Origin of the sequence: Streptomyces sp. NRRL B-24484 (assembly GCF_000717715.1) — a bacterium.
In the GTDB taxonomy this organism is placed as follows: domain Bacteria; phylum Actinomycetota; class Actinomycetes; order Streptomycetales; family Streptomycetaceae; genus Kitasatospora.
The window spans coordinates 1-56,473 of the sequence record NZ_JOAI01000034.1 but is presented as its reverse complement, the minus strand read 5'-3'; the positions used below and the strand labels follow the sequence as shown (position 1 = coordinate 56,473).

51 protein-coding genes and 3 pseudogenes (1 of these 54 cut by a window edge) are annotated in these 56,473 nt (G+C 75.2%); 36 read left to right on the top strand and 18 right to left on the bottom strand.

The window, feature by feature from the left end:
• From IE98_RS45115 to IE98_RS0127065, 4 genes and pseudogenes are all read left to right on the top strand, one after another.
• Window positions 1-1,758, top strand: partial view of a tetratricopeptide repeat protein gene (locus IE98_RS45115; RefSeq protein ID WP_052391023.1) — the final stretch only. 2,928 nt of this gene lie to the left of the window's left edge; the window shows 1,758 of its 4,686 coding nt (coding positions 2,929-4,686); its start codon lies off the left edge, out of view; the stop codon is at window positions 1,756-1,758.
• A 71-nt stretch (window positions 1,759-1,829) separates the two neighbouring features.
• Window positions 1,830-3,311: a pentapeptide repeat-containing protein gene (locus tag IE98_RS0127075; RefSeq protein WP_030273310.1), complete on the top strand. Its 1,482-nt coding sequence runs from the start codon at window positions 1,830-1,832 to the stop codon at window positions 3,309-3,311.
• A 157-nt stretch (window positions 3,312-3,468) separates the two neighbouring features.
• Window positions 3,469-3,579: pseudogene (locus tag IE98_RS52645) on the top strand (hypothetical protein); the annotation flags it as partial.
• A complete protein-coding gene (locus IE98_RS0127065; protein ID WP_420706223.1) occupies window positions 3,568-4,323 on the top strand; it encodes a leucine-rich repeat domain-containing protein in 756 nt (251 codons plus the stop codon). The pseudogene IE98_RS52645 and the gene IE98_RS0127065, both read left to right, overlap by 12 nt.
• A 27-nt stretch (window positions 4,324-4,350) precedes the next feature.
• Here the strand turns inward: IE98_RS0127065 and IE98_RS43170 are convergent.
• A pseudogene (locus IE98_RS43170) lies at window positions 4,351-4,733 on the bottom strand (VOC family protein).
• A 183-nt stretch (window positions 4,734-4,916) separates the two neighbouring features.
• On the opposite strand from IE98_RS43170, the gene IE98_RS0127055 reads away from it, so the two are divergent.
• From IE98_RS0127055 to IE98_RS0127030, 6 genes are all read left to right on the top strand, one after another.
• Window positions 4,917-5,822 carry an NADP-dependent oxidoreductase gene (locus IE98_RS0127055; RefSeq protein WP_030273304.1) on the top strand — a complete coding sequence of 302 codons (906 nt, stop codon included), beginning with the start codon at window positions 4,917-4,919 and terminating at the stop codon, window positions 5,820-5,822.
• Between the two features lie 90 nt (window positions 5,823-5,912).
• Entirely contained in the window at window positions 5,913-7,271 is a 1,359-nt protein-coding gene (locus IE98_RS45110; protein WP_159401081.1) for a hypothetical protein, read from the top strand.
• A 447-nt stretch (window positions 7,272-7,718) separates the two neighbouring features.
• Window positions 7,719-9,263: an arginine decarboxylase gene (locus tag IE98_RS0127045; protein ID WP_078661338.1), complete on the top strand. Its 1,545-nt coding sequence runs from the start codon at window positions 7,719-7,721 to the stop codon at window positions 9,261-9,263.
• A 3-nt stretch (window positions 9,264-9,266) separates the two neighbouring features.
• Entirely contained in the window at window positions 9,267-10,880 is a 1,614-nt protein-coding gene (locus tag IE98_RS0127040) for a class I adenylate-forming enzyme family protein (RefSeq protein ID WP_030273300.1), read from the top strand.
• 52 nt (window positions 10,881-10,932) lie between these two features.
• On the top strand, window positions 10,933-11,958 hold the full coding sequence (locus tag IE98_RS0127035; RefSeq protein WP_052391020.1) for a DMT family transporter: 1,026 nt from the start codon (window positions 10,933-10,935) through the stop codon (window positions 11,956-11,958).
• A gap of 278 nt (window positions 11,959-12,236) precedes the next feature.
• Window positions 12,237-13,220, top strand: coding sequence for a citrate/2-methylcitrate synthase (locus tag IE98_RS0127030; RefSeq protein ID WP_052391019.1), 984 nt, complete (start codon window positions 12,237-12,239; stop codon window positions 13,218-13,220).
• 17 nt (window positions 13,221-13,237) lie between these two features.
• Here IE98_RS0127030 and IE98_RS0127025 read toward each other — a convergent pair whose 3' ends face one another.
• On the bottom strand, window positions 13,238-13,693 hold the full coding sequence (locus IE98_RS0127025; protein WP_030273295.1) for a hypothetical protein: 456 nt from the start codon (window positions 13,691-13,693) through the stop codon (window positions 13,238-13,240).
• Window positions 13,694-13,989: 296 nt separating this feature from the next.
• On the opposite strand from IE98_RS0127025, the gene IE98_RS0127020 reads away from it, so the two are divergent.
• On the top strand, window positions 13,990-15,303 hold the full coding sequence (locus IE98_RS0127020) for a hypothetical protein (RefSeq protein ID WP_030273293.1): 1,314 nt from the start codon (window positions 13,990-13,992) through the stop codon (window positions 15,301-15,303).
• A 287-nt stretch (window positions 15,304-15,590) separates the two neighbouring features.
• On the opposite strand, the gene IE98_RS0127015 is transcribed toward IE98_RS0127020, so the two are convergent.
• From IE98_RS0127015 to IE98_RS0126990, 6 genes are all read right to left on the bottom strand, one after another.
• Window positions 15,591-17,171 carry an MFS transporter gene (locus IE98_RS0127015; RefSeq protein WP_078661337.1) on the bottom strand — a complete coding sequence of 527 codons (1,581 nt, stop codon included), beginning with the start codon at window positions 17,169-17,171 and terminating at the stop codon, window positions 15,591-15,593.
• Between the two features lie 75 nt (window positions 17,172-17,246).
• Complete coding sequence (locus IE98_RS0127010) at window positions 17,247-17,801, bottom strand: TetR/AcrR family transcriptional regulator (RefSeq protein ID WP_043175231.1); 555 nt, start codon at window positions 17,799-17,801, stop codon at window positions 17,247-17,249.
• Between the two features lie 147 nt (window positions 17,802-17,948).
• Window positions 17,949-18,344, bottom strand: a complete 396-nt coding sequence (locus IE98_RS0127005) for a cell division protein SepF (RefSeq protein ID WP_052391018.1) — start codon at window positions 18,342-18,344, stop codon at window positions 17,949-17,951.
• Between the two features lie 279 nt (window positions 18,345-18,623).
• Window positions 18,624-19,133: a DinB family protein gene (locus IE98_RS0127000; protein WP_030273287.1), complete on the bottom strand. Its 510-nt coding sequence runs from the start codon at window positions 19,131-19,133 to the stop codon at window positions 18,624-18,626.
• A 135-nt stretch (window positions 19,134-19,268) separates the two neighbouring features.
• Window positions 19,269-20,015, bottom strand: coding sequence for a TVP38/TMEM64 family protein (locus IE98_RS0126995; RefSeq protein ID WP_078661336.1), 747 nt, complete (start codon window positions 20,013-20,015; stop codon window positions 19,269-19,271).
• Window positions 20,012-20,956 (bottom strand): deoxyribonuclease IV, encoded by a 945-nt coding sequence (locus IE98_RS0126990; RefSeq protein ID WP_030273284.1) that lies wholly within the window; start codon window positions 20,954-20,956, stop codon window positions 20,012-20,014. The genes IE98_RS0126995 and IE98_RS0126990 overlap by 4 nt, the downstream gene beginning before the upstream one ends.
• Before the next feature lie 77 nt (window positions 20,957-21,033).
• Between IE98_RS0126990 and IE98_RS0126985 the strand changes: the two genes are divergently transcribed.
• Complete coding sequence (locus tag IE98_RS0126985; protein WP_078661335.1) at window positions 21,034-22,335, top strand: cytochrome P450 family protein; 1,302 nt, start codon at window positions 21,034-21,036, stop codon at window positions 22,333-22,335.
• 18 nt (window positions 22,336-22,353) lie between these two features.
• Here IE98_RS0126985 and IE98_RS0126980 read toward each other — a convergent pair whose 3' ends face one another.
• Complete coding sequence (locus IE98_RS0126980) at window positions 22,354-23,388, bottom strand: S66 family peptidase (protein ID WP_030273281.1); 1,035 nt, start codon at window positions 23,386-23,388, stop codon at window positions 22,354-22,356.
• A 204-nt stretch (window positions 23,389-23,592) separates the two neighbouring features.
• Window positions 23,593-24,783 carry an MFS transporter gene (locus IE98_RS0126975; protein WP_030273279.1) on the bottom strand — a complete coding sequence of 397 codons (1,191 nt, stop codon included), beginning with the start codon at window positions 24,781-24,783 and terminating at the stop codon, window positions 23,593-23,595.
• Window positions 24,784-24,871: 88 nt separating this feature from the next.
• Between IE98_RS0126975 and IE98_RS0126970 the strand changes: the two genes are divergently transcribed.
• From IE98_RS0126970 to IE98_RS0126940, 7 genes are all read left to right on the top strand, one after another.
• Window positions 24,872-26,062 (top strand): ROK family transcriptional regulator, encoded by a 1,191-nt coding sequence (locus tag IE98_RS0126970; RefSeq protein WP_030273278.1) that lies wholly within the window; start codon window positions 24,872-24,874, stop codon window positions 26,060-26,062.
• Window positions 26,063-26,272: 210 nt separating this feature from the next.
• A complete protein-coding gene (locus tag IE98_RS0126965) occupies window positions 26,273-26,689 on the top strand; it encodes a TOBE domain-containing protein (RefSeq protein WP_030273276.1) in 417 nt (138 codons plus the stop codon).
• 36 nt (window positions 26,690-26,725) lie between these two features.
• A complete protein-coding gene (locus IE98_RS0126960; protein WP_030273274.1) occupies window positions 26,726-27,424 on the top strand; it encodes a glycerophosphodiester phosphodiesterase in 699 nt (232 codons plus the stop codon).
• Complete coding sequence (locus tag IE98_RS0126955; RefSeq protein ID WP_043175213.1) at window positions 27,421-28,530, top strand: winged helix DNA-binding domain-containing protein; 1,110 nt, start codon at window positions 27,421-27,423, stop codon at window positions 28,528-28,530. Before IE98_RS0126960 ends, IE98_RS0126955 begins: the two co-directional genes overlap by 4 nt.
• 65 nt (window positions 28,531-28,595) lie before the next feature.
• Entirely contained in the window at window positions 28,596-30,338 is a 1,743-nt protein-coding gene (locus tag IE98_RS0126950; RefSeq protein WP_030273270.1) for an ABC transporter transmembrane domain-containing protein, read from the top strand.
• The gene (locus tag IE98_RS0126945) at window positions 30,335-32,071 is read left to right on the top strand and encodes an ABC transporter ATP-binding protein (protein ID WP_030273268.1); all 1,737 of its coding nucleotides are present in this window, start codon (window positions 30,335-30,337) and stop codon (window positions 32,069-32,071) included. The genes IE98_RS0126950 and IE98_RS0126945 overlap by 4 nt, the downstream gene beginning before the upstream one ends.
• Before the next feature lie 147 nt (window positions 32,072-32,218).
• Entirely contained in the window at window positions 32,219-33,328 is a 1,110-nt protein-coding gene (locus IE98_RS0126940; RefSeq protein WP_030273266.1) for an AI-2E family transporter, read from the top strand.
• Between the two features lie 18 nt (window positions 33,329-33,346).
• On the opposite strand, the gene IE98_RS0126935 is transcribed toward IE98_RS0126940, so the two are convergent.
• Window positions 33,347-34,252, bottom strand: a complete 906-nt coding sequence (locus IE98_RS0126935) for a hypothetical protein (protein ID WP_234443685.1) — start codon at window positions 34,250-34,252, stop codon at window positions 33,347-33,349.
• 244 nt (window positions 34,253-34,496) lie between these two features.
• Here IE98_RS0126935 and IE98_RS0126930 point away from each other — a divergent pair, with 244 nt between their 5' ends.
• The 6 genes from IE98_RS0126930 to IE98_RS0126905 all read left to right on the top strand — a co-directional run bounded on the left by IE98_RS0126930 (window position 34,497) and on the right by IE98_RS0126905 (window position 39,903).
• A complete protein-coding gene (locus IE98_RS0126930; protein ID WP_030273262.1) occupies window positions 34,497-35,462 on the top strand; it encodes an alpha/beta hydrolase in 966 nt (321 codons plus the stop codon).
• Window positions 35,459-36,328 (top strand): spermidine synthase, encoded by an 870-nt coding sequence (locus tag IE98_RS0126925; protein ID WP_030273261.1) that lies wholly within the window; start codon window positions 35,459-35,461, stop codon window positions 36,326-36,328. The genes IE98_RS0126930 and IE98_RS0126925 overlap by 4 nt, the downstream gene beginning before the upstream one ends.
• A 168-nt stretch (window positions 36,329-36,496) precedes the next feature.
• Window positions 36,497-37,372, top strand: coding sequence for a class I SAM-dependent methyltransferase (locus tag IE98_RS0126920; protein WP_030273260.1), 876 nt, complete (start codon window positions 36,497-36,499; stop codon window positions 37,370-37,372).
• A 118-nt stretch (window positions 37,373-37,490) separates the two neighbouring features.
• Complete coding sequence (locus IE98_RS0126915; RefSeq protein ID WP_052391016.1) at window positions 37,491-38,180, top strand: DedA family protein; 690 nt, start codon at window positions 37,491-37,493, stop codon at window positions 38,178-38,180.
• An 81-nt stretch (window positions 38,181-38,261) separates the two neighbouring features.
• On the top strand, window positions 38,262-38,930 hold the full coding sequence (locus IE98_RS0126910; RefSeq protein WP_030273258.1) for an O-methyltransferase: 669 nt from the start codon (window positions 38,262-38,264) through the stop codon (window positions 38,928-38,930).
• A gap of 58 nt (window positions 38,931-38,988) precedes the next feature.
• A complete protein-coding gene (locus tag IE98_RS0126905) occupies window positions 38,989-39,903 on the top strand; it encodes a Gfo/Idh/MocA family protein (protein ID WP_030273257.1) in 915 nt (304 codons plus the stop codon).
• Between the two features lie 72 nt (window positions 39,904-39,975).
• Here IE98_RS0126905 and IE98_RS0126900 read toward each other — a convergent pair whose 3' ends face one another.
• The gene (locus tag IE98_RS0126900; protein WP_030273255.1) at window positions 39,976-40,857 is read right to left on the bottom strand and encodes a GH25 family lysozyme; all 882 of its coding nucleotides are present in this window, start codon (window positions 40,855-40,857) and stop codon (window positions 39,976-39,978) included.
• A gap of 258 nt (window positions 40,858-41,115) precedes the next feature.
• On the opposite strand from IE98_RS0126900, the gene IE98_RS0126895 reads away from it, so the two are divergent.
• On the top strand, window positions 41,116-41,652 hold the full coding sequence (locus IE98_RS0126895; RefSeq protein WP_030273253.1) for a GNAT family N-acetyltransferase: 537 nt from the start codon (window positions 41,116-41,118) through the stop codon (window positions 41,650-41,652).
• An 18-nt stretch (window positions 41,653-41,670) separates the two neighbouring features.
• Here the strand turns inward: IE98_RS0126895 and IE98_RS0126890 are convergent, their stop codons facing one another.
• Together IE98_RS0126890 and IE98_RS45105 are read right to left on the bottom strand one after the other, a co-directional pair.
• Entirely contained in the window at window positions 41,671-42,039 is a 369-nt protein-coding gene (locus IE98_RS0126890; protein ID WP_106976715.1) for a YkvA family protein, read from the bottom strand.
• A 153-nt stretch (window positions 42,040-42,192) separates the two neighbouring features.
• A complete protein-coding gene (locus IE98_RS45105) occupies window positions 42,193-42,798 on the bottom strand; it encodes a hypothetical protein (protein ID WP_030273249.1) in 606 nt (201 codons plus the stop codon).
• Between the two features lie 157 nt (window positions 42,799-42,955).
• On the opposite strand from IE98_RS45105, the gene IE98_RS0126880 reads away from it, so the two are divergent.
• Complete coding sequence (locus IE98_RS0126880; protein ID WP_030273247.1) at window positions 42,956-43,186, top strand: hypothetical protein; 231 nt, start codon at window positions 42,956-42,958, stop codon at window positions 43,184-43,186.
• Window positions 43,187-43,221: 35 nt separating this feature from the next.
• Here IE98_RS0126880 and IE98_RS0126875 read toward each other — a convergent pair whose 3' ends face one another.
• Window positions 43,222-44,295: an NAD(P)H-dependent flavin oxidoreductase gene (locus tag IE98_RS0126875; protein ID WP_043175210.1), complete on the bottom strand. Its 1,074-nt coding sequence runs from the start codon at window positions 44,293-44,295 to the stop codon at window positions 43,222-43,224.
• Between the two features lie 114 nt (window positions 44,296-44,409).
• Between IE98_RS0126875 and IE98_RS0126870 the strand changes: the two genes are divergently transcribed.
• The 4 genes from IE98_RS0126870 (at window position 44,410) to IE98_RS0126855 (ending at window position 49,314) form a co-directional block, all read left to right on the top strand.
• Entirely contained in the window at window positions 44,410-45,030 is a 621-nt protein-coding gene (locus IE98_RS0126870) for a hypothetical protein (protein ID WP_052391015.1), read from the top strand.
• A gap of 119 nt (window positions 45,031-45,149) precedes the next feature.
• Complete coding sequence (locus IE98_RS0126865; protein ID WP_030273241.1) at window positions 45,150-47,084, top strand: OmpL47-type beta-barrel domain-containing protein; 1,935 nt, start codon at window positions 45,150-45,152, stop codon at window positions 47,082-47,084.
• Window positions 47,085-47,170: 86 nt separating this feature from the next.
• Window positions 47,171-47,806, top strand: coding sequence for a TetR/AcrR family transcriptional regulator (locus IE98_RS0126860; RefSeq protein ID WP_030273239.1), 636 nt, complete (start codon window positions 47,171-47,173; stop codon window positions 47,804-47,806).
• 104 nt (window positions 47,807-47,910) lie between these two features.
• The gene (locus IE98_RS0126855; protein WP_159401080.1) at window positions 47,911-49,314 is read left to right on the top strand and encodes a hypothetical protein; all 1,404 of its coding nucleotides are present in this window, start codon (window positions 47,911-47,913) and stop codon (window positions 49,312-49,314) included.
• On the opposite strand, the gene IE98_RS43160 is transcribed toward IE98_RS0126855, so the two are convergent.
• The gene (locus tag IE98_RS43160) at window positions 49,277-51,397 is read right to left on the bottom strand and encodes an amino acid adenylation domain-containing protein (RefSeq protein ID WP_030273235.1); all 2,121 of its coding nucleotides are present in this window, start codon (window positions 51,395-51,397) and stop codon (window positions 49,277-49,279) included. The genes IE98_RS0126855 and IE98_RS43160 overlap by 38 nt on opposite strands.
• Window positions 51,398-51,921: 524 nt before the next feature.
• Here IE98_RS43160 and IE98_RS43155 point away from each other — a divergent pair.
• The 3 genes and pseudogenes from IE98_RS43155 (at window position 51,922) to IE98_RS0126835 (ending at window position 54,002) form a co-directional block, all read left to right on the top strand.
• A pseudogene (locus tag IE98_RS43155) lies at window positions 51,922-52,707 on the top strand (ferritin-like domain-containing protein).
• A 99-nt stretch (window positions 52,708-52,806) separates the two neighbouring features.
• A complete protein-coding gene (locus IE98_RS0126840; protein ID WP_030273234.1) occupies window positions 52,807-53,163 on the top strand; it encodes a DUF1330 domain-containing protein in 357 nt (118 codons plus the stop codon).
• Window positions 53,164-53,357: 194 nt separating this feature from the next.
• Complete coding sequence (locus IE98_RS0126835) at window positions 53,358-54,002, top strand: HNH endonuclease family protein (RefSeq protein ID WP_030273233.1); 645 nt, start codon at window positions 53,358-53,360, stop codon at window positions 54,000-54,002.
• A gap of 106 nt (window positions 54,003-54,108) precedes the next feature.
• On the opposite strand, the gene IE98_RS0126830 is transcribed toward IE98_RS0126835, so the two are convergent.
• Window positions 54,109-54,597, bottom strand: coding sequence for a glutathione peroxidase (locus tag IE98_RS0126830; protein ID WP_030273231.1), 489 nt, complete (start codon window positions 54,595-54,597; stop codon window positions 54,109-54,111).
• A gap of 192 nt (window positions 54,598-54,789) precedes the next feature.
• Here IE98_RS0126830 and IE98_RS0126825 point away from each other — a divergent pair, with 192 nt between their 5' ends.
• The gene (locus IE98_RS0126825; protein ID WP_030273229.1) at window positions 54,790-55,512 is read left to right on the top strand and encodes a flavodoxin family protein; all 723 of its coding nucleotides are present in this window, start codon (window positions 54,790-54,792) and stop codon (window positions 55,510-55,512) included.
• Between the two features lie 278 nt (window positions 55,513-55,790).
• On the opposite strand, the gene IE98_RS0126820 is transcribed toward IE98_RS0126825, so the two are convergent.
• Window positions 55,791-56,048: a hypothetical protein gene (locus IE98_RS0126820; protein WP_030273227.1), complete on the bottom strand. Its 258-nt coding sequence runs from the start codon at window positions 56,046-56,048 to the stop codon at window positions 55,791-55,793.
• A 61-nt stretch (window positions 56,049-56,109) separates the two neighbouring features.
• Between IE98_RS0126820 and IE98_RS0126815 the strand changes: the two genes are divergently transcribed.
• Window positions 56,110-56,473, top strand: a 364-nt coding sequence (locus IE98_RS0126815) for a transposase (RefSeq protein ID WP_159401079.1), incomplete at its 3' end; no start/stop codon positions are given.

The following is a 56,473-nucleotide window of genomic DNA, read 5'->3' as shown; positions in this document are numbered from 1 at the left end:
GCTGCTAGGTCCGTCGCGCTCTTCCGGGAGGTCGTCGCGCAGCGGGACGGTCACCGCGACGAGCTGGCCATGTCGCTCAACACCCTGGCGAACCAGTGCGGGGACTGCGGAGACACTGCAGGAGCACTGGCGGCGGCCGGCGAAGCCGCACGCATCTACACCGAGCTGTACGACGAGCACCCGGCCGTCTTCGCGTCGTCCCGGGCGATGGGCCTCGCCACACTGGCTTCCTGGTCCGCCGCGGACGGCCGGGCGGAGGCCGCGATCACCGCCGCCGTGGAAGCGGCGGGCGCCTACCACGATCTCACCAGGACACAGCCCCGCACGATCGCCCGGAACTTCGCCGGTCTGCTGCGGAACCTTCGCTGCATGCTGGTCACTGCGGATCGGGCAGGCGAGGCGCTGGAGCTCCTCGACACGGTGCTCGCGTGCTACGCCGGCGCCACCGAGGCGCTCTACCCGGTGGTGATCGAGCTGCTGATCGGCCGTGCCATGTGCCTCGATGCGCTCGGCCGCCCCGACGAGGCCGTCGCGCCGCTGCGGAGGGCTGTGCGCCTGGCCCGTCGGAACGCCGGGTCGCCGTCGTCGACGGGGCCGTCCGAGCTGGTCGACATGCTCGAGTTGCTCGGCGCCTTCGCCTTCTGCGCCGGGAGGCGGCGCGAGGCGGCCGAGGCCGCCGCGGAGGCCGCGGACGTGCTGCGGGACCTCGCACAGGACGACCCGGAACGCTACGGCGACCGGTTGGCGGCCGCGCTGGCCCAGGTGAGGAACCTGCTGCCGAGGCTGGCGCGGTACGGCGAGGCCGAGGCGGCGGCGCGTGAGGCCGTCACCGTCCGCCGTCGGCTGGCCGAGCGCGGGGGCGTCGTCGAGCAGGTGGCCGTCGTCACCGAGTCGGGCTCGCTGGCCGAGGTCCTGCTGACCCGGCTGCGTCCGGCCGAGGCGCTGGCAGTCCTGGATCAGGCCGAGGACTGTCGAGGGCGCCTGACGGCCGAGGAGGCGGCTCCCCACGAGCCCGTCCTGGACCTGGCCCGCCGCACCCGCGGGTTCCTCCTGCTCATGCTGGGCCGCCCGGACGAGGCCGAGGCGTTCGTCACCGCATCGGTCGCTGGAGCGGAACGCCTGCCCGAGACCGTCCCGTTCCGGACCGTGGCACGGGTACTGGCCGGGCTGGCCGCCGGCTCGGTGCTGGCCGACCTGGAACGGCGCGACGAGGCGCTGCCCCACCTGGAGCGCGCGGTGGCGCTGTGCCGCCCGCTCGCCGAAGCGGGTGAGGCGGGGTACGGGGCGCTGCTCGCCGCCTGCCTGGCCACGACCGGCGTCTGTCTGGCCGTGGAACCCGCGGATCCCGACCGGGCCCTGGAGGCCGCCACCGAGGCCCTCGCCATCAGTGGCCGGCTCGCCGAAGCCGACTCCGAGGCGGTGAGCAGCGGCCTGGGTCTTACGACGGCCCAGCAGGGCCTGCGGCTCGCCGAGGTGGGCCGCTTCGAGGAAGGGCTGCGGGTGACGGCCAAGGCGGTGCCGATCGCCCGGAGGTTCGTCGCGCTCGACGCGCGGGCCCACGCGCTGGAACTCGTCGACGTCCTGTACTGCTTCGCCGTCGCCCGGGTACTGGCCGGGACGGAGGTGGAGTCGGCCGACGCCCTGGCCGCCCTCGACGAGGCGGTCGTGCTGCTCCGCGATCTCGCCGAGGACGTCCCGTGGCCCGTCGAACGGGGTCTCCGCAAGGCCGAGGCACTCCGCGAACGGCTGCTCGGCTGACAGGCCCGCCGCCGTCCCCGCCCCGTCCACTACGCTCCTGACCCGGTGTCAACCGGACGGGGGAGTGGCGGGTGCCGGCGTACGAGGAGCTGGGTGAGGCGGAGCGGCGGCTGTGGGAGGCGTTCCCGCGCGGGGAGGAACTGGACCTGCGGGGTGCGGCGGACACGGTCGTCCGGGCCGAGGTGGTGGCCGCGCTGCTGCTGGGCGGGGGACCGGCCGCCGTCCGCGGGCGGGTCGGCGGGCTGCGGCTCGTCGGTGCCACCGTCGCCGGGCAGCTGGATCTCACCGGGGCCGCCGTCGAGCTGCCGGTGCAGCTGCGGGGGTGCACCTTCGAGCAGCAGGTCCTGCTGCGCGGGGCCACCATGCGTTCGGCCTCCTTCCTCGACTGCCGGCTGCCGGGCCTGGACGGCTGGCTGCTGCGGGTGGACGGCAACCTGTTCTTCGAGGACTCGGTGATCGAGGGCCGGCTCACCCTGACCCGCGCCCACGTCACCGGTGAACTCCGGCTGAGCGGAGTCCGGTTGACCGCCTCGGAACTGCTGGAGCCCGCGGAGTCGGGGGAGCCCGGGGCGCCGTCCGCCGCCCCGGCCTGGTCGCTGTGGGCCGGGGGACTGGTGATGGAGGGCGGCTGCTTCGCCCGGAAGGGCTTCCGCTCCCGAGGCGGACTGCGCCTGGTCGGTGCGAACTTCGGCGGCGGGCTGTTCATGGAGGGCGCCGAGATCGACAACCCCGGCGGCGAGGCCTTCTCCGGGGACGACCTCACCGCCTCCACCATGATCCTCACCGAGGGGTTCACCGCCCGCGGCGTGCTGAAGCTGCCCGGAGCGACCGTCCGAAGCCGGCTCTCGCTGGACGGCGCCCGCCTGCACGGCGACGGCACCACCGCCCTGGACGCCACCCGCCTCACCGCCGGCGACCTGCACCTCACCCCGGCCGCAGCCCCCGAGGGCACCGTCGACCTGAGCGCCGCCCAGGTCGCCGTCCTGCACGACAACGCGCACGCCCGCAGCGCCGACGCCCGGCTCGACGGCCTCGGCTACACCTCGCTGCAGGGCGCCACCGGCCTCGCCGACCGCCTCGCCTGGCTGGAGCACACCCCCGGCTACACCCCGCAGCCGTACGAGCAACTCGCCGCCTGGTACCGGCGGATCGGCCACGACGACGACGCCCGCCGGGTGCTGCTGGCCAAGCAGCGCCGCCGCCGGCGCACCCTGGGACCGCTCGGCCGCACCTGGGGCCGGCTGCTCGACGCGACGGTCGGTTACGGCTACCGCCCGTGGCAGGCCGCGGTCTGGCTGGCCGCGCTGATAGCCGCCGGCACCGCGGCGTTCCGGCACGGCTCGCCCACCCCCGTCCAGGCCGGGCAGGGGGCGCCGTTCAACGCGCTGATCTACACGATCGACCTGCTGGTACCGATCGGCGGCTTCGGGCAGCGCACCGCCTGGTACTGGACGGGCCTCCACCAGTGGCTCGGCTACGCCCTGATCGCCGCGGGCTGGCTGCTCACCACCGCCACCCTGGCCGGCGTCACCCGTTCGCTGAACCGCAGTTGAGCACGGTGTCGGACCAACCGCACGCATCCGAAAGGCAGTTCACGTGACCCTCCCGGCCGATGCCCTCCGCCGTGACCGGAACGGCACCCCGACCGCCCTGCGCGCACCGCACGCCGGCCTCACCCGCTGGCCCGCCGACCTCGCCTCGTAGGAGGGACTGCGGCTGATCGACCTGGACGGCAACCGGCTCACCGACCTGCCGGCGGCGGTCGCGGCCCTGCCCGCGCTGCACACCCTGCTGCTGTACGGCAACCGGATCGGCGCCGTACCGCCCGAACTCGGCGACGCACCGGCCCTGCGCCACCTGAGCCTCGGCGGCAACGGCATCGCCGACGTCCCCGACACCCTCTGGCGGCTGACCGGCCTGCACTCGCTCAACCTGGCCGAGAACGAGCTCACCGGCGTGCCCGACCGCATCGGGGCCTTCACCGGACTGCGGATGCTCGACCTCGGGCACAACCGCCTCGACCACATCCCCGCGGCCATCGGCGAACTGACCGGGCTCACCGACTGCCTCTACCTCAGCGACAACGGGTTCACCGCCGTCCCCGAGAGCCTCGGCCGCCTGCACCGGCTCGGCTACCTCAACCTCACCGACAACCGGCTCACCGAACTGCCCGACGCCCTCGGCGGTATCGCGAACCTGCGCGAACTGCGCCTCTACCGGAACCGGTTGACGGCGCTGCCGGAGGGCATCGGCCGGCTGCGGGCGCTGTGCGAGCTGCACCTCGCCGACAACCGCCTCACCGAACTGCCGGACGGGATCGGCCGGCTGGCCGAACTCCGCGTCCTCGACCTGCGGAACAACCCGCTGCGGCGGCTGCCGGAGTCGCTGGCCGGGCTGACCCGGCTGCGGCACCTCGACCTGCGGGCGACCCGGATCACCGAGCTGCCCGCCGCGCTCGCCGGCCTGCCCGCCCTGGAGAAGCTCGACCTGCGCTGGACGAAGCCCGAGGTCCTGCCGGACTGGCTGCCGGGCCTCCGCGACCGCGGCTGCACCGTGCTGCTCTGACAGCCGCGAAGGACGGTCACGGCACCGTCAGGGCGTCGGCGCGGCCCGGTCGGAGTCGCTGCGCAGGACGCAGAACTCGTTGCCCTCGGGATCGGCCGGGACCGCCCGGCCCGAGCCGTCGGGGTTCCGGCGGTCGGCGACGAGGGCGGCGCCGAGGCCCGGCAGCCGTTCCACCTCCCGGTCGCGCGAGGTCTCCGGACGCAGACACAGGTGGACCCGGTTCCTGACCGTCTTCGGCTCGGGCACCTGGTTGAAGTACAGGAAGGTGCCGGCGGCCAGTTCCACCTGGACCTCCGGATCACCCGGTCGGTCGTCCGGATGCAGCGGCCGGCCGGTCACCGCGCTCCAGAACCGGGCCAGCCCGTAGGCATCCGCACAGTCGATCGCCAGTTCTGCACCACCGAGACCATGCGGACCGGCCTTCCCGCCCCGGACACCACCGGGTCGCGCCCGGTTCTTCGCCCACCCCGTTCGGGCCGGGACGCCGGCCGGTGCCCGGGCCGGTGCTCCGGGCGGCGGTTCCGCCCGGGCCGCAGCAGAGTGGGTCGGGGCACCTGCGGCCCTGTCCACCCTGCTTCCCCCCGGGAGTTCCGATGTCCGAAGCGATCACCTTCTCCGAGTACGGCGCGCCCGAGGTGCTGCAGCTGTCGGAGGTCACCCCGCCGGAGCCCGGACCGGGCCAGGTCCGGATCCGGGTGCGCGCCGCCTCCGTGAACCCGCTCGACCTGAAGATCCGGTCCGGCCTGATGGCCGCCGTCGCCCCCGCGAGCTTCCCCGTGGTGCCCGGCCTGGACGCGGCCGGGGTCGTCGACGCCGTCGGCGAGCGGGCGGGTGCGGCGGTGGGGGACGAGGTCCTCGGGTCCACCACGGGCGGCAGCTACGCCGAGTACGCCCTGCTGGACCGGCCCGTGGCCAAGCCCCCCGCGCTGTCCTGGGAGGCCGCCGCCTCGCTGGTCACGGTCGGCCGGACGGCGCACCGGGTGCTGGACCAGCTCGGCGTCGAGCAGGGGCAGACCCTGCTCGTCCACGGCGCCGGCGGCAGCGTCGGGGTGCTCGCCGTGCAGCTGGCGGTCGCCCGCGGCGTCACCGTCGTGGGCACGGCCGGCGAGCACGACCTCGAACGCGTCACCGCCCTGGGCGCCACCGCCGTCCGCTACGGCGACGGCTGGGTGGAGCGGGTCCGGGCCGCGGCCCCGCAGGGGGTCGACGCCGTCCTCGACGCCTCCGGCGCCGGGGTGCTCGCCGACTCCGTCGCCCTGGTCGGCGACGCCGACCACGTCCTCACCATCGCCGACAGGGCCGCCGCCCGGTACGGCGTCCGCTTCAGCGCCGGCACCTCGGGCCAGGGCGAGGAGTCCGTGCCGGAGCTGGTGCACCTGGCCGCCGAGGGCAGGCTCACCGTCCCGATCTGGCGCACCTACCCGCTGGCGCAGGCCGCACAGGCCCACGCCGACCTGGAGGCCCACCGCAACCGTGGCAAGGCCGTCCTCCTGCCCTGACGCCGCCCCGGCCTGTCCGGCACGGTCAGCGGCCGCCAGCACGCCCGAGGTGGCCTCAAAGCCCACCGGCCGAGGGCCTAGCGTGGACGCATGGTTCATCTCGAGCAGCCGCACCTGTCGGGGCTGTCGCGGAATCCGGCCGCTCCGGTGCAGGTCCTCGTGCGGCTGGCCGCGCACCCGGCGGGCCGGCACGGTCTGGCGACGCGTCCGGGGCGGCTGCCGGACGCGGTGGCCGAGGCGCTGCTGACGCACGGCGGCAGCAGGGCGGCGGTGTCCCTGCACGGGCCGCGGGTCTCCGCGGCGATGCGCCGCCGGATCGCAGAGCACCCCGACCCGGCGATCCGCACCGCCCGTGCGGACCTCCTCCGGGAGTGGGTGGAGCTCGGGCTGCCGATGGACATCGACGACCTCGTCGAGGTGTACGGCCGGCCGCCGGAGCGCCTGGCGGCCGCCCCGGACCCGAAGCTGCGGGCAGCCGTCGCGCGGGCCTGGTCGGACCGGCCGGTGCCCGTGCACCTGGCGCTGCTCACCGACCCGGACCCCGGGGTGCGGGCCGCCGCTGCCGGGGCCCAGCAGCCGGGCGTCCCCGCGGAGTACCACGAACGCTGCCTCGCCGACCCGGCCGTCCGGGCCCTGGTCGCGGGTCGTCTCCCCCTGACACCCGACCGGTTCGCCGAACTGCTGGCGACCGGGGACCGCACCGTGTTGCGGGCGGTGGCCGGCAACCCCCACCTGACCGCCGGCATGGCGGCCCGACTGCAGGACGACCCCGACCCGGCCGTGTGCGTCGCGGTCGCGTACGGCCGGCCCGTCACCCCCGAACTCCGGGACCGGCTGCTCGCCCGGGTCGAGGCCGAGAAGGCGGCCGGCAGCATCGAGGCCCGGGTCGCCCTCGACGGGTCCTCGTACGAGCCCGGCTGGCTGCGCGACGCGCCGCTGGCGGAGCGGCTGACCTACCTCGACTGCCCGCACGCGGTGTTCCGGCGGGTCCTCGCGGCCGGCCGGGACCTGCCGGACGAGGCCTGGCGGCGGCTGGACGCCGACCCGGACCTGTCGGTGCGCATCGCGGCCGCCCACCGGCCCGAAGCGCCGCCGCGGGTCGTCCTGCGGCTGCTCCGCGCCCACGGCGAGGTCTCCGGCACCCCGCCGTACCTGGCGGACCACCCCAACCTCCCGCTCCAGGAGCTGCGGGGCTTCACGGACGCGTCGGACCCGCGGGTGCGCCTCCTCGCCCTGAAGGTCCCCGACCTGCCCGTCGGGCAGCTGCGGCGGCTCGCCGGCGAGGAGCCGTCCCTCCGCGCCGCCGTGGCCCGGCATCCCCGCACGGACGCGGAGCTGCTGGAGCGCCTGCTGGCGGACCGGGACCCCGAGGTCGCGGACGCGGCGGCGGCCAACCCCGTGCTGCCACGGGCCCGGATGGAGGCCGTGCTCGCCGCGGCAGGCGTCTGACGACTCGGCTCCGGTCGGCGCTCCCGTCCGAATCAGACTGAACGGTCGGTCCTGGTGAAGCGGAACTCCACCCACCTCGCCGTTTCGGCAGATCATCGTACTTCCAGTGCGAACCATTGGCGGTCCGTCAACTCCTCCGTGCCGGAACGAGGCCGGTCGGGCGGCGTCGATGGCGGCGATCCGGTCCGGGTTGCGCGCGTTCCCGTGCTGCGACGTGCGTGAATCGGCGGTGGGTGCGCGCGGATCCGCCGCGGCTGCCTCTGGCGGGCACTGGCGCCCCATGCGTACACCGCGCGCCGGTCCGGCGCGCCTTGCGGGAAGTCCGCCGAGTCATCACAATTCCCGATGAGATTTGATACCGGCGCGAAGGTTTTATTTCATGGAGGGCGAGGCACTCAGCCCACGCCCTCTCCCGGGTGCTCCGATACCCCTCTGGAGTGCACACCCATGACCCCAGCCAGCAGCACCGCCCTCGGGCCGGAAGCCGTCCCGCAGGCCGCGTCGGAGCTCGGCCCCCCGGAGCCGAGCGCCACCCCGCTCGCCGATGCCGTCCTGCGCGTGGCCAGACGTGACATCGCGTCCTTCCACGCCCTGCCGCTCTCGCACGGCCGGTCCATCCTCAACTCCCGGACCAAGGCCGTGTACGAGGCCCTGTTCGGGCAGGCGCAGCTGGCCGCCGACGTGTCCTACAGCGGCACCATGCTCGACTCGTTCTTCCGCCCGCACGGGCCCCTGCGCGAGGCCCAGCGGCTCGCCGCCCGGACCTTCGGCGCCGACACCACGCTCTTCCTCTCCGCCGGCACCTCGACCGCCAACCGGGTCGCGCTCGCCGCGCTCACCCGCCCCGGCGGCCGGGTGCTCGCGGACCGCAGCTGCCACCAGTCCGTGCACTTCGCCCTCGGCTCGCTCACCGTGGACGTCGAGTACGCCCCCATGCGGCGCTGCTGCGACACCTGCCCGCGCACCTTCGCCGACCTGCCGCTGCTGCTGCGCAGCTTCGCCGAGGCCGCCGCCGAGGGCCGCCCCTTCGACACCGTCGTGCTCTCCGCCGTCTCCTACGACGGCGTCCGCTACGACCTGCCGACGCTGCTCGGCGAGATGTCCCGGATCCACCCGACCGTCAACGTCCTGGTCGACGAGGCGTGGGGCGCCATCCACCGCTTCCACCCGCACCTGCGGCCGCTCACCGCGCTCGCCGCCGTCGAGCAGCTGCGGGCCGAGAACCCGTCACTGCCCATGACGGTCGCCGTCACGCACTCCGCGCACAAGTCGATGTCCGCGCTGCGGCAGGGCTCGTACCTGCACCTCGTGGGCGATCGGGAGGCGCAGGAGCGCACCGCTCAGGCGCTCTTCCAGCACCACACCACCTCACCGAGCTTCCCCGTGCTGGCCAGCCTCGACCTCGCCCGGCTGCAGGCCGAGCACGAGGGCGAGGCGCTGCTGGACCGGTCGCTGATGCTCGCCCGCACGCTGCGGACCGAGATAGCCACCGACCCCCGGCTCTCCGCCTACCGCACCCTCGGCCCCGAGGGCCACCTCACCGACCCGGCGATGCTCGTCTCCGACGACCCGACCCGCGTCCTGGTCGACATCCGGGCCCTCGGCATCACCGCCGCCGACTTCCGCCGCATCCTCTTCGACGAGTACGCCCTGTACGTGGCCCGGGAGAGCGGCGGCGCCGTCCTCTTCCACGTCCACATCGGGGTCGACGAGGGCACCCTGCTGCGGCTGCTGGAGGCGCTGCGGGTCATCCAGCGCACCTACCGCACCACCTCGGCCGCCCTCCACGAGGACAGCGCCGACCACTTCATCATCGCCTACCCGCCCGGCATCCCGATCACCGTGCCCGGCGAGAAGCTCTGCGACGCGACCCGCGCCGAGATCCGGGCGCTGCGCGCCAGCGGCAGCGAGATCTACACGCTCTACCAGCCGCAACCCGCCGCCGCCCCGGCCCCCGAGACGGCATCCGCCACCACCGCAGCATCGGAGTAACGCATGATCAAGCTCGACGACATCCGCAAGCACGCCGCGCGGCGCCCCGACCACGTGGCCGTGGTGGACCGCGACTTCCGCCTCACCTGGACCGAACTCGCCGAGCAGGTCGCCCGGGTGGCCACCGGCCTGGCCCACCACCTGCCCGCCGAGCGCCCCGCCCGCGCCGCCTTCATGTCCTGCAACAGCTGGGAGCTGGTGGTCGTGATGGCCGCCTGCGCCACCCTCGGCGTGCCCTGCATAGGCCTCGACTACACGACCACCCCCGAGGCCACCGCCGGCGCCCTGGAGCAGCTGCAGCCGACCGTGCTCATCAGCACCCCGCTGCGCCGCCCGCTGCTGGAGCGGTCCGGCTGGCCGGGCGCGCGCGACGTCCTGAGCATCCACCTGGCCGGCCCGGAGACGGACGACTACGACACCGGCCCGGCCGCGCCCGGCGCCGTCTGCTTCCAGGCGCTCGCCGCCTTCGAGCCGGCCCCGACCACACCCGTCGAGCAGCCGTTCACCGCCTTCTCCTTCACCTCCGGCACCAGCGGCATCCCGAAGCTGGTGATCCGCAACTCCTCGTTCGAGGCCCGCCGGCTCTCCGACCTGGTGGACCAGTACTCCTTCGACGAGGACGACGTCCACATGGTCACCGTCCCGCTCTACCACTCCTCCGGCCCCGGCTGGGCCCGGATCTTCCTCTCGCTCGGCGGCTCGGTCGTGCTCAGCCCGTACGAGGACGCCGAGAAGATGGCCGAGCTCATCGTCGCCGAGGGCGTCTCCACGACCCTCATGGTGCCCCCGGTGCTCAACCGGCTGATCTCGCACCCGGCCTCCGAGCACCTGCACAAGACCTCCCGGCTGCGCTTCCTGCTCTCCGGCGGCCGCCACCTCAACCGCTGGGTCATCAACCAGACCTGGGACCGCCTCGGCCCCGTCCTGCACCTGTACTACGGCACCACCGAGACCGGCCTCAACACCATGATCGGCCCCGAGGAGCTGCACGTCGCCCCGGCCCGCTCCGGCCGTCCGATGCCCGGCAGCACCATCCTCGTCCTCGACCCGGAGCACCGCCCGGTGCCGAAGGGGCAGCTCGGCCGGATCGCCATCGCCAGCTACCAGCTGATGGACAGCTACGCCTCCGCCGAGCCCGAGTTCCTGATGATCGAGCACGCCGGCCGCACCCAGAAGTACCTGCTCACCGGCGACAGCGGCGTCATGGACGAGGGCGGCCGGATCGAGCTCAGCGCCCGCAACGACGGCGTCACCAAGGCCGAGGGCCGGCACCCGCTGGACGTCAACATCTTCGCCCTGGAGGACGAGCTCACCGGCCTCCCGTGCGTCCGGGAGACCGCCGTCCTCAAGGTCGACCTCCCCGACGAGGGCCCGACGCTGGTCGCGGCCTTCGCCCCCATCTCCCCCGAGCGCGAGGCGAGCGGCTCCCGTGCCGTCCTCGCCGCGTGCCTGCGCCGCGCACCCCAGCTGCCCGCGCGCGTCGTGACCGTCCCCGAGATCCCGTACAGCCCGACCGGCAAGGTGCGCACCGCGCAGCTGCTGTCGACCGTCCTCGACCTGATCGGGCAGGAGAACGCGGCCTCGGAGGCCGACCGCATGGAGCTGACGACGGCATGACCGCCGTCCTGCGTGCCGCCCCACCTCACCCCGACTCCCTGACAGGAGAACTGTGAACGACCAGAAGAAGTACGCCCGAGGGGTCCTGCTGTGCCTCGCGGCCACGCTCTCGTGGGGGGCCATGTTCCCCCTCATGGACGTGACGCTGAAGTACATCGACCCCTTCACCTTCACCTGCCTGCGCTACGGGATCGCCGGCCTCATCTTCGTGGTCGTCCTGCGCGCCCGGGAGGGCGCCGCCGGGCTGCGCCTCAAGGGCGAGCGGGTCGGCCTCGCCTGGCTCTTCGGCACCGCCGGATTCGCCGGCTTCCAGTTCCTGGTCTTCTTCGGCCAGGACCTGATCGGCGAGCAGGGCGCGCTGATCGCCTCGATCATGATGGCCACCATGCCGATGATGGGCTTCCTGGTGAACTGGGTGCTGCGCAAGGTCGTGCCGCCCAAGTGGTCCTTCGCCTTCATCGCGCTGTCCTTCGTCGGCGTGATCCTCGTCGTCACCAAGGGCGACCTGGCTTCGCTGGTGAACACCCCGCAGAACTTCGGCGCCGACGCCCTGCTGCTCTTCGCCGCGCTCTGCTGGGTGATCTACACCTCCGGTGCGACCTACTTCCCGAGCTGGTCGCCCATCAAGTACACGACCGTCACCACCGTGCTCGGCCTCGGCAGCGCCGTGGTCATCACCGCGGTGCTGCTCGCCACCGGCGCCGTCGCGGTGCCGACCGGCCACGCGGTCGTCACGATCCTGCCCGAACTCGCCTACATGAGCCTGATCGCCGGCTTCGGCGGCGTGCTCGCCTGGAACATCGGCAACCGCAACCTGGGCCCGCTCAACGGCGTGCTGTTCATGGACGTCGTCCCGATCACCGCCTTCACCATCTCCGCGCTGACCGGGGTGATCCCGGCCGGCATGCAGGTGGTCGGCGCGCTGTTCACCGCGTCCGCCCTCGTCCTCAACAACCTCTACCTGCGGCGCCGGGCCGCGGCCGCGGCCCCTGCCCCGGCCGCCGTCCCGACACCCGCCGCGGCGTCCGCACCGGCCGAGCGCAGTCCGGCCGGACAGTCGGCGGGCGTCGGCCGCTGAGCCGTACCGGAGCACCACCCCGGGCACCGTCCCCGCCGGCCCTCGCGGCCCGCGGCGGGCGGTGCCCGTCAGCCGTCCCCGGACGCGGTACCCGCCAGCGGGGCCGCGTCCGCGGGGTCCGCACCACCCGGCCCCCGCCGCCACGACCGCACGACCGCTCCAGCGCACGGCCGCACCACTGCACCACCGCACGGCCAGGAACGACCCTGCACGACCCTGCACGACCAGGACCGCACCACCCGGACCGAAGCAGCCGGTCCGCACCGAGGAGTCGCCCCATGTCCGACCTCACCGCTCCCGACCCCACCGCCCCGGCGCCCGACCTCACCGAACTGATCGGCCGTCACACCTTCGACGAGGTCTGGGGGATCCTCGTCGACGGCAGACCCTGGCCCGGACTCGGCCCGGGCGAGCCGCTCACCCTGCCCGTCCGCCACGGCGACGTCCGGGTGGACACCCAGAACTCACTCGCCGGCCTCGGCCCCGCCTGGGGACTCGGCCCGCTGCACGACATCGGCGACGAACAGGCCCGGGAGGACCTCGAACGCGCCACCATCGCCACCCACACCTTCGTCGCCCAGTCCGTCCGCGGCCTGCACCTGCCCGCCGTGCCCCACTGGGCGATCGAGGCCGGCAGCAGCGCCGCCGAACGCTTCCTGCTGCGCTGGCGCGGCACCGCCGAACCGCAGCACGTCCGCGCCGTCGACGCGTACTGGTGCTCCGTCGCCGTCCACCCCGTCGACACCGCCACCACCACGGCCCGGCTGATCGCCTCCACCGGTGCCGACGTCGCCACCTGCCTCTCCACCGCGGTCGCCGCGATGGCCGGACCGCGGCACCGCACCGTCCCGGCGGCCGTGCTCCGGCTGGTCGCCGAGGCCGAACACGGCGCGGACGCCCGCGCGGTGGTCCGGGCCGCCCTGGTGAGCGGGGAGGCACGGCCGCTCTTCGCCGCCCCCGCCGCCGGACCGGCCGCCCAACGGGCCAGGGCCCTGCGCGCGGCCGTGGTGCGGGCGGCCGCCCCGCGCTACGAGGCCGCGGCCCGCCTGGAGGCGGCCGCCGCCGAACTCCTCGCCGAGGTCGGTGACACCCCCGCCACCGGCACCGCCGGCCCCGAGTACTGGGCCGCCGTCCTGCTCGACTCCGCCGACGTGCCCGTCCACCTCTTCACCGCCCTGGCCATCTGCGGCCGCACCGCCGACTGGTCCGCCCACATCCTCGACCAGAAACGCACCCGCCGCCCCGTCCCGATCGCCGCCTGACGGCCCGCCGGCCGGTCTCAGAGCGCGATCGGCCGGTACGCCAGTGCCTCGTCCACCACGTCCTCCGCAGCCGCCGCGTGCCCGGCGGGGGACTGGAACAGCAGGTCGAGCAGCCGCGGGTGCGGCAGGGCCGCCCGCAGCACCCGGAGGTACCAGTCGGCATCAGGTCCGGCGGCCCACACCCGCCGGACCAGCTCGACGGTCTCCGCCCGGCTCGTGCCCCGGACCTCCGGGCGGGCCGGACGGGCCGCCTCCAGCGCGAGCGCCTGCGCACCGCGCCCGCCCTCGCACGCGGCGAAGTCGGCGACGGTGAAACCGTGCCCGGTCTCCCTGCCGAAGGCCTCGACCGCCGCCTGCGCGGCCGCCGGGCCGGAGGTCAGGACGAGATCGGCGATCACGTCGACCGCCGCCCTCAGCTCGGCCAGACGCTCCGCGGGCACGGGCGGCGGCAACAACTCGGCGCGCAGATCCATGCGGGCAGGATGCCCCACCGGGCCGACGCCGGGCCGACGCCGGCCTGAACGGGCCGAGAGCGGGCGGGCACCGGGCAGGCGGCGGAAAACCGATTGCCCCCGGAGGACGGCGCCCGACATGATCGGCCGCATGTGCGACCACGACCGGAAGGGCGGCTGCCGCCCCGTCCGATGAGCGCCGCCGTGCCGCCGCCCCGTGGGGCGCGAGGCACCGTGCCCGGCGCGCCGTCGTGTCCGCGTTCCCCCGTGACCCCGGCGGGACGCGGATGCCCGCCCGTTTCCTCCGGAGCTGATGCATGACCACCGAACTGACCGAGGCCAGCGACCTGTTCGAGTCGGGTGACCCGCAGGGCGCGATGCGCACCCTCCGGCGCGCCGCCGACTCGCTGGCGCCCGCCGACTGCGCACCGCTCGTCCGCCGACTCGCCGAAGGCGCCGGCTTCGAGGACCTCGCCGAGGCCTCGGCCGCCCTCGCCGCGCACCCGGACCGGCCGGACGCCCTCTACGACTACGGGTACGCCTGCATCGAACGCGGGGTGTCCGCCCTCGCCGTGCCCGCCCTGCGCGAAGCACTCCGGGGAGCGCTGGCGCCGCGCCGCGGCGGCCTGTTCCGCCGCGCACCCGAGACGCGCACCCACCCGCAGCAGATCCTGCTGGAACTCGCGGTCGCCCTGGAGGACGAGCAGCGGCACGCGGCCGCCGTCGAGCTGCTGACCGAACACGACGGCCTGCTGACCGACTGGCCCGGCCGCTACCTGCTCGTCCACAACGCCCTGATGGACGGTCGGCTCGACGCCGCGGGCCGGGTCCTCGCGGGGCTCGGCGAGCCCTCGGACACCTGGCGCCCGGCGGCGGACCGCGCCCGCCGCACGCTGCGCCGGTCCGCCGACGCCACGCCGACCGACCGCCGGGACCTGCGCGGCTGGCACTACACCCTGACCGGCGGCCTGCTGGCCACCCTCTCGCCGTACGGCTTCGACGCCGGCATGACCGGCCGCTGGGCCTTCTACCAGGACGGCTTCGACTCGTGCCGCCGCGGCCTCGACCGGCTCGCCGTGGTGCTGGAGGCGACCGGCCGCCGCCCGGCCTCGGTGGCGCTGCTGCCCGACCGCGGCAGCCGGGCCCTCGGCCTCGCCGCCGCCCGCCTGCTCGGCCTGCCCGCCGCCCCCTACCGGCCGGGTACCCCGGACACCCTGGTGGTGGCGTACGACCTCAACGCGTGCGAGCCGGAGGTGGCCGCCGCCCTGCGGGACCGGGCCGACGGCGAGGTGCTGTTCGAGCACGCCACCTGCTGGACGGACCCGCCGGCGGTCTCGGCGGACGTCTCCACCCTGCTGGTGCAGCACGTGGTCGCCCCCTGGGAACCGTCGCTGCGGATCGGCGACTCGGGCGAGCCCGAGCGCACCCCGGGCGACGACCGGTCCGCCGAGGAACTGGCGGAGGAGATCTGCGCCGCCGAGCCCGAGCCCGACGAGGGCGACGGCACCACCCCGGCCGACCCCGACGACCTCCTCGCGGCCTTCGCCGCACGGGTGCGCAGCAGCTGGCTGACCGGCCCGCGCGACCGCGTCCGCTCGGCCGGCCCGGTCCCGAGCTCGAAGTTCGCCTGACACCGGCGGGGCCGGGGCCGGTTCGGCGGTACAGGCAGTCGAACGTGTCGGGCACCCGTCGGAGAGCCGGCGGGCTGTCGGGACTGTTGCCGGGATCGGCGGTCAGAGGGCTTGGCCTGCCGGGCCCGGTGGCAAGCCGGACTCGGTGGGGCCGCGCCGCACGAGCGGTCGGCCGACCGGCCCGCACGACCGGGGGTTCGGCCGCTCGTGCCCAAGGTTGCGGTGGTCCGTGTCCGGTCGGGCCGCCGCCCCGCGAGCGGTGGACCGGGCTCGGCGGGGCGGGGTGGTCAGCCGACCTTCTGCGCTGCCCGTGTCTCGGGGTGTGCGGCGGTGGCTCCGGGCTCGCCGGCCGTCCGGTCGTGGCGGGTACGGAGCAGCCACCAGCCGGTGGCCGCGGCGGCCAGCAGCAGGGCGCCGGCGAGCCAGGCCGCCACGTTGACGCCGTGGACGAAGGCGAGCTGGGCGTCGTCGAGCAGTCGGGCGCCGAGCGGGCCGGGCAGGGTGGCGGCGGTCTCGACCGCGCCGCCGATCGACTCGCGGGCCTGGTCGCCCGCGGCCGCGCCCACCCCGGCCGGGACGGTCACCGCGCCGGCGTAGATGGCGGTGACCACCGAGCCGACCAGGGCGATGCCGAGCGCGGTGCCCAGCTCGTACGCGGTCTCCGAGACGGCCGAGGCCGCGCCGGACTTCTCCGCCGGGGCGGCGCCGAGCACCAGGTCGGAGGAGAGGGTGTAGACGACGCCCTCGGCGGTGCCGACGGCCAGGAAGGACGCGCCGAGCAGCAGGTAGGTGCTGTCGCGGTGCATCAGGCCGAGGACGGCGATGCCCGCGCCCATGGCGAGCAGACCGGCGGTCAGCGTGGCACGGGTGCCGAAGCGGCGGGCCGCGCGGGCGGTCAGCAGGCCGCCGACCACGGCGCCGGCGAAGGCCGGCAGCTCGGCGATGCCGGCCGACAGCGGGGACAGCCCGCGGACCAGCTGCAGGTACTGCGACATGAAGAAGATCACGCCGGAGAGCCCGATCAGCGAGGTCAGGGTGGCGACCACGGCCGCGGTGAACCGCCGGTCGGCGAACAGCCGGACGTCCAGCAGCGGCGTCTCCAGCCGCAGCTGGCGGCGGACGAAGAGGACCAGTGCGGTGGCCCCGAGGACGAACGCGGCGGGCACCGTCCAGTGGTCGAACGGGCCGTGCGCCGCGGCCTCCTTGACCGCGTAGACGACGCCGATCACACCGGCCATCGACAGGGCGACGGAGGCGACGTCCCAGCGGCCGGGCCGCGGGTCGCGGGACTCCGGCAGCAGCCAGGCGCCGAGCACCAGCAGCAGGACCAGCACCGGCAGGTTGAGCAGGAAGACCGAGCCCCACCAGAAGTGCTCCAGCAGCACGCCGCCGACCAGCGGGCCGAGCGCGGCGCCGGCGGTGGCGCCCGCGCCCCAGATGCCGATGGCGGTGGCGCGTTCCCGGGCGTCCGGGAACAGCGCGCGGATCAGCGACAGGGTGGACGGCATGATGGTGGCGCCGGCCACGCCGAGCAGCGCGCGGGCGGTGATCAGCCAGCCGGGGCTCGGCGCGTAGGCGGCGAGCAGCGAGGCCGTGCCGAAGGCGGTGGAACCGAGCAGCAGCAGCCGCTTGCGGCCGATCCGGTCGCTGAGCGCGCCCATGCTGACGAGCAGTCCGGCGAGGACGAAGGAGTACGCGTCGCCGATCCACAGCAGCTGGGTGCCGCTGGGGCGGAGCGTCTCGCTGATGGAGGGGATGGCGAGGGAGAGCACGGTCGCGTCGAGGGCGACCAGGGTGACGGCCAGGACGAGGACGCCCAGGCCGGCCCAGCGGTGCTGCGCGCGGTCCTGGACGCTGGTGCCGGTCATGAAGGTTCCTTTTCGGATACCCCCGGCTCCGGCCGGGGGTGGGGGTGCCTCCCGCGGATGGCCGCGGGGAGGGTGTCAGGAGGGTTCCGGTCTCCTGAGGGCTCCGCCGAGGAAGAGCTCGGTGAGCGAGAAGGCGCCGTCGCGGGGGGCGAGCCGTCCGTCCTGGACGGCCCAGCCGACGCCGGCGACGAGGTCGAAGAAGGCTTCGCTGAGCCACCCGGCCGCGAGTTCGATCCGGAAGACGCCCTGCTGCTGGCCGCGGAGGAAGAGCGCGCGGACGCGGGCGTCCTGGGCCTCCCACAGGTCGTTGATCTCGGGGTCGTCGTAGAGCTGGTTCTCGCCGGCGAGGAAGGCGCAGAGCGCGGCGTCGGGGACGACCGCGTCGACCAGCCGGCGCAGGGCGGCGTCCGCCGGGCCGTCCTCGATCCCCGCGGTGTCGCAGGCGTCCGCGAACTTCCGCAGGCTGAGCATGCCGACCTCGCGGATCAGCGCCTCGCGGCCCGGGAAGATCCGGTGCAGCGTGGCGCGGCTGATCCCGGCGGCGCGCGCGATCTCGTCGAGGTGGGCGGTGGGGCGGCGGGAGAGCACGCCCACGGCTGCCTCGAGGACGGAGTCGCGATCGGTGGCCATGAGCCGAGTGTAGAGCATGTGAGACATGAATGTCTCAAACGGGAGCAGGGAATCGCGGACGCGACGGATTCGTGGCGCGGCGCGTCCGGTTCCGGGCAACAGAAAACCGGGGACGGCGGGTGCCGCCCCCGGTCGGGGAGGGGTGGATCAGCTCTGGTTGTAGAAGCCGCTGTTGTCGATCGGCCGGTCGATCACCGTCACCTCGACGTCCGGCGGGGTGAGCAGGAAGACCCGGCGGGCGATCCGCTCGATGCCGCCGCGGGTGCCGAAGACCAGGCCGGAGGCGAAGTCGATCATGCGCTTGGCCTCGGGGTCCTCCATCTCGCTGAGGTCCATCACGACCGGCGTGCCGGTGCGCAGGTGCTCACCGACGGTGCGGGCCGCCTCGAAGCCGGTCGGCTTCAGCGACACGATCTTCGCCGCGGGCGCCGGCACGGACGGCAGGGTGTCCTCGGCGTCCCACGCGTCGTCGTACACCGCAGCGGGGTAGTTGCCGGAGGGCATCAGCCACCCGTTGTGGTGCTCGTCGCGAAGTGCTCCCATTTGCCGCGCCTCCCTCTCCCGACCCGTACGCGCCCCCCGTGGGCGTGTCTTTTTGACACGTCATCCACTTGTTGGAACTGTCCGAGTATCGCACTGATCACCGGTTCGGTGCCCGCACGTGACCGCCGTCCGGGTCGTGGCGCGCCCGATCGCCGGGAGATCCCGACACCGGGTGCGACGCCGCAGGTCGCCGGACGGTTCCGCGTGTAGACCATATGGGGGTGCAGCGTCGGGAAGTTGACGATCCGTCAACGAAGCTGTAACGGCGTCAGCCCCGGCTCACTCCCCGGTGGCACCGTCGATCCGCTCGCGGATCAGATCGGCGTGTCCGTTGTGCCGCGCGTACTCCTCGATCATGTGGACGAGGATCCAGCGCAGCGTGACCTCCTCGCCGCGGCGCCGCAGCTTGCCGACCGTCTCCGGCGGCAGCCCGGCGGCGGCCGCCCGGGCCAGCTCGACCTGGGTGCGGTAGGTCGCGAAGTCGGCGTCCACGTCGGCGGTGTCGACCTGGTTGAAGTCGCCGTCCTCGTCCTCCTCGGTCCAGAAGATGCCCTCCTCGAACTCCTGGCCCTGGAGGATCGTGAGGAACCAGTACCGCTCCACCTCGGCCATGTGCCGGACGAGGCCGAGCAGGCTGAGCGAGGACGGTGCCACCGAACGCTCGCGGAGCCGGTCCTGGTCGAGGCCCTCGGTCTTCAGCAGCAGGGTGGCGCGGTGGTAGTCCAGCCAGGCGGTGAGCATGGCGGTCTCGTCGGCGGCGAAGGGCGGTTCGATGCGTTCGGTCGTCATGCCGGACATCCTGAGGCAGCGTCGGGAACGGCTGCCACCGATTATCGGTCGTGTCCGCGCCGGTGCCCCCTCCCGGCGGCTCCCCGGCGTGTCCGGCCGGAAGCCCGCCCCCTGCGGGGCCGACCCGCCGGCGGATCAGCCCGCGGTGGCCGCGCGGCGGGCGCGGAGCAGCGAGACACCGCTGACCGCGGTCATCAGCACGACCGCCCCGGTGGACAGCAGGAAGGCCGGCGAGGTCGGCGAGGAGGCGTTCGCTCCCGCCACCACCGAGGCCGCCGTGCCCGGAAGCACACCGAGGGCCGTCGCGACGAGGTAGGGCGCGGTGCGCACACCGGAGAGCGCACAGGCGTAGTTGGCGGGCTGGAACGGCACGCCCGGGACCAGCCGCAGCAGCAGCACGCTGCGGAACCCCTGCTCGGTCAGCCGGCGGTCGACCGCGACGGCCGCGCGGGCGCGCAGCAGCGGGCGGAGCGCGTCCCGGCCGAGGGTGCGGCCGAGCCAGAACGCCGCGGCCGCGCCCAGGGTCGTCCCGGCGACGGCGAGCGGCAGGCCCACCGCCGTGCCGAGCAGCAGCCCCGCGGCCGCGTTGAGCGCGGGTTTCGGGACGAAGGCCAGCGTGCCCAGGGTGTACACCGCCAGCGCGATCGGCAGCCGCCACGGCCCGTGCCCGCCGCCCAGTGCGTCGACCGGGCTCCACAGCAGCAGCGAGGCGGCCGCCGCCGCGAGCAGCAGCACCAGCAGCACCGGCCGCACCGGCCGCAGCCGGTCCGCCCGGGAACGCCGGCGGTCCTGTCCGTCCCGCTGCCCGTCCCGCTCGTCGCGCCGCTCGTCCTGCTCGTCGCGCCGCTCGTCCTGAGCGGCTGCCCGCCCCGAGTCGCTCATGCCGGTGCGCCCGTGAGGGCCGGTGCGCCCGCGGCCGTGCGCAGCTCCTTGAGCCGGCGGATGTCCTGGCCGTGCCGGGCGCCCTCGACCCGGTCGGGGTCGTGCCGGCCGTCCGGGGTCTCGATGATCAGCGGGACCCCGGCGGTGTCCGGGTGCGCGAGCAGCTCGCCGAAGGCGGCCGCCCCGATGTGGCCGGCCCCGATGTTGGCGTGCCGGTCCTTGCGGGCGCCGAGCACGTCCTCGGAGTCGTTGGCGTGGACGAGCTTCAGCCGGCCCGGCCCCACCGCGTCGGTCAGCTCGGCCAGCATGGCGGCCGTCCCGCCCGGGGCGGCCAGGTCGTGCCCGGCGGCGAAGGCGTGGCAGGTGTCCAGGCAGACGCCGAGCAGCGGGTGGCCGTCCAGCGCGTCGGCGTAGTCCGCGAGGTCGGACATCCGCCCGCACAGCGAGCTGCCCTGTCCGGCGGTGGGCTCCAGCAGCAGCTGCGGGGCGCCCGCGCCGAGGCCGTCGAGTTCGTCGAGCAGCGGCAGCACGGACGAGCGGACGTGCGCCAGCGCCGCGGCCCGCGGACCGCAGAGCGCCGAACCGGTGTGCACCACCACGCCCAGCGCGCCGATCGCGTGCGCGCGGTGCAGCGAGTGCCGCAGCGACTCGGCCGAGCGCTCCCGGGTGACGGCCGACTCCGAGCCGAAGTTGATCAGGTAGGGGGCGTGCACGTACGCCGGGACGCCGAGCTCCGCGCAGGCGGTGCGGAAGGCCTCGTCGTGCCGTGGATTGCCGGGCGGGGTGGCCCAGCCGCGCGGGTTGGCCACGAACACCTGCACGGCCTCGGCGCCGACCCGGGCCGCGTACGCCAGCCCCGTGCCGACCAGCCCGCGCCCCGCCACCGGCACGTGGGCGCCGACCGGGTTGCGCTGCGCGGGGACGGCGACGGGGAGGTCCATGGCGGCGAGCATGCCCGATCCGGGCCCGCAGGCGGAAATCCGCCGACCGGGCCCGGCCCGCTGCCAGCTCTGCGATCATGCTGCCGTCGCACGTCGCCCCGTCGGCGGTGTGCCGTGCCGAGACCGAGGAGACCGCGGTGCCGCCGCCCGCCGACGCACCCGTCCCGCTGGACGGGGACTTCCTGACCGACCCCCACGGTGCCTGCGCGGCCCTGAACCGCCGCGGGCCGGTGCACCGGGCGATCGCCCCCGACGCCGCACCGGTCTGGCTGATCACCGGGTACGAGGAGGTCCGCGAGGCGGCCGCCGACCCCCGGTTCGCCCTCGACAAGCGGCACGCCCGGAGCCGGGGCGCGTCCGGCGACTCCCTGCCGCCCGAACTCGACGCCCACCTGCTCAACCGGGACGGCGCCGACCACGCCCGGCTGCGCGGCCTCGTCGGCCGGGCCCTCGGCCCGCGCCGCACCGAACGGCTGCGCGAGCCGATCCGCCGGGCGGCGGAGGACCTGCTCGACGGGATCGAGGCCCGCGGCCGCGGGGACGTCGTCGCCGACCTGGCCGCCCCGCTGTCCGTCGCCGTCATCTGCGACCTGCTGGGCGTCCCCGCCGGCCACCGGGTCGACTTCCGGGCCTGGACGGACACCCTGCTCTCGCCCGACCCAGGCGCCCCCGGCCGCTCGCGCGAGGCGATGCGGGCCATGCACGGCTTCCTCGGCGACCTCGTCGCCCGCAAACGGGCGGAGCCCGGCGACGACCTGCTCTCCGAGCTGATCGACTCCGTGCACGAGCCGTCGCAGCCGGGGGACGGCAGGGCGGGGGAGTGCCGGGCGGGCGAGGGGACGCTGACCGAGCGGGAGCTCCTCGCGATGGCCTTCCTGCTGCTCTTCGCCGGGTACCACAACACGGTCGGCCTGATCTGCGGCACCGTGCTGGCGCTGCTGACCAGGCCGGAGCAGCTGGCGGCCGTCCGCGCCGGCCGGCTGGGCCTCCCCGCCGTGACCGAGGAGGTGCTGCGGTGGGACCCGCCCGCCATGCTGGCCGTCCGCCGCTTCCCCACCGAGGACCTCACCGTCGCGGGCACCCGGATCGCCGCGGGCGACCGCGTCTGGCTGTCCTGGGCCGCGGCCAACCGCGACCCCGCCCACGTCCCCGGTCCGGACGCCTTCGACCCGCAGCGGCAGGGCCCGCCGCACCTGGCCTTCGGCCGCGGGCCGCACTTCTGCGCCGGCGCGGCGCTGGCCCGGGCCGAGAACGAGATCGCCGTCGGGGCGCTGCTGCGCCGCTTCCCGCGGCTGGCCCTCGACGCCGACCCCGCGGCCCTCACCTGGCGGCGGTCGCTGCGCAGCCGCTGCCCGACCGCGCTGCCGGTGCGGGTGTGAGGGCCGCGGGGCGGGCGGTCAGGCCAGGGTCTGGACGAGCTCCCGGCGGTCGGCGGTGTGGACGACCCGGCCGAGGGCGCCGTTGACGATCGGCAGGTACGGCGGGACGTGGCCGCACTCGACGTCCGCGAGGATCGGCACGCCGAGCGGCCCGAGGGCGTCCAGCACCGCCTGGTGCTGGGTCAGCGACCGGCCGTCCGGCGCCGAGGTGCGGCCGACCAGCACGGCGTCGGCCGCGTCGAAGAACCCGGCGAGCCGCATCCCGTGCAGGTTGCGGCAGATCGTGTAGGCGTCGTCGCCGGACGCCTCGACGTACACCAGCAGGCCCTCGGGGGCGTGCTCGCGGGCGAAGGCCGGGACGTCGCCGAAGGGCGTCCCCGCGATGTTGCACAGGGTCTCGACGCAGCCGCCGACGAGCCGGCCCTCGACGTCCAGGTCGCCGTCGCCGTCGCCGTCCAGCCGGGTCCAGGTGCCCCGGCCGTCGAGGACGAGCTCGCGGACCTCCGGGAACTCGGCGTAGTCGACCCAGCCGTTCACCCGGTGGCGGTCGGGCGGGGTCTGGGCGAAGCGGGCGCCCGCCGGCAGCGAGACGATGTCCAGCCAGGAGAGCAGGCCCTCGGGGACGTCGTACGGGGTGTCCATCAGGTTGTTGCCGTGCAGGGTCGCGAGCCCGGTCCGCAGGGTGATCGGGGTCATCACGGTCGACAGGTCGGAGAAGCCGACCAGCCAGGTCGGCTCGGCGGCGCGGATCCGGTCCCAGTCGAGCAGCGGCAGCAGGTCGATCGCCGTCTCGCCGCCCCACGGCGGCACCACGGCCCGTACGGCCGGGTCCGTGAGCATGTCGGTCAGTTCGGCCGCGCGCTCCGCCGCCGGGGCGCTGACGTGCCCGGACCCGTCCATGCAGCGGCCGAGGACGACCTCGAAGCCGCGGTCCTCGACCGTGCGGACAGCCGCGTCCAGGCGCTTGCGGAGGTTGTCGGGGACGCCGCTGGAGGGGGAGGTCACGGCGATCCGGTCGCCGGGGTGCAGGGGCTGCGGGAAACGTATCGGCATGCCGGTGATCATGGCATCCGCAGCGGTGCGAGGGTGGGCCGATTCGGAGGGCGACGATGTCAGGGGCAGGGGGAGCTGCGCAGTCCGGGGGCGGCGCTCCTGACGAATCCGGGTCACCCCTGGTCCGTACAGCGGCCCACATCCGAATTGCGCAGTTCCCCGCGCCCCTGGTGGTGCACCCACCTGGTGGTGCACCCGGGTCGGTCAGTCCACGTGGGCGGGGACGCGGGGCGGGGTGCGGTCCGTGGTCGGCCTGCGGCGCAGGGCGCCGGCCGACGGGATCAGTGCCGCGGCCAGCACCGTCACCACCGCGAAGGAGACGGTGAGCGAGGTCGCCTGGGCGATGCCGCCGACGATCGCCGGGGCGACCAGACCGGAGGTGTAGGTGACGGTGGCGACGCCCGCGATGGCCTGGCTGGCGTTGCCGCCGGACTTGCCGGCGGCGGCGAAGGCGAGCGGGACGACGACGGCGATGCCGATGCCGATCAGCGCGAAGCCCGGGATGGCCAGCCACGGGCCGTCCGAGAGGACGACCAGCAGGCCGCCGGCGGTGGCGACCGTGCCGCCGATCCGGACGCTGCGCACCGGGCCGAGCCGCTCCACCACGGTGTCGCCGGCCAGGCGGGCCGCCGCCATGGTGGCGGCGAACGCCGAGTAGCAGGCGGCCGCGGTGCCGGCCGAGGCTCCGGTGACGTCCCGCAGGTAGACGCCGCCCCAGTCCATGCTGGCGCCCTCCGCGAAGACCGCGCAGAAACCGACCAGGCCGATCAGCAGGGCCGAGCGCGGCGGCAGTGCGAACCGCGGCGGCGCCTCCTCCTCCGGTTCCGGGCGGACGTCGAGCAGCGGCCGGGTGACGACCACGGCGAGGGCGGTGAGCACGGCCGCGGCGATCCCGAACTGCACCCGGGCGTCGAGGCCGCGGTGGGCGGCGAGCACGCCGAAGCCGGAGGCGACCAGGCCGCCGACGCACCACATGCCGTGCAGCCCGGACATGACGGACCGGCCGAGCCGCTCCTCGACCGCCACGCCCTGGGCGTTCATGGCCACGTCGGACATGCCGGCGCTGGCGCCGTACACGAAGAGGGCGAGCCAGAGCACGGCCAGGTTCGGGGCGAGCGCGGGCAGGGCGAGGGCGAGCGTCCATGCCGTCAGCAGGGCGCGGACGGCGGCGCGTTCGCCGTAGCGGTGCACGATCCGTCCGGCCAGCGGCATGGCCAGGAAGGAGCCGACCGCGGGCGCGATCAGGGCGAGACCCAGCTCGCCGGGACCGAGGTCCAGGTGGTCCTGGAGCCAGGGGATGCGGGTGGCGAAGGTGCCCGTCACCGCGCCGTGCACGGCGAAGACCAGGGCGATGCCCACTCTGGCGCGCCGTACGCCGTGCAGTTCGTCCGCCATGCGATCGTCCTCTCCGGTCTGTCCAGCATGACTCCGATAAACTATCAGGAAGGGACCCTGATAAAAACCTCTGGAAAGATGCGCTTCCATGACGACCGTGCGCACGGCGACGCCCAGCACCGCCCGGGCCATCAACGACCGGCTGGCGCTCGACCTCCTGCTGGAGAGCGGCCCGCTCACCGCAACCGAGCTGCGCGGCCTCACCGGACTCTCCCGCCCCACCGTCGCCGACCTGCTCGAACGGCTGCAGCGGGCCGGCCTGGTCGCCGTCGTCGGCGAGAGCGGTGAGCAGCGCCGCGGACCCAACGCCCGGCTCTACGCCCTGGTCGCCGACCGCGCCTTCCTCGCCGGCCTCGACGTCCGCACCACCGGCGTCGACCTGGTGGTCGCCGACCTCACCGGCCGCACCCGGGCCACCGCCACCGTCGCCGGCGCCGACGAGCAGCTCGCCGAACGCACCCTGGAGGCCCTCGCCCGGGCCGCCCGCGAGGCCGGCGCCGAACGCCTGCACACGGTCGCCGTCGGCGCCCCCGGACTCTTCGACCCGGCCACCGGCGAACACCAGAACTCCGGCGCCCTCTCCCGCCACCAGACCGACCTCCTCACCGCCCTGCGCGCCGATCCGCGCACCGAGGTCACCGTCGACAACGAGGTCAACCTCGCCGGCATCGCCGAGCACCGGCTCGGCGCCGCCCGCGACCGCGACACCTTCGTGCTGATCTGGCTCAGCCACGGCGTCGGCGCCTCCGTCGTCCTCGACGGCCGGCTGCGCCGCGGCGCCACCGGCGGCACCGGCGAGATCGGCTACCTCCCCGTGCACGGCTCCGGACTGCCGAGCGGTGACGGCGGCTGCGACTCCGGCGGCTTCCACTCGCTGGTCTCCTCCGCCGCGGTCTGCGACCTCGCCCGCGCGCACGGCCTGCCCGTCCCCGAACCCGGCCCGCCCGCCAGCGCTCCGCTCGGCGAGGAGGTGGTGCGGCACGCCGCCGCGGCCGGCGGTCCCGCGGCCGACGCCTTCCTCGACGCGTACGCCCGCCGGATCGCGCTCGGCGCGGCCTCGGTCTGCGCGGTGCTCGACCCCGGCTGCGTGGTGCTCGGCGGCGAGATCGGACGGGCCGGCGGCGCCCGGCTCGCGAGCCGCGTCGAACGCGAGATCGCCCGGCTCGTCCCCCTGCGCACCGAGGTCCGCGCCGGCACGGCCGGCGGCGGCGCCGTCCTCGCCGGGGCCGTGCTCACCGCGGGCGACGCCGTCCGCCGCGACCTCTTCGGCGGCGCCTGACCGGCCGGGGTGCCCGGCCGGCCGATCCGGTCCCGGGCGGTCGGTCCGACCGTCGGCCGGGAGGCGCCCCCACGTGCCCCGTGGTGTCGCCCGCTCGCCCCCGTGGGCGGTTACCCGCAGGACCTCGGGGTAGGGCAGGATGGCCCGCGGACACCCGGCGCGTACTCCCGTACCGGTGTCACCACCCGAACCGAGCGCCAGGAGAGCCCCATGGCCCAGCCCGACCGGCCGGTCCACTCGTACCGCATCGGCGAGGCCGCCGCGATGCTCGGCGTCAGCGCCGACACCATGCGGCGCTGGGTCGACGCGGGCCGGCTCGACGCGACGCGGGACGACCACGGCCACCGGATCGTCCCCGGCGACCGGCTCGCCGCCTTCGCCCGCGAACTCGCCAGGCCCGAGAACGCGGAGTCCGAGGGCCGGCCCTCGTCCGCCCGCAACCGCTTCCCCGGGATCGTCACCGACGTGGTGCTCGGCGACGTCGCCGCCCAGGTCGAGATCCAGGCCGGCCCGTTCCGGGTGGTCTCGCTGATCAGCCGGGAGTCGGCCGAGGAGCTCGCCCTGGTGCCCGGCGCGCCCGCCACGGCCGTCATCAAGTCCACCAACGTGGTCATCGAACGGCGCTGACGCGGCGCCGCCCCGTCCGAGGAGACGCCCCACCCCATGAGCCGCCCGACCGTGCTCGCCGTCGCCCACCGCGGTGACCCCTACCGGTACCGCGAGAACACCCTGCGCTCCGTCGAGTCGGCCGCCGCGGCCGGCGCCGACGCCGTCGAGGTGGACGTCCGGCTGACCCGTGACGGCGTGCCCGTCCTGCTGCACGACCCCACCCTCGAACGGCTGTGGGACGACCCCCGGCGGGTCGACCGGCTCACCCTCGACGAGCTCGCCGGGATCGGCGACCCCGCCGGCCCCCGGGTGCCCACCCTCACCGAGGCGCTCAAGGCGGTCGCCGAGACGCCCGCCACCCGCCTGCTGATCGACCTCGACGAGCCCGGCCCGGCCGCCGCCGCGCACCGCGCCGTCGCCGACCTCGGCGCCGCGCACCGGGTCGCCTACTGCGGGCCGGCCGCCGCGATGCTGGCCGTCCGCGCCCTCGACCCGGACGCCGAGATCGCCCTGACCTGGCGCCAGCCCCGGCTGCCCGGCCGTCCGCTCCTCGACGACCTGCGGCCGCGCTACCTCAACCCGCCGTTCGGCATGGTCGAGCCCCGGCTCGTCGACGCCGCCCACGACGCCGGCCTGCTCCTCTCCACCTGGACGGTCGACCTGCGCCGCACCGTCCGCCGGATGCTGCGGACCGGCGTCGACTCGGTCACCAGCAACCGCATCGACATGCTCCGCCGGGAGCTCGGCGCGTGACCGCGCCGCTGACCGCCCGCACCCTCGGCCGGGCACTGCTGGCCCGTCAGCACCTGCTGGAGCGCAGCACCCTGGACGCCGCGGCGATGGTCCGCCACCTGGTCGGCCTGCAGGCCCAGGCCGCCCCCGAACCGCCCTACCTCGGCCTGCTCAGCCGGACCGAGGGCTTCCGCCCCGAGCAGCTGACCACCCTGCTGGAGGAGCGCGCCGCCGTCCGGATCGCCCTGCAGCGCGGCACCATCCACCTGGTCACCGCCGAGGACTGCCTGACGCTGCGTCCGCTGCTCCAGCCGGTGCACGACCGCTGGCTGCGCACCTCGTACGCCAAGCGGCTGCCCGACCTCGACCTCGCCGACCCGGCCGGCGACCTCGCCGGACTCGCCGACCGGGCCCGGACGCTCGTCGACGCCGAACCGCTGACCTTCCAGCAGCTCGGCCCGCTGCTCGCCGCCGCGTACCCGGCCAGCGAGCCGGCCGCCCTCGCCCAGGCCGCCCGGTGCGCGCTGCCGCTCGTCCAGGTGCCGCCGCGCGGCCTGTGGGGGCGCGGCGGCCCGGCCGCGCACACCACCGCCGAGCACTGGCTCGGCCGCCCGCTCGACCCGGCGCCCGCCCTGGACGGGCTGGTGCTCCGCTACCTCGCCGCCTTCGGCCCGGCCACCGCCGCCGACGTGCAGAAGTGGTCCGGCCTCACCCGGATCGGCCCGGTGCTGACCCGGCTCGGCGACCGACTGGTGCGGCTGCGCGACGACCGGGGCCGCACCCTGTACGACCTGCCGGAGGCCCCCCGCCCGGACGCCTCGGTGCCCGCCCCCGTCCGGCTGCTCGCCCCCTTCGACAACCTGCTGCTCTCGCACGCCGACCGCAGCCGGATCCTGCCGGAGGAGTACCGCACCCGGGTGATGACGGTCAACGGGATCGTGCTCGGCACCGTGCTGGTGGACGGCCTGGTGGCCGGCAGCTGGAAGGCCGAGGACGGGGTGCTGACCGTCCGCCCGTTCGCGCCGCTGCCGCGCGGCGCGCGGGCCGGCGTCGAGGAGGAGGCCGCCCGGGTGCTGGCCTTCGCCGGGGCCGCGGACGGCCGGACGCTGATCGCACCCGTCGAGTAGGCCCCGAGGGCCCTTTGGCGGTGCCCGCCGGACTCCGCGCCGGGCGCGGCCCGTATGGTGCGACGGTGCACGATCCGAATGACGGTCCGGGGACGCCGGACATCCGCAGCGCCGCCCGCTACCTCTGCTGGCTGACCGCCCGGCAGAAGGGCCGGGTGACCGCCGGGGCGGTCCTGAGCATCGTGTGGATGCTCATGCTGACCCTGCAGCCGTACCTGCTGTCCCGCGCCGTGGACGACGGGCTCCGGGCCGGGGACCGGCGCGCGCTGATCGGCTGGGCCGCCGCCATCCTGGTGGCCGGCCTGCTCAACGCCGCGATCAGCATGCTGCGCCACCGCACCATGACCAGGCTCAGGATGGACGCCAGCTTCCGCACCGTCCGGGTGGTGCTCGGCCAGTCCGTCCGGCTCGGCGCGGCCCTGCCGCGGCTGGTCACCGCCGGCGAGGTGGTCACCATCGGCATCGGCGACGTCGGCCAGATCGCCCGGACGCTGACCTTCGTCGGCCCCGGCGTCGGCTCGCTGATCGCGATCGGCACGGTGGCCGTCCTGCTCTGCTCGGTGTCCCTGCTGCTGGCCGCCGTCGTGCTGCTCGGAGTGCTGCTGATGGCCGTGCTGGTGGGGCCGCTGCTCGGCCGGCTGCGCGGCGCGGAGACCCGCTACCGCGAACGGCAGGGCCGGCTCGCCTCCCGGTTCGAGGACATGGCGGTGGGGCTGCGGGTGCTCAACGGCCTCGGCGGCAAGGAGACCTATGCCGGGCGCTACCGGCGCGACTCGCAGGAGCTGTGCGCCGACGGCTACCGGGTCGGCGCCGTCACCAGCTGGCTGCAGTCCTTCGGCGTCGGCCTGCCCACGCTGTTCCTCGCCGCGGTGACCTGGCCGGCCGCCCGTCTCGCCGCGGCCGGCGACATCACGGTGGGTCAACTGATCGCGGTCTACGGCTACGTGGCGGTGCTGGTCTTCCCCGTCCAGTTCCTGGTCGAGAGCGGGCAGGACATCAGCCGCGGCCTGGTCGCCGCCGCCCGGGTGGTCCGCTTCCTCGCGCTGGACCCGGGCACCCGCCCGGACGGTGCCGACGCACCCGACGCGCCCACCGTGCTGCGCGACCCGGACTCCGGCGTCGAGCTGCTCCCCGGCCGGCTGACCGTCCTGGCCTGCGCCCGGCCGCAGGACGCCGCCGCCGTGGTCGACCGGCTCGGCCGGTTCGCCGGGACCGCCGCGGAGTGGGGCACCGACCGGCTCGACTCCCTCGCCCTGTCCGCCGTCCGGGAGCGGATCCTGGTCGCGGACAACGAGGCCGCGCTCTTCGCGGGCCCGCTGCGCGAGGTCCTCTCCGGCCGCCGCCGGCCGGACGACCCGGCCCTGCTGGCCGCCCTGGAGGCCGCCGCCGCCCTCGACGTCCTCCGCGGCCTGCCGGACGGCCTGGACTCCCCGATCGAGTCCGACGGCCGCAACCTGTCCGGCGGCCAGCGCCAGCGCCTGCGGCTGGCCCGGGCGCTCGCCGCGGACCCCGAGGTCCTGCTCGCCGTCGAACCGACCTCCGCCGTCGACGCGCACACCGAGGCCGCGATGGCCGACGGCCTGCGCCGCGCCCGCACCGGACGGACCACCCTGGTCACCGGCGTCTCGCCGCTCCTGCTGGACCGGGCCGACACCGTGCAGTACCTGGTCGACGGCCGGGTCGCCGCCACCGGCCGCCACCGCGACCTGCTCCGCGACCACCCCGGGTACCGCGCCCTGGTCTCCCGCGGCGAGGCGGCGGAGACCGCCGTACCGACCCCCCGGCCCACCGAGGAGACCGCCCGATGAGCACGAGCCTCCCCGTCGCCGGACCCGCCGCCGTGCGCCGGGCCACCCGGGCGCTCGTCCGCGGCGACCTCCGCGGATTCACCGCCCTGCTCGCACTCAACGCACTGGCCGCGCTCGCCGGACTGGCGGGCCCCTGGCTGCTCGGCCGGATCGTCGACGAGGTGTCGGCCGGCGCCGGCACCCGCACCGTCGACCTGCTGGCCCTCGCCATCGTGGGCGGTGCGCTCGCCCAGCTGCTGCTGTCCCGGCAGGCGCGGTACGTCGCCCACCGGTTCGGCGAACGCACCTCGGCGCGGGTCCGCGAGCAGTTCGCCGACCGGGTGCTGGCGCTGCCCCCGGCGACCGTCGAACGCGCGGGGACGGGCGACCTGGCCACCCGCGGCACCACCGACGTCGCCGCCGTCGGCACCGCACTGCGGGACGCCGCCCCGGACGTGTTCGTCGCCCTGATGCAGATCGTCTTCGTCGTCGGCGCGATCATCGCCGTCCAGCCGCTGCTCGGCGCCTGCGGAACCCTCGGAATGGCCGGCACCTGGTGGGGCGCCCGCTGGTACCTGCGCCGGGCCCGCTCCGGCTACCTGGACGAGGGCGCCGCCAACTCCGCGCTGGCCGAGGTGCTCGCCGCCACCGCCTCCGGCGCCCGCACGGTGGAGGCGCTCGGCCTGCAGGAGCGCCGGACCGCGGCGGGCGAGGCCGCCGTCGAGGAGTGCCGCCGGACCCGCGAGCGGACCCTCTTCCTGCGCAACGTCTTCTTCCCGATCGTCAGCGCCTCGTACACCGTGCCGGTGGTGGTGGTCCTGCTGACCGGCGGCCTGCTGCACGCGCACGGCATGGTCAGCCTCGGCTCGGCGGTCGCCGCCGCGCTCTTCGTCCGCCAGCTGGAGCCGCCGCTCGACACCATCGTGGTCTGGATCGACCAGCTGCAGAGCAGCGGCGCCGCCTTCGCCCGCGTCGAAGGGCTCGCCGACGTCCCGCAGGTCCCGGCTGCCCGCTCGGCGGAACCGGCCGACGACCGGATCGAGATGACCGACGTCCGCTACGCCTACGAAGGCCGGGACGACGTCCTGCACGGGGTCGGCCTGACCATCCGTCCGGGCGAGCGGCTGGCCGTGGTCGGCCCGTCCGGCTCGGGCAAGACCACCCTCGGCCGGCTGCTGGCGGGGATGGACGAACCGCGCACCGGCACCGTGACCGTCGGCGACGTCCCGATCGCCGGCCTCGACCCCGACCGGCTGCGGCGCCAGGTCGTCCTGGTCACCCAGGAGCACCACGTCTTCCTCGGCACCCTGCGCGACAACCTGCAGATCGCCGCGCCGGACGCCGACGACGCCGACCTGCTCGCCGCCCTGGCCGCCGTCGGCTGGACGCACGACCTGCCGGACGGCCTCGACACCGAACTGGGCCCCGCCGGGCACCGGCCCGACGGCGCCCGGGCCCAGCAACTCGCCCTGGCCCGGGTGGTACTGGCCGACCCGCACACGGTGATCCTGGACGAGGCCACCGCCCTGCTCGACCCGACCGCGGCCCGCCGGACCGAACGCGCCCTGGCCGCCGTCCTGGAGGGCCGCACCGTCATCGCGATCGCCCACCGCCTGCACACCGCCCACGACGCCGACCGCGTCGCCGTGATGGAGGACGGCCGGCTCACCGAGCTGGGCCCGCACGAGGACCTGGTCGCCAACGACGGTCCCTACGCCGCCCTCTGGCAGTCGTGGAACCGGTCCGGGGTGTGAAGCACTGAGCCCGTGCACGGGGCACCGCGGCGGGCCTCCCGGGTCCGGCCGGCGGGGGCGCGCCGGTCGCCGCACGGACCGACCGAACCGCCGGCCCGTGTGCTGATATGGAGCGAGCGGAGGGTGACCGTCGACCCCGGAGGTGCCATGCCGGCCCAGCCCCCGGAGGACGGCCGACCGGCCGCACTGCCCCGCCCGGTGCGCCTCGCCGCCGCCTGGTCGGCCGCGACCCTGCTGGTCGTCGCGGTCGCCGCCCTGCTGGTCTGGATCCTGATCGAACTGCAGTCGGCCACCGTGCCCGTGATCGTGGCACTGCTCGGCACCGCCCTGCTCGAACCCGTGATGCCCTGGCTGGTCCGCCGCGGCCTGGGCCGGGGCGTCGCGGCCGGCCTCACCTGCACCGTCCTGGTGCTCGCCGTCGGCGGGGCGCTCGCCCTGCTGGTCAACTCGCTGGTGCACAGCGCACCCGACATCGCCGCCGCGCTCACCGAGGCCGGCCACCGGATCGCCGACCGGCTCGGCCCGCTCGGCGGGAGACTCCAGTACGCCCTCCAGCAGAGCTCCGGCGCCGGCAGCGACCTGGTCAACTCGCTCGCCAACGGCGTGCTCTCCGGCCTCGGCCTGGCCACCCAGCTGCTCACCGGCGCGGTCCTCACCCTCGCCCTGGTCTTCTTCTTCCTCCGGGACGGCCACCGCACCGCCGACGCCGTCCGCGCCTGGCTGCCGCCCGGCCCCGCCGGGACCGTGATCGCCTGCGCCCGGCAGGCCTTCGCCGCCACGGCCGGTTTCATGCGCGGCACCACCCTGATCGCCCTGATCGACGCCCTCTTCATCACCGTCGGACTGGTGGTGCTCGGCGTCCCCGGCGCCGCCGGCCTCGGCGCCCTGGTCTTCATGGGCGCCTACATCCCGTTCGTCGGCGCCTTCCTCTCCGGCACCGTGGCCGTGCTGGTCGCGCTCGCCGACGGCGGCCTCGCCAAGGCGCTCTGGGTGCTCGGCGTGGTGCTGGCCGTGCAGGCGGTCGAGGGCAACGTGCTGCAGCCCTTCATCCAGAGCCGCACCGTCGAGCTCCACCCGGCCACCATCATGGTCGCGGTGGTGGCCGGGGCCGGCGTGGCCGGGATCATGGGCGCGCTGCTCGCAGTCCCGCTCTGCGCGGCCGGCCTCGGCGTGGTCACCGTCCTGCGCCGGCCGCCCGGGCCGGACGCGGCACCGGCCGCCGACGCGGGGGACGCGCCGGACACCGCCCCGCCGTGACCCCCGGCCCGCCGGCCGTCACTCCACCAGCGCCTGGTCCTGCCAGTAGGCGAACTGCTGCACCGCGTCGCCGTCCAGCCCCCACGGCCAGATGGTGACCACCCCGTCCAGCGCGACGAACACCCCCGCCGCCTCGCCGATCCGGCCCGCCTGCCCGAGCGCGTACGCCAGCACGTTCAGGTCCGACAGCGCCCCCGCGTGCCGCAGGAAGCCCGGCTCCGGCCAGTCCGCCACCGCCCGGGCCAGCGCCGCCTCGGCGTCCGGCATCGCCCAGCGGCGCCGCGCGCCCAGCGCCGTCACCCCGCCCGCCGCCAGCGCCGCCCGGTAGCGGTCCGTCAGCATCGCCAGCTCCAGCCCGGCCACCGGCGACCCCGGCGGAGCCGCGTCCCGCACCGCCGCCACGAAGTCCAGCACCTGCCCGTGCGAACCGCACTCCTCCGGCGACAGGTACCGCAGCATCTCCAGGTGCGCGACCCGGTTCCAGGCGTCCCGCGCACCGATCTCCCGGCACAGCGGGTACATCTCCTGCTCCGGACGCCGCATCAGCCGGTGCGCCGCCAGCAGCGCCACCCACGGCGCCGGATCCTCCGGCCGCATCTCGGCCGCCCGGCGGCACCGGTCCACGGTGCCCTGCGGATCCTCCAACGCACCCGCCAACCGCGCCTGCGCCACGTCCACCCAGGCGTGCAGCACCAGAGCGTCCGCCTCCTGCGGCCGCTGCCGCCGCCACACCCGGGCCAGCGCCGGCGACGCCACCTGGGCCAGCACCGCCAGCCGGTGCGTACGCCGGTCCCAGTCCCGGCCGGCGTCCCGCAGCACCTGCTCCACCAGCCCCGCCGACAGGTCCAACTGCCCCTGCAACTGCGGCCCCGCCAGCTGCCGCCGGACCCGGCCGAGTTCGCCGTCGTCGAGCTCAGGAGCCAAGCGCGGTGCGGTACTTCGGCGTCGTCCAAAGATCGGCATGCCCCCGGAGGCTAGCGAACCCGGCCCCCCGCCCACAAAAGCCCGACGGCACCCCCGGGGCCGCTCCGTGCCACGCCCGGCTGCTCGGTGTACACCCTGATCAGAGCCGGTGCACGGCCCGTCCGGCGGGCTGCCCGCCCACCGGAGGCTACCGGGCGGTATGGTCGGGCTCGGAGACCGACCACGAGGGGAACGGGGAAGCGGCATGGACTTCCGGACGGACATCCTGGGCGAGCCGTACGAGGCCGTCGAGCTGCCGCTCGCCGACGACGAGGAGGGCGCCGTCAGCGCCACCCTGGTGCGCCGCCTGGTGCCCGGGTCGAAGCGCGCGGTGCTCTACGTGCACGGCTACGTCGACTACTTCTTCCAGACCCACCTCGCCGACCACTACACCGCGGCCGGCTACTCCTTCTACGCCCTCGACCTGCGCAAGTACGGCCGGTCGCTGCGCCCCCACCAGTCGCCCAACTTCGTCCGCGACCTCCGCGCCTACGACGAGGAGCTCGACGAGGCGGTCCGCGTGATCCGCGAGGCCGACGGCCACACCCAGCTGCTCGTCAACGGCCACTCCACCGGCGGCCTGGTCACCGCGCTCTGGGCGGACCGCCGCGCAGGCCGCGGCCTGGTCGACGCGCTCTTCCTCAACAGCCCGTTCCTGTCCATGCCCGCCGCGGCCGCCGTCCGCACCCTCGGCGCCCCCGCCGTCGAGGCGCTCGGCCGCGTCGCCGGCCTGCGCAAGCTGCCCGCCCCGCTCAACCCGCACTACGTGCACAGCCTGCACCGCGCCCACAAGGGCAGCTGGGAGTTCGACCTCTCCCTCAAGCCCGCCGAGGGCTTCCCGCTCTACGCCGGCTGGCTCGCCGCCATCCAGCGCGGCCACCGCACCGTCCGCCGCGGCCTCGCCGTCGACTGCCCCGTGCTGCTGATGGCCTCCACCGCCTCCACCGTCACCAACCGCTGGGACGACGCCCTGCGCACCACCGACGGCGTGCTGCGCGCCGACGACATCGCCGCGCTCGGCCCCCGCATCGGCCGCAACGTCACCGTCCTGCGGATCGAGGGCGGCGTGCACGACCTCGTCCTCTCCGGCGAGCAGGCCCGCACCCAGGTCTTCACCGAACTCGACCGCTGGCTCGCCGCCTACCTGCCCGAGCAGGTCACCGCCGCATGACCCACCACGAGCAGCCGGGCCCGCCCGAGGACGAACCCCTCCCCGTCCACCGGGAGACCGCCCTCGGCACCGCCCGGCTCCTGCCCGACATCGACCGGCCGCAGGCCTGGCTGCTCACCCTCGACGGCACCCCGCAGTCCTACGTCGACCTCGCCGACCCCACCCACCTCGAATTCGAGTACACCCGGCGGATCGGCCACCTCGCCGACACGATCGCCCCCGCCGGGCGGCCGCTCGACGCCCTGCACCTCGGCGGCGGCGCCCTCACGCTGCCCCGCTACCTCGCCGCCACCCGCCCCGGCTCCCGGCAGCACGTCGTCGAGGCCGACGGCCCGCTCGTCGACCTCGTCGCCGACCACCTGCCCTGGCCGGACGGCATCGAGGTGACCGTCGGCGACGCCCGCACCGCCCTCGCCGCGGCCCCGCCCGCCGCCGCCGACCTCGTCGTCGCCGACGTCTTCCACGGCTCCCGCACCCCCGCCCACCTCACCTCCGTCGAGTTCGTCGCCCTCGCCGCCGCGGCCCTGCGCCCCGGCGGCTGCTACGCCGCCAACCTCGCCGACGGCCCGCCGCTCGCCTTCGCCGCCGCCCAGGCCGCCACCCTGCGCGCCGTCTTCCCGCACACCTGCCTCGCCGCCGAACCCGCCGTGCTCCGCGGCCGGCGCTACGGCAACATCCTGCTGATCGGCTCCACCGCCCCGCTGCCCGCCGCCGAACTCGCCCGGCGCCTGGCCGGCGACCCCTTCCCCGCCCGGCTCGCCGACGGACCCGACCTCGACGCCCTCGCCGGCGCCGCCAGCCCCGTCCACGACGCCGACGCCGTCGACTCCCCACCGCCCCCCGACGGTGCCTTCAGCGTCGGCTGACCACCGGCCGCCGAGCACCGGTAGCCGAGGACCGTCCGACGAGCGCCGTCCGCGGCCCGACCCCGTGGCCCGCCCACGGCGCGTTCAGCACCGGACGGACCACCGGGCGGGGCAGAATGCCAAGCCGGGTCCGGCGACCGCCGCCGGACCGCCGGAGGGAGCCAGACGATGACGGGCCAGCAGCCGCAGAAGATCGGCGCCGCTCTGGGCGCCGTCCCCGAGACCGCCCTGTGGACGCTCTACCACCGGGCCGTCGAGGCCCGCCGGTGGGACACCGTGCTGCCGGACCCGCGGGCCGTCGAGCTCGTCGAGCGGATCGACTACCCCTTCGAGGAGCGCTTCGGCCCCGACGGCGGCATCATCGGCCAGATCCAGGCCCTCCGGGTCCGCGCCTTCGACCGCGAGGTCGCCGACTTCCTCGTCCGCTGCCCCCGCGGCACCGTCGTCTGCCTCGGCGAGGGCCTGGAGACCCAGTACTGGCGGGTCGACAACGGCCGCGCCCAGTGGCTCTCCGTCGACCTCCCCGAAGCCGTCGCCCTCCGCGAACGCCTGCTGCCCCCCGCACCCCGGCAGCGGCTGCTCGCCTGCTCCGCCACCGACCCGGCCTGGACCGACGAGGTCGACGCCGGCCACGGCGTGCTCATCACCGCCCAGGGCCTGCTGATGTACCTGCGCCCCACCGAGGTCCGCGACCTCATCGCCCGCTGCGCCGAACGCTTCCCCGACGGCACCTTCGTCTTCGACGCCGTGCCGCGCTGGTTCAGCCGCGCCGCCTCGCAGGGCAAGCTGCACGACCGCGGCTACACGGCCCCGCCGATGCCCTGGGGCATGGACGCCGACGAGCAGTGGAAGCTCGCCACCGCGCACCCCGCGGTGGCCGAGATCCGCGACGTGCTGCCGACCGGCGGCCGCGGCCCGGTCGGCGCGCTGCTGCCCTACGCGGCCCGGCTGCCCGTCCTGGGCGCCCACCGGCCCTCCGTGGTGGCGCTGCGCTTCTCCGCCCGGGCCGGTCGCGGGGCGGCCGCGGGAACTGTCGTCCGATGACCGGCGTATAAGGTAAAGGCCGGGTCAACCCGTTACCCTGCCCTGAGGCGCCGGGCCTGCCCGCGGCCCAGCCAGTCCGGCCGAGACGCGGTCTCGTCCCGCCACGGAGGTACCCGACTTGCACATCGACCAGTGGATCGAGAGCGTCCCACCGACCTCGGTGTACGCCCTCGTCGCCCTGATCATCGGCCTGGAGAGCCTGGGCATCCCGCTGCCCGGCGAGATCGCGCTCGTCTCGGCCTCGCTGCTGTCGGCCCGCGGCGTGGTCAGCCCCTGGTGGGTGGCGGCCTGTGCGATCGCCGGTGCGGTGATCGGCGACTCGATCGGGTACTCCATCGGCCGGCGCGGCGGCAAACCGCTGTTCGAGAAGCTCGGCCGACGCTTCCCCAAGCACTTCGGGCCCGAGCACCTGGCCACCGCCGAGCGGTCCTTCCAGAAGTGGGGCATGTGGGCGGTCTTCTTCGGCCGGTTCATCGCCCTGCTGCGGATCTTCGCCGGCCCGCTCGCGGGCGCCCTGCGGATGCCGTACTGGAAGTTCCTGATCGCCAACGTGCTCGGCGGCATCGCCTGGGCCGGCGGCACCACGCTGCTGGTCTACCAGGTCGGCAAGGTCGCCGAGCACTGGCTGAAGAGCTTCTCCTGGGCCGGCCTGGTGGTGGCCGCGCTGGCCGGCGCCGGCTCCGCCTGGCTGGTCAAGCGCCGCGCCGCGAAGGCGCGGGCCGAGCACCCCGAGCAGTCCGGCGGCAAGAGCGTCCCGGAGGGCGCGGCGGGCGTTGTCGAGCCCGTCGCCGAGCCCGTCGCCGACTGACCGTCAGGTCCGTGGGCTAGGCTCGGTGCGCGTACTACGGACGTGTACGACGGGACGCGTACGACGGACTGGGAGGCGGGCGTGAGCCAGCAGCAGTGGACGGCGGTCGACGACTACTTCACCGAGGTCCTGATCGGGGCCGATCCGGTGCTGGACGCGGCCCAGCAGGCCGCCGACGCGGCCGGGCTGCCCCGGATCGCCGTCTCCGCGCCGCAGGGCAAGCAGCTGCAGCTGCTCGCCGAGACGCTCGGCGCCCGCCGCATCCTGGAGGTCGGCACCCTCGGCGGCTACAGCGCGATCTGGATGGCCCGCGCCCTGCCCGCCGACGGCCGGCTGGTCACCCTGGAGATCGACCCGGTGCACGCCGAGGTCGCCCGCGGCAACCTCAAGCACGCCGGCTTCGCCGAGGTCGCCGAGGTCCGCCTCGGCCCCGCCGCGGAGACCCTGCAGGAGCTCGCCGACGAGGGCGCCGACCCCTTCGACCTGGTCTTCATCGACGCCGACAAGCCCGGCAACCCGGTCTACTTCGCCTGGGCGCTGCGGCTCACCCGGCCCGGCTCGCTGATCGTCGTCGACAACACCGTCCGCGGGGGCAAGGTCGCCGAGGCCGGCTCCACCGACCCCGCCGTGGTCGGCGTCCGCCGTCTGCACGACGCGATCGCCGCCGAGCCGCGGGTCACCGCCACCTCGATCCAGACCGTCGGCTCCAAGGGCTACGACGGTTTCACCCTGATCCGCGTCCGCTCCTGACCGGCCGGACCTCGAAGCCCCGAACCGACCCACGCACCGGAAAGCACCAGGGAACAGCATGCGGATAGGACTGCTCGGCACCGGCCCCTGGGCGCGCGGCGTCCACGCGCCCGCACTCGCCGGCCACTCCGGCGTCGAGTTCGCGGGCGTCTGGGGCCGCCGGCCGGAGGCCGCGGCCGAGCTCGCCGCCGCGCACGGCGTCCCGGCCTACGCGGACGCCGACAAGCTGATCGCCGACGTCGACGCGGTCGCCGTCGCGCTCGCCCCGCAGGCCCAGGCCGAGCTGGCGCTGCGGGCCGCCGAGGCCGGTCGGCACCTGCTGCTCGACAAGCCCGTCGCGCTCACCGTGCCGCAGGCCCGCCGGATCGCCGACACCGTCGCCGCCCGCCGGCTCGCCTCGGTCGTCTTCTTCACCCTCCGGTTCGGCGGCGAGCGGGTCGGCTGGCTCGCCGAGCAGGCCGGCCGGGACGGCTGGTTCACCGCCCGCTGCGACTGGCTCGGTGCCGTCTTCACCACCGACAGCCCGTACGCCGCCTCGCCCTGGCGGCGCGAGAAGGGCGCACTGTGGGACATCGGCCCGCACGCCCTGTCGCTGCTGCTGCCCGTCCTCGGCGACGCCGCCACGGTGACCGCGGCCGCCGGGCCCGCGGACACCGTCCACCTGGTGATCGGCCACACCGGTGGCGCCTCCAGCAGTACGACGGTCGGCCTGACCGCACCCCCGCAGGCCGCGGGTGTGGTCCTGGAACTGCGCGGCGAGACCGGGGTGCACCGGCTCCCGGAGGCGGGCGTCCCGCCCGTCGAGGCCTTCGGCCACGCCGTCGACGGCCTGCTCGCCGCCGCGCGGACCGGCACGCCGCACCCCTGCGACGCCGCCTTCGGCCTGCGCGTGGTCGAGATCCTCGCGGCGGCCGAACAGTCCCTCACCGAGCGCGCCACCGTCCCGTTGACGCCCCTCCCCGCCACCCCGTAGCCCCCGGGGCCCGACCACCGGCCGTGCGGGCTCAGCGCAGGGTGGCGGCGAGGTAGGCGTTCCGGCGGTGGGTCAGCCGAGGGCCAGGGCCTTCAGGCGGTCGTAGGCGCCGTTGAAGCGGTTCTGGTCGCCGGGGAGGGTGCCGGAGTCGGCGTACTGCCAGATGGTCTGGTAGCTCCAGCCGGCCGGCAGGGTGCCGACGGCGGAGGCGTAGCGGGCGATCCACAGCGGGTTGGTGGCGCCGAAGCCGCTGTAGTTGCCGGTGCACTGCTGCCACCAGTTGGTGGTGGTGTAGATCGTCGGGTACCGCCCGGTGCGGGTGTGCACGGTGGTGCTGAAGGAGCGGATCCACGACACCATCGCGCTCTGGCTCAGGCCGTAGCAGGTGGCGCCGTACGGGTTGTACTCGATGTCGAGGGCGGGCGGCAGGGTCCTGCCGTCGGCGGACCAGCCGCCGCCGTGGTTGACGAACCAGGTTGCCTGGGCGGAGCCGGAGGAGTTGTCCGGCAGCGCGAAGTGGTAGGCGCCGCGGATCAGTCCGGCCTGGTAGGAGCCGTTGTACTGCTGGGCGAAGTACGGGTTGGTGTAGGTGGTGCCCTCGGTGGCCTTCACGTACGAGAACCGGGCGCCGTTGGCGGCCGCGGTGCTCCAGGCGACGTTCCCCTGCCAGCCGGAGACGTCGTTGCCGAGGGTCTGGGTGACGGCCAGGGTGCGGGCGGGGCCGCCGGTGCCGCGGCCCTCGTGGGCGGGGACGGTGGAGCCGGCGTAGTCGCGGTCGAAGTGGTGCGCGGGGCGTGGTCCGGCGGCCAGTGCGGGGGCGGACGCGCCGAGGACCAGCGCCACCGAGGCGGCCGCGGTGGCGCAGCGGCGCAGCCGGGCGCCGGGGCGGGTGCGCCGGCGCGGTCCGGCGGGGGCGGCGAGGGGTCTTGCGGAGTGCGGGGCGGTGGGGGGCACGAGCTACTCCTTCGCATACGTGGGGCCGCGGGATGCCAAGGGGCTACCCGCGTAGCCCCGAGGTTAGGGGTGAACCCGCGCCCGTCGGGAGGTTGTTGATGCACCATCAGGCTGCGCTCGGGAGCGCCGAGTCCCCGGACGGGTGCGCCCGCCGGCCGCCGGCGCACCACCCGCGCACCCCGAGGCCCTTTCCGTGCGCACACCCGTGCATGGCACGATGGCAGGGCCAGCCCGCCGCCGCCGACCCCGGAGCAGCCCGTGCAGCCCGTGCAGTCCGAACCCGCCTTCCGCGCCGCCGGACCGGCCGACGTGCCCGCCGTCGTCGCCCTGGTCGAGTCCGCCTACCGCGGGGAGGCCAGCCGGGCCGGCTGGACCACCGAGGCCGACCTGCTGGACGGGCAGCGCACCGACGAGGCGGGTGTCGCCGAGGTCGTCGCCCGCCAGGGGTCCGTGGTGCTGCTCGCCGAGGCGGACGGAGCCCTGCTCGCCTGCTGCCACCTGGAGCGCCGCACCGGCGCGGCCTACTTCGGCATGTTCTCCGTCCGCCCGGCCCTGCAGGGCGGCGGCATCGGCCGCTCCGTCCTGGAGCGCGCGGAGCGGCACGCCCGCGAGGAGTGGGGCATCGACCGGATGGAGATGACCGTCATCGAGCAGCGCGCCGACCTGATCGCCTGGTACGAGCGGCGCGGCTACGTGCGCACCGGCGAGTTCGAGCCCTTCCCGTACGGCGACGAGCGCTTCGGCGTGCCGCTCCGCCCCGACCTGCGCTTCGAGCGGCTGGTCAAGGCGCTCTGAGACGGCTGCCGGCCGGGGTCAGTCGGCGCGGACCTGCTGCTGCGACCACTCCAGGTAGCGGCCGGACTCCCGGGTGAGGCCGGCCAGGAACCACACCAGCACGGCGGTGTCGTCCGTCCAGCCGACGAACGGGATGATGTCCGGCACCGCGTCGATCGGGCTCAGCAGGTAGACCGCGCACAGCACGGCGAGCGCCGCCAGCTTGCCCGGGCCGACGCCCGGGTAGCGGCCGGTGAGCACGTCGCGCACCAGCCGGGGCGTGGCCGCGACCCGGGCGCCCAGCCCCGGCGCCCCCGGCCGCTGGGTCTCCCGGTACAGGCCCCACGCCGACCGCGACACCGCGGCCCGGTCGATCCCCTGCAACCGCTTCGGTACGGGCTTGGCCACGGCGTCCTCCTCACTGTCCGGTGGGACGCGCCTGCCGCGCCCGCCGGTCCACGGTACGGGACGCCGCCCGTCCCGCCGTAGGGTCTTGTGCCCCGTGTGAGCCAGGACAACGGGGGAGTGCGGCCGGTTCCACCGTTCGCGCCCCGCCGGGGCTCAGCCGCCGTAGAGGTCGCGGCAGATCCGGGCCTGTTCGGAGCCGGGTGCCCACTGGCCCTGGCGTTCGGCCTCCGCGCACACCTTGATCGCGGTCGGGTGCGGCACGGCGGCCGTCGCCCGGGGGCGGGTGCCCGGACGCAGGTGCAGCGGTGAGCGGGCCGGCCCCGGGCGGGCCGTCCGGCTCGGCGCGTCGGCGGCCGCGGCGGTGTCCTCCGGGGCCCCCGAGGGGCTCGTGTCGGGGTCGTCGGCGGTCGGGTCGGTGGCCGGGCCGCTGCTGACGGTCGGGGCAGCGTCCGCGGGCGGGGCCGGCAACCGCGGGGCCGGGGTGGAGGGCGGCGCCGCACTGGCCAGCACCCCGGTGAGCTCGCCGGAGCCGCCGGCGCCGCCGGGGCCGCAGGTGGCCAGCATCCCGCCGAGCAGAGCGGCCCCGCCCAGCACGGCGGCCGCCGCGCCGACCGCCGCCCGCGGCCGGCGCGGCGCGGGCGCCGGGGGAGCGGCCGGGGGTGGGCCGGCCGGGGGTGGGCCGGTCGGCGGTGGCGGGCCGGGCGGCCGGTCCGCGGTCTCCCAGCCGTACGTCCACGGCGCCTTCCACTGCTCGTCCATCCCGGTCTCCCGTCCGTGCGGCGGGCCGCCCCCGCGGGTCGCGGCGGAGCCCGCCGTGCCCAACGAGCCGGGACACCCCCGTGGAACGGCACCGGGCGGCGGACACGGTGGTGCGGTGCGGGTGCGCGCCCCCGGGCCCCGGACGATGCTGGGGGGCATGAACAGCAACAGCACCACCGAACCCCTCGTCGAGGTCGCCGAGTTCCGCACCGACAGCCGCTACCGGCTGGTGCACTTCAAGGGCAGCGGCTGGAAGCCGCTCGCCCCCGAGGAGTTCGAGCCCGAGGTCAAGCACGCCTTCCCCGAGCTCGACCCGCACGACCCCGTCCTCGTGCACTGGGTCGACCGCCCCTGGGAGTGGCCCGCCTGGCACCCCGGCGAGGCCTGACCGACCGTCGGCCCCCGGCGGTCGGCGGTCGGCGGTCAGAGCGGGCGGCCGAGCAGCCTCCCGGCGTCCGCCAGCACCCCCGACAGGTAGTCGGCGGCCGCACCGCCGACCGCGAGCCCGGCGGCCTGCCCGGACCACAGGTTGACCAGATCCGACCTGCCCCGGGCGGCCGCCTCCGCGCGCAGCGGCAGCATCAGCGCGTTCTGCACCGGATAGGGCGGGACGGTCTCCTCGTGCACGGCCATCTCGCGGACGAAGCGGTTGACGATGCCGCGCGCCGTCCGGCCGGAGAACAGCCGGGTGAGCACGGTCGTCCGGGCCTCCGGGGAGAGCAGCGCCCGGCGGTGCACCTCGCTCGCCGCGGACTCCGCACAGGCCAGGAAACCGGTGCCGATCTGCACCGCGTCCGCCCCGAGCACCAGGGCGGCGGCCAGGCCCCGCCCGTCGGCGATCCCGCCCGCCGCCACCACCGGCACCCGCACCGCGTCCACCACCTGCGGGACCAGCGAGAAGGTGCCGACCAGCGACTCGCGCACCGGCGCGAGGAAGGCACCGCGGTGGCCGCCCGCGTCGCTGCCGGACGCCACCACCACGTCGACGCCCGCCCGCTCCAGCGCCTCCGCCTCGGCGACGGTGGTCGCGGTGCCGACCAGCAGGATGCCGCGGCGGCGCGCCCCCGCCACCAGCCGCTCCGGCGGCAGCCCCATCACCAGGCTGATCACCGGCGGAGCCGCCTCCAGCAGGGCGTCGACCTGCTCGTCGAAGTCCGGCCGGTGCAGCTCGGCCGACGGATCGGGCAGGCCCAGTTCGGCGTAGTACGGGTGCAGCCGCTCGACGTCCGCCGCGGTGGCGCCGGTCGCGCCCTCGCCCGGCTGCGGCACCCACAGGTTGACCGCGAACGGCCGGGAGGTCGCGGCGCGCAGGTCCTCCACCAGTCGGGTCAGTGCGTCGGGCCGCAGCTGGTGCGCCCCGAACGAGCCGAGTCCGCCCGCCTCCGAGACGGCCGCGGCCAGGGCCACCGACGACGCCCCGCCGCCGAACGGGCCCTGCACCACCGGGTGCTCCAGGCCCACCAGCTCGCAGAACCGGCCCACCGCGCGTGTGTTCATGACTGTGCGCTCCCTCGCTGTCGACGTTCCCGCCATGCTAGACGACCGGTCAACTATTCGCATCGAACGCCCCGCCCCCGGCCGTGTCGGAGGCTGGCCCTACCGTTGCGGCCCATGGGACTCTCGATCACCGTCGGCCTGCTCGACGACCTCGACCGCCACGACCCGGAGGGCGCCGCCCACCACGCCCGTGAGCTCGCCGTGCTCGCCGAAGCGCTGCAGGCCAAGGGGATCCACTGGAGCGAGCCCGCGCCCGCGGGCACCGGCCGCGCCGCCCGCACCGGCGGCTTCCCCTACGGGTACCTGCACCACCTGCGCCGGGTGTTCGTGCTGCGCCGCCGCGGCCCCGTCACCCCCGCCGCCACCACCGACCCGGAGCAGTACGACTGCGACCGCGGCGACGTCGAGGAGGAGACCCTGATGTTCTCCTCGCACCTGCTCTGCCACTCCGACTGCGCCGGCTACTACGTGCCCGCCGACTTCGACGACCCGGTGTTCCTGCCGGAGGAGGCCGGCGTCGCGGGCGGCGGAACGGTCGGCTCCACCGGGCAGCTGCTCGCCGAACTCCGGCGCCTGGCACCGGCGATCGGCATCTGCCCGGAGACCGCGGCCGCCACCGCGGACCCCGTCGTCGCTGCGGACGACCCGTACGAGGCGGAGAAGCACGCCTGGTACGTGCTGCACGGCGCCTGCCGGGAGAGCCTGGCCACCGGCCGCGCGATCGTCTTCCACTGAGGACGGCCCGACGGCCCGGCCCGGGATGCAGGTCCGGGCCGTCGCCGGGGCCGCCGTCGGAGTGACACTCCGTCGAGTCGTGACGGAGTGTCGTCAAAGTCGTGCCTAGCGTGACAGGCATGACTGCAGATCGTTCCCTCGGCGCCCCGGGCGGGCCGGGTCTCGCCGGGGCGACCCGGCGCGGCGGGCTCGCGGCGCTCTTCGTCCTGGTCCTGGCCCTGTTCACCGTCGCCGCGGCGATCACCCCGGCCGCGGCCGCGCGCCGGGCGGGCGGCACCGTGTCCGTGCAGTTCGAGAACAAGAGCGACCGCGACCTGACGGGCTTCGCCATCAACGTGCCCGAGGGGTGCCTGATCCCCTTCGCGCCGGCGACGATCCCGGCCGGCACCACCGCGACCTGGTCGGTGGGGCCGTGCAACTCCGCGTACGGCACCCGGGGGACGGTCGACTACACCGTGCAGGGGGAGAACGGCGCCACCCTGCGGATCGGCTGGGACGTGCCCTTCACCGGGGCCAACGCCTACACCGAGTCGGCGCCCACCGGCTACGTGATCGGCCACACCGGCGGCACCGACCCGCAGACCCCCGTCCGCTGGACCTTCGACTGCAACTCCAAGACCTGCGACGGCATCCCGGACGCGTGGAAGCTGAACGGCGTCACCCTCGACCCCGGTGACGGCAGCGGCGCCAAGTTCATCGACCTCAAGGCGATGGGCGCCGACGTCAACCGGCCCGACGTATTCGTCCAGCTCGACTGGATGGCCGGCACCGCGCACAGTCACGCGCTCGACCCCGCCGCGATCAAGAAGGTCGTGGACGCCTTCAAGAACGCGCCGTACAGCAAGCGGGGGCAGACCGGCACCGGCATCAACCTGCACATCGACGCCGGGCCCACCAGCATCATGAACTTCGCCACCAACACCACCTGGGGCACCTTCAGCCGGGCCAGGCAGCTCACCGAGACGGCCAACCTCGGCACCACCGTCAACGGCCTCTACCAGTGGGACGCCTTCACCACGCTGAAGAACGCCACCGGCGGCTTCCGCAGCACCGCACGGGGGCCGATCTTCCACTACGCGATCTCCGCCCACAACCTGGAGTCCGGCTCCTCCTCCAGCGGGATCTCGGCCGGCACGCCCGGCAGCGACCTCATCGTCAGCCTGGGCAGCTTCACCAACAACGTCGGCACCGTCGACGAGCAGGCCGGCACGCTGATGCACGAGCTCGGCCACAACCTCGGCCTGCGGCACAGCGGCGACTCCGACATCCCGAACCACGAGCCGCAGTACTTCAGCGTGATGAACTACAGCTACCAGTTCGGCCTGACGGTGGGGACGACGAAGGGCCTCGTCGACTTCTCGCGGCAGAACCTGTCGCTGAACGAGACCGCCCTCGACGAGCGGGTCTACCCGCCGACCAGCCCGCTCTACGACGTCAGCCACTTCTGCCCCGGCATCGACGGGACGGTCGGCAAGTTCGTCACCGTCCAGTCGAACAAGGCCGCCGTGGACTGGAACTGCGACGGCCGGATCTCCGACACCGAGGTCGGCGTCGACGTCAACGGCGACGGCACCCGGACCGCGCTCGCCGGACACGACGACTGGAACGCCCTGGTGCTGCGCGGCGGCGCCGTCGGCCACTCCGGGGCCGAGGCCGCCGGCGTCCCGGCGCCGACCCTCGAGAACGAGGCGACGCCCCAGGACGAGGCGATGGACCTGCCGGTGGACGTCACCCCGCCGGTCACCACCGCCCGGACGAGCGCGCACCCGCACAAGGACGGCGGCGGACACCCGGGCGAGGGCGGCCACCAGGGCCAGGTGCGGGTCGTCCTCACCGCCACCGACGACCTCTCCGGGGTCGCCATGACCGAGTACAACCTCGACAGCAGGGGCTGGCAGACCTACACCGGGCCGATCGTGGTGACCGGCGAGGGCAAGCACCGGCTGCTCTACCGGTCCGTCGACCACGCGCAGAACCAGGAGACGGACGAGTTCCTCGTCCTGAGGGTCGACCGGAACTCCGAGTGGCACCAGGAGCCGAACACCGGCCACTGAGCGTGCACGCCGGTGCCCCGGCCGAGACCTCCCGGCCGGGGCACCGGCACGCCCGGGACGTAGTTGACCGACCGTATACTCGCCGCATGGGACGGAGCAGCACGGCACAGGAGCGACTGCTCGACGCCGCCTGCGACCTGCTGCACAGCAGCGGCTACTCGGCCGTCGGCGTCGCCGAGATCTGCGCCCGGGCCGAGGTCAAGAAGGGCAGTTTCTACCACTTCTTCGCCTCCAAGCAGGCGCTGACCCTCGCCGCCGTCGACGCGCACTGGACGCAGCAGCGGCCGGTCTGGGAGGCCCTGCTGGGCGCCGCCGGACAGCCGCCGCTGGAACGCCTGCGGCGTCTGCTGGACGCCCAGGCCGCGGCGCAGCGGGCCGACAAGGCCGGTGGCGGCAGCGTCCGCGGCTGCCTGCTCGGCAACCTGGCCCTCGAACTCAGCGGCCGCGAGCCGGAGATCCAGGCCCGGCTCGCCGAGATCTTCGACGAGCAGGCCGCGCTGGTGCAGGGCGTCCTCGCCGAGGCGGCCGCCACTGCCCCGGTTGTTGCGGCGCCGGTCGCCGCCGGCCCGGTTGCTGCGGCGCAGGTCGCCGCCGACCTCGCGACCGCCCGGGCGGTGGTGGCACAGCTGGAGGGCGCGGTGCTGCTCGCCAAGCTCGCCGACGACCCGGGCCGGCTGGACAGCCTGTGGCCCGCCGTGCAGCGCCTCGTCCGGGCCGACTGAGCACCGGACGACCGTCCCGCGGGCTCCCGGGATGACCGGCTCCACCAGGGGTGCTTTCGTCCGAACGCACCGCGGGCGGCCCGCCGTGACCGTACGCTCACCCGATGGGGAGACAGCCGACGGACGCGGCGCAGTGGCAGCAGGCCTGGACGGACGGCGGGCGACGGGCCGTGCACATCGGCGACGTCGCCGACTTCAACGCCCAGTTCGTCCCGCAGAGTCCGGCCGCCCGCCGGCAGGCGCACCACTACTCCTGCCTCGCCGCGTTCTACACCCCCGACCCGGCCGCGCTGCTGCTGCCCGGCGAACCCGACGCGGAGTGGACGGCGTGGCTGGTACGGGAGTTGGCCTGGGGGCCGGTCGAGCTGCACACCGGACTCGCCGACGAGCACGGCACCGTCCGCGGCACGCTCGCCGTCCGCCCGGCCCTGCGCGAGGGCATCGAGCGGCTCGGCCTGCCCGTCCGCCCCTGGGGACGCACCGCCGGGCCGGGCCTAGAGGCCGTCCACCACTACGAGTCCAAGGCCGCCTCGCACGAGCTCTTCACCCGCACCGCGGCCGGGCACCCGGGCATCCAGGTGCCCCGTCAGCGACCCGCCCGCTCCGCCCGGCAGGCCGCCCGGATGCTCGCCGCCCTGGCCCGCCGCGGCGAGACCGCCGTCCTCAAGGCCCACCACGGCGTCGGCGGGTACGGCACCGCCGTCGTCACCCCGCAGGAGACCGCCGCGGCGGGCGGCGCCCGGGCGCTGTTGCGCGGTCTCACCGCCGGGGGCGTCCTGCCGGCCGGCGGCAGGCTGCTGGTCGAGGAGTACGTCCCCGGGCGGGGCCGGCTGCGGAACCTGACCTTCGACGCGGTGATCGCCGGCGACGGCACCGTGCACCCGGTCGGCACCGCCGTGATGCACGTCGACGGCACCAGCTACCGGGGCGCCACCGCCGGCCCCGGCGCGGTGCCGCCGCGGGCGGCCGCCACCGCGGAGGCGTTCGGCCTCGCCGTCGGCGCCGAACTCGCCCGCGCGGGCCACCGCGGCTGGTACGACGTCGACTTCGTCACCGACCCGGCCGGACGGCTCGCCCCGACCGAGACCAACCTGCGGCTCACCGGCCCCGCCGTCGCCTTCGTGCTCGCCGCCCGGCTCGACGCGGTGCACGGCCCCGGCCACCGGGTCCGCACCCTGGACCGGCTGCCGCTCGGCGCCCGCCTGCCGCAGCAGGCGCTGTTCGCGCACCTGGCCCGACTCGCCGAGCGCTGCGAGCGGTTCGGCGTGCGCCTGCTGCCGACCATCCCCACCGCGAGCTGGGAGGAGCTGCCCACCGTGGGGGTGGCCCTGGCCGCCCGCGCCGAGGACACGGTGACGGCGCTGGACGCACTGGACGCGGCGGAGGCGGTCGTCCGGGCGGCCGGTGAGGCCCTCGCCGACCCCTTCGACGCGCTCGCTCCCGACACGCTCGCCCCCGACGCGCCCGGCGTCAGCGCCCGACCTCCGAGGGGCCGCGCCGCTCGGTGACCGTCCGCCCGGCCGTCGACCGCCCGGCCGCCGTCCCCGCGGCCGTCGACCCCCGTGCGAACATGAACGCCCCGACGACCGCCGCGGCGGCGATCAGCGTGACGTTGAACGTGTAGACCATGAACGCCTGCCGTCCCCAGTCGGTCGGCCTCGTCAGCCGGTACATGTTGTCCTGCGGCCACCAGGCGACGAGCAGCCAGACGATCGCGAGATGGGTGAGCCGGGTGAGGACCGGCCCGCGGCCGAGGCGTGTGACCGCGGGGTGCCCGAAGAAGAGGAACGCCGTCCCCAGGGCGAAGCCCAGCCACTCCGCCGCGTACAGCACCTCGAACGCGAGGGTGTAGCTGCCCGGCACCGCCGAGAGGTCGGTGGAGCCCGGCCAGAAGGTGTCGGTGAGGGACGCACTGCCGAAGAAGGCGAAGAACAGGACCAGCACGACCAGGCACCCCCGGGTGAACCCGTCCGCCTCGACCCGTCCGCCACCGCCCTTGGCGGAGCCCGCGGTCTTGCCCGAGGCCCTGCCCGCGCCGTCCACGTGGGCGCGCGGCGCGGGCAGCGGCAGCGCCGCGCGGTCCAGCTTCCCGGCGCGGGTGCGCGGCAGCGCTGGCACGGGGACGACGGCCTCCGGGACGAGCTCCGGGGGCAGCAGATCGGCGAGGTACTCCCGGACGGCGGAGGCCTCCGGCCCGGCGCCCTCCGCCGTCACCACGTAGGCCACCAACGGCCGCTTCGCCGTGCCGTCCTCGGGACCGAGGGCGGTCACCGCGCACTCCCGCACCTCCGGGTGGCCGCGCAGGACGGCCTCCGCCTCGGCGGCGTTCGCGGTGCCCGCCCCGGAGTCCCGGCCGATGTACTCCAGCAGCCCGTCCTGGCGCCGCCGCGCCAGATCGCCGGTGCGGTACGCGCGGTCGTCGACGCCCGGCAGGAAGGCGAACCGGGACGCGGTCAGGTCGCCCAGACGCGGGTAGCCGCGGCCGACGCCCGGCCCGGTGAGGCAGATCTCGCCGATGTCGCCGTCCGGGACGGGGCGGTCGTCCGGGCCGATCAGGTGGACCCCGTTGCCGGGGAACGGCCGGCCGATCAGCGAGATCCGCTCGGGCTCCGCCACGTCCCCGCCGAGCTCGGCCGGGTCGAACCAGGTGCTGTCCACGCCCGCCTCGGCGACGCCGTACACGTTGATCACCCGGACCCCGGGGCCGAGGTAGCGCTGCATCCTCAACTGCTCGTCCAGGTACCACTTCTCGGCGCCGACCGTGAGCAGCCGCAGCGCACCGAGCTCCAGGCCGCGCGGCTGCAGGTGGTCCAGCAGCCGGCGCGCGGTGTGGACGTTGGTCTCCATCACGGTGATCCGCTCGTCGACCACCAGCCGGTGCAGCTCGGAGAGTTCGGCCGTCCGGTCGAGCGTGAAGTTGCGCTTGGCCATCACCAGGGTGCCGCCGGTGCACAGGGCGCGGATCCAGTCCGCGGTGAAGACGTCGAACTCCAGGGTCGCCGTCTGCAGGAACCGGTCCGCCGGTGTCAGCCCGTACACCTCGCGCCAACCCCGGTACGAGTGCAGCAGGTTGCGGTGCTCGACCAGGGCGCCCTTGGGCAGGCCGGTGGAGCCGGAGGTGTAGAAGACGCAGACCGGCTGGTCGCCGGCGACGTCGACGGCGAGCGGCCCGTCCGCCTCGGCGGCGACCGCGGCGGCCGAGGTGTCCAGGCAGAGCACCACGGCCTCCCCGGAGTCCGCCAGCCGCACCCGGTGCACCTCCTCGGTCACCACCACGGCCGGTGCGGCGTCCGCCAGCACGTGCCGGATCGTCCGGTCCGGGCCGGTCGGCTCCAACGGCACGTACGCCGCGCCGGTCTTGAGCACCGCCAGCAGCGCCGTGATCAGCTCCGTGCTGCGGCCGAGCGCGACCGCAGCGCAGCCGCCCGGGCCGAGCCCGAGCCCGGCCAGGTGCCGGGCCAGCCGGTTCGCCCGCCGGTCCAACTCCCCGTACGTCAGCCGGACCTCCCCGCAGACCACGGCCGATGCGTCCGGTGCGCGCAACGCCTGCTCCTCGAACAGGCCGTGCACGGTCCGAGCCTCCCCCTGCATGCTCCAACCCCTCCCTCGTCGGCGTGCCGCCCTGAGCCTGCCCGCCCCCACTGACAGTGTGCAGCCAGTACGCCTGGGTGACCGGCCGGACGTGCGAGGTAGTTGCGGGTCCGTCACCGGATCGGGACGTCCCGCGGACGCGCATCGGCTAGGAGTTGTCCTCAGAGGAGACCCGGGAGATCGATTCTGGGGCGTGTGGGGGCACCTCCCGCCCGAAGGCCCGGGGATAACTGCGCAGTCCGGGATCGGTGCTCGTGGCCGATCCGGCTCACCCCTGGTCCGCACGGTGGCCCGCATCCGCATCGCGCAGTTCCCCGCGCCCCTGTGCGTACCCGTCGACTTCGAAGATCGTGCCACGGCCGGCCCGATTGAGCACCGGTTGCCCGCGCGTCGGCCGGTTGCTCGCCGGTCGCCCGCGCCGCGGGGAACGGCATCGCGGGGAAAGGGGCGACCGCCCGGGCGCGTCCTCCCCGGTCCAGGGGGAGCCGCCCCGGTCGGCGGGGCGGGCGGGGGAGGGGATCGTCGTGGCCGCAGCAGAGTTCGCCGCGTGGGAACGGCACTTCGAGGCCGAGCGGGACCACCGTGCCGCCGGACCCGACATCGGTTGGGAGTCGGGTGCGCGTCTGTCGCCGGCGGTGCGGGCGAGCATCCGGCGCTTCCGGCTCGGCGAGGACGGCGACGGCGCGGACCTGTTCGCCAAGGCGGACGCCGCCGGCGACCCGTACTATGCCGCAGCCGTGCGGCTGTTCGAGGACGAGGAGCACAACCACGCCCGGCTGCTCGCCCGGCTGCTGGAGGCGGGTGGGGCGACGGCCTCGGCCGGGCACTGGAGCGACACGGTGTTCGCGCGCATGCGCCGCTCGGCGGGGCTCCGCGGCGAGCTGCTGCTCCTGATGGTCGCGGAGGTCGTGGCCCTGCGCTACTACCGGGCGCTGCGCGACGGCTCCGGCGATCCGCTGACCGCCGAGGTCGCCCGGCGCATCCTGGCGGACGAGGAGCGGCACGTCCCCTTCCACTGCGCCCGGTTGCGCGCGTTCGTCGCGGAACTGCCCTGCGCGGCCCGGCGGCCGTTCCTGGCGGGCTAGGGGGTGCTGCTCCTCGGCGCGGGTCTGGTGGTGGCCGCCGACCACGGCCGGGCACTGCGCGAACTCGGGATCGGGCGAGGGCTTTTCGTGGCGGACGTGGCCCGGTCGGCCGGGCCGGTGGCCGCTGCGATCCTCGGAGCCGACCCGCTGCCGGTGCCGATCGTGCCCACCGAGCCGACGGAGCCCGCCGTCGCGGCAGCTTCGGTGGCACGGCTCCCCGGGTGACCGATGAATGACCGATGCGGCGTCAACTCCCCTTGTCTACGGTGGAGTCAACGGGCGGCCGACCGGCGGGCCCGGCACCGCACCAGAGGGGGACCACCCATGACCGCCTTCGCCATCGCCCGGATGCGCGCCATCGACTTCGGCCCGGACATCGTCGAGTACCTGCGCCGGATCGACGCCACCCTGGAGCCCTACGGCGGCCACTTCGTCGTCCACGGCGGCGCCTACCGGGTGCTGGAGGGGGAGTGGTCCGGCGACACCATCGTCATCGCCTTCCCGGACGGCGAGCGCGCCCACGCCTGGTACGACTCGCCCGTCTACCGGGAGATCATCGCCCTGCGCACCGACCACTCCACCGCCGACCTGATCATCGTCGAGGGGGTGGGGGAGGGGTACCGCGGCGAGGACGCACTGGCCAAACTGCTGCCCGCCCACGAGGGCAACGGCGGCGCCTGACCCCGGCCCGGACGGGCCGCTGCTGACCGTCCATCAGATCGTAGCGGGGGCGTGTACGCCCGGTGTGCACGCCCGCCGCAAAGAATTAACCTCCGCGGTCTACTCGCGTAAACCCCAGGAGCAGCAAGCTTGTTGAGCGCCCGGAACCAGTCCGTCCGGGTGCTCTTCGCGCTTCCCGTCCCCTGGAGTCACGCATGCGCTCGATACGTCCGCTGCGCCGCACCGCCGCCGCGCTCGGCGCCGCCGCCCTCGCCGCCACGGCCCTGATGACCAGTGCCGGCACCGCCGAGGCCGCACTGCCCACCCCCGTCTCCACCAGCACCGCGAAGACCTACCTGGCGAGCCTCACGGTCGCCGCCGAGTCCCACGAGTCCACCTACGACCGGAACCTCTTCCCGCACTGGATCACCATCTCCGGCACCTGCAACACCCGCGAGACGGTGCTGAAGAGGGACGGCGTCGGCGTCACCACCGACTCCGCCTGCGCCGCCACCGGCGGCACCTGGACCTCCGCCTACGACAACGTGGTGACCACCAGCGCGTCCAGCTTCGACATCGACCACCTGGTGCCGCTCGCCGAGGCCTGGCGCTCCGGTGCGTGGGCCTGGACGACCGCCCAGCGCCAGAACCTCGCCAACGACCTCACCCGCCCCCAGCTGATCGCCGTCTCCGCGAGCTCCAACCGCTCCAAGGGCGACCAGGACCCGTCGACCTGGCTGCCGCAGGCCTCCTACCGCTGCACCTACGTCCGCGCCTGGGTGCAGGTGAAGTACTACTACGGCCTGTCCGTCGACAGCGCCGAGAAGTCGGCGCTCACCTCGGTGCTCAACGGCTGCTGAGCCGTCCCGACCGCCCGCCGGTCGCTCCTGCGGCCGGAACGACGGACGCCCGGGCGCTCCCCTCGGGGGTGGGAGCGGCCGGGCGTCCGGTGAACGGCCGTGCGCGTCAGGCGGGCAGCTGCGCCTCGATGGCGGCCACGACCTCGTCCGCCTCGGGCGCGGTGCGGGGACGGAACCGGCCGACCACCGCGCCGTCCGCGGACAGCAGGAACTTCTCGAAGTTCCACTGCACGTCGCCGGCGGTTCCCTCGGCGTCCGCCACCTCGGTCAGGCGGGCGAAGAGCGGGTGCCGGTCCTCGCCGTTCACGTCGATCTTCTCGAACAGCGGGAAGGAGACCCCATAAGTGGTCGAGCAGAAGGTCTGGATCTCCTCGGCGCTGCCCGGCTCCTGGCCCAGGAACTGGTTGCACGGGAAGCCGAGCACCGTGAAGCCGCGGTCGGCGTAGCGCTGCTGCAGCCGCTCCAGCCCGGCGTACTGCGGGGTCAGGCCGCACTTCGAGGCGACGTTGACCAGCAGCAGCGCCTTGCCCTTGTGGTCGGCGAGCGAGGTCGGCTCACCGGCGAGGGTGCGCAGGGGGATGTCGTACAGGCTCAACGGAGGGTCCCTTCGGGGCGTTCTGTCGTACGGCTTCGGTACCGCGGCGCACAGTGTGCACCAGAGCGCACAACCGCGCGCGGACCGGATCTGTTCCCGGGCCGGCCGGCGCGCGGCCCGGGCGACGCGCCCCGCCACCCGGACGGCGGAGGGTGCTCGGCCGGTCGCTGCGCGTGTGCTCTGCTGACCGCCATGACCAACTCCGACGGCGTCGCCCACTACGAGGACCTGCGGGCCCTCTTCGTGAACTGCACCCTCAAGCGCTCCCCGGAGCGCAGCCACACCCAGGGTCTGATCGACATCAGCCGCGGGATCATGGAACGCCAGGGCGTGACGACCGAGCTGCTGCGCGCCGTCGACCACGACATCGCCACCGGCGTCTGGCCGGACATGACCGAGCACGGCTGGGAGACCGACCAGTGGCCGGTGCTCTACTCCCAGGTGATGTCCGCCGACATCCTGGTGCTGTGCGGCCCGGTGTGGCTCGGCGACAACTCCTCCGTCATGAAGAAGGTCATCGAGCGGCTGTACGCCTGCTCGTCGCTGCTGAACGACCGGGGCCAGTACGCGTACTACGGGCGGGTCGGCGGCTGCCTGATCACCGGGAACGAGGACGGCGCCAAGCACTGCGCGATGAACGTCCTCTACAGCCTGCAGCACCTCGGCTACGCGCTCCCGCCGCAGGCCGACGCCGGCTGGGTCGGCCCGGCCGGCCCCGGCCCGTCCTACCTCGACGAGGGCTCCGGCGGGCCGGAGAACGACTTCACCAACCGGAACACCACCTTCATGACCTGGAACCTGATGCACCTGGCCCGGATGCTCAAGGACGCCGGCGGCATCCCGGCCCACGGCAACCAGCGCTCCGAGTGGGACGCCGGCTGCCGCTCCGGCTTCGAGAACCCCGAGCACCGCTGAGAGCAGTGGATCCGGGGACGGGGAACCGAGCCGGCCGAGGGCGGACTTGGCCACCCTGGGCCCCGACCACCGGAGGGTCTGTACGGTCTGGTGGGGAGTGAAGTGGACCTGCTGAGGAGCGGGTTCGCAACGCTCTTCACCACGCGCTTCGTTTCCGGAGTTCACGGTGGCGTCCCTGGACGGCCGGATGATGATGAACACCACCGTCTGGGGCAATGGCACCGTCAGCACTATCGCCATTTGCCCAAGCTCTCACCGGGCGAAAGTCCGCCACAAGATCAACTGTCAGGGGCGGTCTCGACGTGGTCCGACACCGGATTCGTGACGAACACGCTCAGCCGGTAGGTGGTCGGCTGCATCAGTCGTCCACAGAAGGTGTCCAGGCGGGCCAACGTCCGGTCGATGCACTTGTCCGTCGCCCGGAGGCGGTCGATGTGAGCGCGCCATTCCAACTCGTCCTGAGTCTCGTAGACCGTCTCCCGGCGGCCCATGTCGGGGGCGAGGCGAGCAGCATCCCGCTGTCTCTTGAGCTGCACTGATCTTCGTGGAGTCCTTGAAGCCTGGGTTACGATCCGGGCGCAAGGAGAACCACCTGCAGTGCCAGCACCACGTAAGTGCCTTGATGAACTCCACGGGCGCGCCGTCCGCGAGGTCCGTTCCACCGGCCGCCCGGTGGCGCATGTCGCCCGGGACCTCGGTATCCACAAGGAGGCCCTGCGGTCGTGGGTCCGCCAGGCCGAGGCCGAGGCCGACGCCGGCGAGCGCGACGACCGCCTGACCGGCTCCGAGCTGGATGAGCTGAAGCAACTCCGGAAAGAGAATGCCGAGTTGAGGCGGGCCAACGAGATCCTCAGGGCCGCCGGGGTGAACTCAACCCGTCAGCGCAACATCCCAGGTGACGGAGGATGTGGCGCATGGCGAGGTTGGGTCGTCCGGGCATGTCGGACACACAGAAGCGAGA

Bases quoted from the DNA above. Each gene is read 5' to 3' on its own strand.
- IE98_RS0126905 (WP_030273257.1), top strand. From the start codon at position 38,989: ATGCGGATAGGACTGCTCGGCACCGGCCCCTGGGCGCGCGGCGTCCAC.
- IE98_RS0127030 (WP_052391019.1), top strand. From the start codon at position 12,237: ATGTCCGACCTCACCGCTCCCGACCCCACCGCCCCGGCGCCCGACCTC.
- IE98_RS0126960 (WP_030273274.1), top strand. From the start codon at position 26,726: ATGAGCCGCCCGACCGTGCTCGCCGTCGCCCACCGCGGTGACCCCTAC.
- IE98_RS0126880 (WP_030273247.1), top strand. From the start codon at position 42,956: ATGAACAGCAACAGCACCACCGAACCCCTCGTCGAGGTCGCCGAGTTC.
- IE98_RS0126995 (WP_078661336.1), bottom strand. From the start codon at position 20,015: ATGAGCGACTCGGGGCGGGCAGCCGCTCAGGACGAGCGGCGCGACGAG.
- IE98_RS0127045 (WP_078661338.1), top strand. From the start codon at position 7,719: ATGACCCCAGCCAGCAGCACCGCCCTCGGGCCGGAAGCCGTCCCGCAG.
- IE98_RS0126835 (WP_030273233.1), top strand. From the start codon at position 53,358: ATGCGCTCGATACGTCCGCTGCGCCGCACCGCCGCCGCGCTCGGCGCC.
- IE98_RS0126930 (WP_030273262.1), top strand. From the start codon at position 34,497: ATGGACTTCCGGACGGACATCCTGGGCGAGCCGTACGAGGCCGTCGAG.
- IE98_RS0127010 (WP_043175231.1), bottom strand. From the start codon at position 17,801: ATGGCCACCGATCGCGACTCCGTCCTCGAGGCAGCCGTGGGCGTGCTC.
- IE98_RS0126965 (WP_030273276.1), top strand. From the start codon at position 26,273: ATGGCCCAGCCCGACCGGCCGGTCCACTCGTACCGCATCGGCGAGGCC.
- IE98_RS0126925 (WP_030273261.1), top strand. From the start codon at position 35,459: ATGACCCACCACGAGCAGCCGGGCCCGCCCGAGGACGAACCCCTCCCC.
- IE98_RS0126840 (WP_030273234.1), top strand. From the start codon at position 52,807: ATGACCGCCTTCGCCATCGCCCGGATGCGCGCCATCGACTTCGGCCCG.
- IE98_RS0127040 (WP_030273300.1), top strand. From the start codon at position 9,267: ATGATCAAGCTCGACGACATCCGCAAGCACGCCGCGCGGCGCCCCGAC.
- IE98_RS0126975 (WP_030273279.1), bottom strand. From the start codon at position 24,783: ATGGCGGACGAACTGCACGGCGTACGGCGCGCCAGAGTGGGCATCGCC.
- IE98_RS43160 (WP_030273235.1), bottom strand. From the start codon at position 51,397: ATGCAGGGGGAGGCTCGGACCGTGCACGGCCTGTTCGAGGAGCAGGCG.
- IE98_RS0126940 (WP_030273266.1), top strand. From the start codon at position 32,219: ATGCCGGCCCAGCCCCCGGAGGACGGCCGACCGGCCGCACTGCCCCGC.
- IE98_RS0127015 (WP_078661337.1), bottom strand. From the start codon at position 17,171: ATGACCGGCACCAGCGTCCAGGACCGCGCGCAGCACCGCTGGGCCGGC.
- IE98_RS0127025 (WP_030273295.1), bottom strand. From the start codon at position 13,693: ATGGATCTGCGCGCCGAGTTGTTGCCGCCGCCCGTGCCCGCGGAGCGT.
- IE98_RS0126970 (WP_030273278.1), top strand. From the start codon at position 24,872: ATGACGACCGTGCGCACGGCGACGCCCAGCACCGCCCGGGCCATCAAC.
- IE98_RS0126825 (WP_030273229.1), top strand. From the start codon at position 54,790: ATGACCAACTCCGACGGCGTCGCCCACTACGAGGACCTGCGGGCCCTC.
- IE98_RS0127000 (WP_030273287.1), bottom strand. From the start codon at position 19,133: ATGACGACCGAACGCATCGAACCGCCCTTCGCCGCCGACGAGACCGCC.
- IE98_RS45105 (WP_030273249.1), bottom strand. From the start codon at position 42,798: ATGGACGAGCAGTGGAAGGCGCCGTGGACGTACGGCTGGGAGACCGCG.
- IE98_RS0126875 (WP_043175210.1), bottom strand. From the start codon at position 44,295: ATGAACACACGCGCGGTGGGCCGGTTCTGCGAGCTGGTGGGCCTGGAG.
- IE98_RS0127020 (WP_030273293.1), top strand. From the start codon at position 13,990: ATGACCACCGAACTGACCGAGGCCAGCGACCTGTTCGAGTCGGGTGAC.
- IE98_RS0126985 (WP_078661335.1), top strand. From the start codon at position 21,034: ATGCTGCCGTCGCACGTCGCCCCGTCGGCGGTGTGCCGTGCCGAGACC.
- IE98_RS0126980 (WP_030273281.1), bottom strand. From the start codon at position 23,388: ATGCCGATACGTTTCCCGCAGCCCCTGCACCCCGGCGACCGGATCGCC.
- IE98_RS0126855 (WP_159401080.1), top strand. From the start codon at position 47,911: ATGGGGAGACAGCCGACGGACGCGGCGCAGTGGCAGCAGGCCTGGACG.
- IE98_RS0126920 (WP_030273260.1), top strand. From the start codon at position 36,497: ATGACGGGCCAGCAGCCGCAGAAGATCGGCGCCGCTCTGGGCGCCGTC.
- IE98_RS0126860 (WP_030273239.1), top strand. From the start codon at position 47,171: ATGGGACGGAGCAGCACGGCACAGGAGCGACTGCTCGACGCCGCCTGC.
- IE98_RS0126945 (WP_030273268.1), top strand. From the start codon at position 30,335: ATGAGCACGAGCCTCCCCGTCGCCGGACCCGCCGCCGTGCGCCGGGCC.
- IE98_RS0126990 (WP_030273284.1), bottom strand. From the start codon at position 20,956: ATGGACCTCCCCGTCGCCGTCCCCGCGCAGCGCAACCCGGTCGGCGCC.
- IE98_RS0126870 (WP_052391015.1), top strand. From the start codon at position 44,410: ATGGGACTCTCGATCACCGTCGGCCTGCTCGACGACCTCGACCGCCAC.
- IE98_RS0126865 (WP_030273241.1), top strand. From the start codon at position 45,150: ATGACTGCAGATCGTTCCCTCGGCGCCCCGGGCGGGCCGGGTCTCGCC.
- IE98_RS0127005 (WP_052391018.1), bottom strand. From the start codon at position 18,344: ATGGGAGCACTTCGCGACGAGCACCACAACGGGTGGCTGATGCCCTCC.
- IE98_RS0127055 (WP_030273304.1), top strand. From the start codon at position 4,917: ATGTCCGAAGCGATCACCTTCTCCGAGTACGGCGCGCCCGAGGTGCTG.
- IE98_RS45110 (WP_159401081.1), top strand. From the start codon at position 5,913: ATGGTTCATCTCGAGCAGCCGCACCTGTCGGGGCTGTCGCGGAATCCG.